This window comes from Rhodococcus sp. BP22 (genome assembly GCF_014281965.1).
Taxonomy (GTDB): domain Bacteria; phylum Actinomycetota; class Actinomycetes; order Mycobacteriales; family Mycobacteriaceae; genus Rhodococcoides.
This window is the reverse complement of the sequence record NZ_JACFTB010000009.1, coordinates 57,672-115,121: the sequence shown is the minus strand read 5'-3', so window position 1 is coordinate 115,121 and position 57,450 is coordinate 57,672. Positions and strand designations below refer to the sequence as shown.

At 60.9% G+C, this 57,450-nt stretch carries 58 protein-coding genes, 1 pseudogene and 1 riboswitch (2 of these 60 running past the window's edge); of the genes and pseudogenes, 33 read left to right on the top strand and 26 right to left on the bottom strand.

Annotated features, from left to right (window positions below):
* The 3 genes from H2510_RS18810 to H2510_RS18800 all read left to right on the top strand — a co-directional run.
* Positions 1-1,505, top strand: the 3' portion of a protein-coding gene (locus tag H2510_RS18810) for a DASS family sodium-coupled anion symporter (RefSeq protein WP_186629802.1). The gene continues 142 nt to the left of window position 1, outside the view; only the last 1,505 of its 1,647 coding nucleotides appear in the window; the start codon falls outside the window, past its left edge; the stop codon is at positions 1,503-1,505.
* Between the two features lie 93 nt (positions 1,506-1,598).
* Positions 1,599-2,231: a class I SAM-dependent methyltransferase gene (locus H2510_RS18805; RefSeq protein WP_186629801.1), complete on the top strand. Its 633-nt coding sequence runs from the start codon at positions 1,599-1,601 to the stop codon at positions 2,229-2,231.
* A gap of 148 nt (positions 2,232-2,379) precedes the next feature.
* The gene (locus tag H2510_RS18800; protein ID WP_186629800.1) at positions 2,380-2,646 is read left to right on the top strand and encodes a GlsB/YeaQ/YmgE family stress response membrane protein; all 267 of its coding nucleotides are present in this window, start codon (positions 2,380-2,382) and stop codon (positions 2,644-2,646) included.
* Positions 2,647-2,669: 23 nt separating this feature from the next.
* On the opposite strand, the gene H2510_RS18795 is transcribed toward H2510_RS18800, so the two are convergent.
* Positions 2,670-3,476, bottom strand: coding sequence for a crotonase/enoyl-CoA hydratase family protein (locus tag H2510_RS18795; protein ID WP_186629799.1), 807 nt, complete (start codon positions 3,474-3,476; stop codon positions 2,670-2,672).
* 156 nt (positions 3,477-3,632) lie between these two features.
* Here H2510_RS18795 and H2510_RS18790 point away from each other — a divergent pair, with 156 nt between their 5' ends.
* From H2510_RS18790 to H2510_RS18780, 3 genes are all read left to right on the top strand, one after another.
* A complete protein-coding gene (locus H2510_RS18790; RefSeq protein WP_186629798.1) occupies positions 3,633-4,052 on the top strand; it encodes a hypothetical protein in 420 nt (139 codons plus the stop codon).
* Positions 4,053-4,220: 168 nt separating this feature from the next.
* Positions 4,221-4,691, top strand: a complete 471-nt coding sequence (locus tag H2510_RS18785; protein ID WP_186629797.1) for a nuclear transport factor 2 family protein — start codon at positions 4,221-4,223, stop codon at positions 4,689-4,691.
* Positions 4,664-5,455, top strand: coding sequence for an SDR family oxidoreductase (locus H2510_RS18780; RefSeq protein ID WP_186629796.1), 792 nt, complete (start codon positions 4,664-4,666; stop codon positions 5,453-5,455). Before H2510_RS18785 ends, H2510_RS18780 begins: the two co-directional genes overlap by 28 nt.
* An 89-nt stretch (positions 5,456-5,544) precedes the next feature.
* On the opposite strand, the gene H2510_RS18775 is transcribed toward H2510_RS18780, so the two are convergent.
* Positions 5,545-6,618: an alkene reductase gene (locus tag H2510_RS18775; RefSeq protein ID WP_186629795.1), complete on the bottom strand. Its 1,074-nt coding sequence runs from the start codon at positions 6,616-6,618 to the stop codon at positions 5,545-5,547.
* Positions 6,619-6,872: 254 nt separating this feature from the next.
* Here H2510_RS18775 and H2510_RS18770 point away from each other — a divergent pair, with 254 nt between their 5' ends.
* Complete coding sequence (locus H2510_RS18770) at positions 6,873-8,333, top strand: FAD-dependent oxidoreductase (protein WP_315901443.1); 1,461 nt, start codon at positions 6,873-6,875, stop codon at positions 8,331-8,333.
* Between the two features lie 14 nt (positions 8,334-8,347).
* Here H2510_RS18770 and H2510_RS18765 read toward each other — a convergent pair.
* Both H2510_RS18765 and H2510_RS18760 read right to left on the bottom strand, forming a co-directional pair.
* Positions 8,348-9,054 (bottom strand): annotated as a pseudogene (locus H2510_RS18765) (class I SAM-dependent methyltransferase).
* Between the two features lie 397 nt (positions 9,055-9,451).
* Positions 9,452-9,970, bottom strand: a complete 519-nt coding sequence (locus H2510_RS18760) for a hypothetical protein (RefSeq protein ID WP_261393046.1) — start codon at positions 9,968-9,970, stop codon at positions 9,452-9,454.
* 104 nt (positions 9,971-10,074) lie between these two features.
* Between H2510_RS18760 and H2510_RS18755 the strand changes: the two genes are divergently transcribed.
* Positions 10,075-10,791 (top strand): thioredoxin domain-containing protein, encoded by a 717-nt coding sequence (locus H2510_RS18755; protein ID WP_186629793.1) that lies wholly within the window; start codon positions 10,075-10,077, stop codon positions 10,789-10,791.
* Positions 10,792-10,797: 6 nt separating this feature from the next.
* Complete coding sequence (locus H2510_RS18750) at positions 10,798-11,673, top strand: cytochrome c biogenesis CcdA family protein (protein ID WP_186629792.1); 876 nt, start codon at positions 10,798-10,800, stop codon at positions 11,671-11,673.
* Between the two features lie 38 nt (positions 11,674-11,711).
* On the opposite strand, the gene H2510_RS18745 is transcribed toward H2510_RS18750, so the two are convergent.
* Positions 11,712-12,152, bottom strand: a complete 441-nt coding sequence (locus H2510_RS18745; RefSeq protein WP_186629791.1) for an SRPBCC family protein — start codon at positions 12,150-12,152, stop codon at positions 11,712-11,714.
* 126 nt (positions 12,153-12,278) lie between these two features.
* Here H2510_RS18745 and H2510_RS18740 point away from each other — a divergent pair, with 126 nt between their 5' ends.
* The 3 genes from H2510_RS18740 (at position 12,279) to H2510_RS18730 (ending at position 14,652) form a co-directional block, all read left to right on the top strand.
* Positions 12,279-12,965 (top strand): HemK2/MTQ2 family protein methyltransferase, encoded by a 687-nt coding sequence (locus H2510_RS18740; RefSeq protein WP_315901437.1) that lies wholly within the window; start codon positions 12,279-12,281, stop codon positions 12,963-12,965.
* A 46-nt stretch (positions 12,966-13,011) separates the two neighbouring features.
* A complete protein-coding gene (locus H2510_RS18735; protein WP_186629789.1) occupies positions 13,012-13,155 on the top strand; it encodes a hypothetical protein in 144 nt (47 codons plus the stop codon).
* Between the two features lie 315 nt (positions 13,156-13,470).
* Positions 13,471-14,652: a zinc-dependent alcohol dehydrogenase gene (locus H2510_RS18730; protein WP_186629788.1), complete on the top strand. Its 1,182-nt coding sequence runs from the start codon at positions 13,471-13,473 to the stop codon at positions 14,650-14,652.
* A gap of 30 nt (positions 14,653-14,682) precedes the next feature.
* On the opposite strand, the gene H2510_RS18725 is transcribed toward H2510_RS18730, so the two are convergent.
* Positions 14,683-15,291: a TetR/AcrR family transcriptional regulator gene (locus H2510_RS18725; RefSeq protein ID WP_186629787.1), complete on the bottom strand. Its 609-nt coding sequence runs from the start codon at positions 15,289-15,291 to the stop codon at positions 14,683-14,685.
* A complete protein-coding gene (locus tag H2510_RS18720) occupies positions 15,288-16,799 on the bottom strand; it encodes an MFS transporter (RefSeq protein WP_186629786.1) in 1,512 nt (503 codons plus the stop codon). Before H2510_RS18720 ends, H2510_RS18725 begins: the two co-directional genes overlap by 4 nt.
* A gap of 169 nt (positions 16,800-16,968) precedes the next feature.
* On the opposite strand from H2510_RS18720, the gene H2510_RS18715 reads away from it, so the two are divergent.
* The 4 genes from H2510_RS18715 (at position 16,969) to H2510_RS18700 (ending at position 19,860) form a co-directional block, all read left to right on the top strand.
* Positions 16,969-17,244 carry a YrhK family protein gene (locus H2510_RS18715; RefSeq protein ID WP_186629785.1) on the top strand — a complete coding sequence of 92 codons (276 nt, stop codon included), beginning with the start codon at positions 16,969-16,971 and terminating at the stop codon, positions 17,242-17,244.
* A gap of 78 nt (positions 17,245-17,322) precedes the next feature.
* Positions 17,323-17,652 (top strand): putative quinol monooxygenase, encoded by a 330-nt coding sequence (locus tag H2510_RS18710; protein WP_186629784.1) that lies wholly within the window; start codon positions 17,323-17,325, stop codon positions 17,650-17,652.
* A 268-nt stretch (positions 17,653-17,920) separates the two neighbouring features.
* Positions 17,921-19,429 (top strand): SulP family inorganic anion transporter, encoded by a 1,509-nt coding sequence (locus H2510_RS18705; protein ID WP_186629783.1) that lies wholly within the window; start codon positions 17,921-17,923, stop codon positions 19,427-19,429.
* 35 nt (positions 19,430-19,464) lie between these two features.
* Positions 19,465-19,860: a MerR family transcriptional regulator gene (locus H2510_RS18700; protein ID WP_261393045.1), complete on the top strand. Its 396-nt coding sequence runs from the start codon at positions 19,465-19,467 to the stop codon at positions 19,858-19,860.
* A 3-nt stretch (positions 19,861-19,863) separates the two neighbouring features.
* Here H2510_RS18700 and H2510_RS18695 read toward each other — a convergent pair whose 3' ends face one another.
* On the bottom strand, positions 19,864-20,604 hold the full coding sequence (locus H2510_RS18695) for a VIT family protein (protein WP_186629782.1): 741 nt from the start codon (positions 20,602-20,604) through the stop codon (positions 19,864-19,866).
* A gap of 252 nt (positions 20,605-20,856) precedes the next feature.
* Between H2510_RS18695 and H2510_RS18690 the strand changes: the two genes are divergently transcribed.
* Complete coding sequence (locus H2510_RS18690) at positions 20,857-21,087, top strand: CDGSH iron-sulfur domain-containing protein (RefSeq protein WP_186629781.1); 231 nt, start codon at positions 20,857-20,859, stop codon at positions 21,085-21,087.
* A 65-nt stretch (positions 21,088-21,152) separates the two neighbouring features.
* Here H2510_RS18690 and H2510_RS18685 read toward each other — a convergent pair whose 3' ends face one another.
* Positions 21,153-22,217, bottom strand: coding sequence for an Rv1355c family protein (locus tag H2510_RS18685; protein ID WP_261393044.1), 1,065 nt, complete (start codon positions 22,215-22,217; stop codon positions 21,153-21,155).
* Positions 22,218-22,494: 277 nt separating this feature from the next.
* Here H2510_RS18685 and H2510_RS18680 point away from each other — a divergent pair, with 277 nt between their 5' ends.
* Positions 22,495-23,283 (top strand): hypothetical protein, encoded by a 789-nt coding sequence (locus H2510_RS18680; RefSeq protein WP_315901436.1) that lies wholly within the window; start codon positions 22,495-22,497, stop codon positions 23,281-23,283.
* Between the two features lie 28 nt (positions 23,284-23,311).
* Here the strand turns inward: H2510_RS18680 and H2510_RS18675 are convergent, their stop codons facing one another.
* From H2510_RS18675 to H2510_RS18655, 5 genes are all read right to left on the bottom strand, one after another.
* Positions 23,312-24,463: a GGDEF domain-containing protein gene (locus H2510_RS18675; protein ID WP_186629780.1), complete on the bottom strand. Its 1,152-nt coding sequence runs from the start codon at positions 24,461-24,463 to the stop codon at positions 23,312-23,314.
* 115 nt (positions 24,464-24,578) lie between these two features.
* The gene (locus tag H2510_RS18670; RefSeq protein ID WP_186629779.1) at positions 24,579-26,651 is read right to left on the bottom strand and encodes an AMP-binding protein; all 2,073 of its coding nucleotides are present in this window, start codon (positions 26,649-26,651) and stop codon (positions 24,579-24,581) included.
* Positions 26,652-26,769: 118 nt separating this feature from the next.
* The gene (locus H2510_RS18665) at positions 26,770-27,753 is read right to left on the bottom strand and encodes an iron-containing redox enzyme family protein (RefSeq protein WP_186629778.1); all 984 of its coding nucleotides are present in this window, start codon (positions 27,751-27,753) and stop codon (positions 26,770-26,772) included.
* Between the two features lie 142 nt (positions 27,754-27,895).
* Positions 27,896-30,130 (bottom strand): catalase/peroxidase HPI, encoded by a 2,235-nt coding sequence (gene katG / locus H2510_RS18660; protein ID WP_397517389.1) that lies wholly within the window; start codon positions 30,128-30,130, stop codon positions 27,896-27,898.
* Positions 30,131-30,163: 33 nt separating this feature from the next.
* On the bottom strand, positions 30,164-30,607 hold the full coding sequence (locus H2510_RS18655) for a Fur family transcriptional regulator (protein WP_315901435.1): 444 nt from the start codon (positions 30,605-30,607) through the stop codon (positions 30,164-30,166).
* Between the two features lie 172 nt (positions 30,608-30,779).
* On the opposite strand from H2510_RS18655, the gene H2510_RS18650 reads away from it, so the two are divergent.
* The 14 genes from H2510_RS18650 (at position 30,780) to gcvP (ending at position 42,013) form a co-directional block, all read left to right on the top strand.
* The gene (locus tag H2510_RS18650) at positions 30,780-31,709 is read left to right on the top strand and encodes a CPBP family intramembrane glutamic endopeptidase (protein ID WP_186629777.1); all 930 of its coding nucleotides are present in this window, start codon (positions 30,780-30,782) and stop codon (positions 31,707-31,709) included.
* 37 nt (positions 31,710-31,746) lie between these two features.
* A complete protein-coding gene (locus H2510_RS18645; protein WP_186629776.1) occupies positions 31,747-31,968 on the top strand; it encodes a hypothetical protein in 222 nt (73 codons plus the stop codon).
* Positions 31,969-32,008: 40 nt separating this feature from the next.
* Complete coding sequence (locus tag H2510_RS20955; protein WP_261393043.1) at positions 32,009-32,140, top strand: hypothetical protein; 132 nt, start codon at positions 32,009-32,011, stop codon at positions 32,138-32,140.
* On the top strand, positions 32,125-32,751 hold the full coding sequence (locus H2510_RS18640; protein ID WP_186629775.1) for a CoA pyrophosphatase: 627 nt from the start codon (positions 32,125-32,127) through the stop codon (positions 32,749-32,751). The genes H2510_RS20955 and H2510_RS18640 overlap by 16 nt, the downstream gene beginning before the upstream one ends.
* 72 nt (positions 32,752-32,823) lie before the next feature.
* Positions 32,824-33,435 (top strand): CDP-alcohol phosphatidyltransferase family protein, encoded by a 612-nt coding sequence (locus tag H2510_RS18635; RefSeq protein ID WP_397517388.1) that lies wholly within the window; start codon positions 32,824-32,826, stop codon positions 33,433-33,435.
* A complete protein-coding gene (locus H2510_RS18630) occupies positions 33,435-34,286 on the top strand; it encodes a DUF881 domain-containing protein (protein WP_261393042.1) in 852 nt (283 codons plus the stop codon). Before H2510_RS18635 ends, H2510_RS18630 begins: the two co-directional genes overlap by 1 nt.
* Positions 34,287-34,321: 35 nt before the next feature.
* A complete protein-coding gene (locus H2510_RS18625) occupies positions 34,322-34,708 on the top strand; it encodes a small basic family protein (RefSeq protein WP_247596083.1) in 387 nt (128 codons plus the stop codon).
* Positions 34,709-34,713: 5 nt separating this feature from the next.
* Positions 34,714-35,421 (top strand): DUF881 domain-containing protein, encoded by a 708-nt coding sequence (locus tag H2510_RS18620; protein WP_397517387.1) that lies wholly within the window; start codon positions 34,714-34,716, stop codon positions 35,419-35,421.
* A gap of 71 nt (positions 35,422-35,492) precedes the next feature.
* Positions 35,493-35,897 carry a glycine cleavage system protein GcvH gene (gcvH, locus tag H2510_RS18615; protein ID WP_261393063.1) on the top strand — a complete coding sequence of 135 codons (405 nt, stop codon included), beginning with the start codon at positions 35,493-35,495 and terminating at the stop codon, positions 35,895-35,897.
* Positions 35,898-36,072: 175 nt separating this feature from the next.
* Positions 36,073-36,570, top strand: a complete 498-nt coding sequence (locus H2510_RS18610; protein WP_136172264.1) for an FHA domain-containing protein — start codon at positions 36,073-36,075, stop codon at positions 36,568-36,570.
* Positions 36,567-37,304 (top strand): MerR family transcriptional regulator, encoded by a 738-nt coding sequence (locus tag H2510_RS18605; RefSeq protein ID WP_084345349.1) that lies wholly within the window; start codon positions 36,567-36,569, stop codon positions 37,302-37,304. Before H2510_RS18610 ends, H2510_RS18605 begins: the two co-directional genes overlap by 4 nt.
* 128 nt (positions 37,305-37,432) lie before the next feature.
* Positions 37,433-37,906, top strand: coding sequence for a bifunctional nuclease family protein (locus tag H2510_RS18600; protein WP_186629773.1), 474 nt, complete (start codon positions 37,433-37,435; stop codon positions 37,904-37,906).
* Between the two features lie 362 nt (positions 37,907-38,268).
* Positions 38,269-38,859 (top strand): MerR family transcriptional regulator, encoded by a 591-nt coding sequence (locus tag H2510_RS18595; protein WP_222438923.1) that lies wholly within the window; start codon positions 38,269-38,271, stop codon positions 38,857-38,859.
* A gap of 11 nt (positions 38,860-38,870) precedes the next feature.
* A riboswitch (glycine riboswitch) is annotated at positions 38,871-38,968 on the top strand.
* A 165-nt stretch (positions 38,969-39,133) separates the two neighbouring features.
* Positions 39,134-42,013 (top strand): aminomethyl-transferring glycine dehydrogenase, encoded by a 2,880-nt coding sequence (gene gcvP, locus H2510_RS18590; RefSeq protein ID WP_315901434.1) that lies wholly within the window; start codon positions 39,134-39,136, stop codon positions 42,011-42,013.
* A 2-nt stretch (positions 42,014-42,015) separates the two neighbouring features.
* Here the strand turns inward: gcvP and H2510_RS18585 are convergent, their stop codons facing one another.
* The 10 genes from H2510_RS18585 to H2510_RS18540 form a co-directional block, all read right to left on the bottom strand.
* A complete protein-coding gene (locus tag H2510_RS18585) occupies positions 42,016-43,155 on the bottom strand; it encodes a metallophosphoesterase (RefSeq protein WP_186629771.1) in 1,140 nt (379 codons plus the stop codon).
* Positions 43,156-43,158: 3 nt separating this feature from the next.
* Positions 43,159-44,889, bottom strand: a complete 1,731-nt coding sequence (locus tag H2510_RS18580; RefSeq protein ID WP_315901433.1) for a substrate-binding domain-containing protein — start codon at positions 44,887-44,889, stop codon at positions 43,159-43,161.
* A 21-nt stretch (positions 44,890-44,910) separates the two neighbouring features.
* A complete protein-coding gene (locus H2510_RS18575; RefSeq protein WP_186629770.1) occupies positions 44,911-47,085 on the bottom strand; it encodes a malate synthase G in 2,175 nt (724 codons plus the stop codon).
* 63 nt (positions 47,086-47,148) lie between these two features.
* The gene (locus H2510_RS18570) at positions 47,149-48,075 is read right to left on the bottom strand and encodes a 3-methyladenine DNA glycosylase (protein ID WP_186629859.1); all 927 of its coding nucleotides are present in this window, start codon (positions 48,073-48,075) and stop codon (positions 47,149-47,151) included.
* A 23-nt stretch (positions 48,076-48,098) separates the two neighbouring features.
* Positions 48,099-49,220, bottom strand: coding sequence for a hemolysin family protein (locus H2510_RS18565; RefSeq protein ID WP_186629769.1), 1,122 nt, complete (start codon positions 49,218-49,220; stop codon positions 48,099-48,101).
* Positions 49,213-50,595 (bottom strand): hemolysin family protein, encoded by a 1,383-nt coding sequence (locus H2510_RS18560; RefSeq protein ID WP_186629768.1) that lies wholly within the window; start codon positions 50,593-50,595, stop codon positions 49,213-49,215. The genes H2510_RS18565 and H2510_RS18560 overlap by 8 nt, the downstream gene beginning before the upstream one ends.
* A gap of 3 nt (positions 50,596-50,598) precedes the next feature.
* On the bottom strand, positions 50,599-50,817 hold the full coding sequence (locus H2510_RS18555; protein ID WP_186629767.1) for a hypothetical protein: 219 nt from the start codon (positions 50,815-50,817) through the stop codon (positions 50,599-50,601).
* Between the two features lie 124 nt (positions 50,818-50,941).
* Entirely contained in the window at positions 50,942-52,378 is a 1,437-nt protein-coding gene (locus H2510_RS18550; protein WP_186629766.1) for a GuaB1 family IMP dehydrogenase-related protein, read from the bottom strand.
* A gap of 18 nt (positions 52,379-52,396) precedes the next feature.
* Positions 52,397-53,263, bottom strand: a complete 867-nt coding sequence (locus tag H2510_RS18545) for a DMT family transporter (RefSeq protein WP_186629765.1) — start codon at positions 53,261-53,263, stop codon at positions 52,397-52,399.
* A complete protein-coding gene (locus H2510_RS18540; RefSeq protein ID WP_186629764.1) occupies positions 53,260-54,555 on the bottom strand; it encodes a DEAD/DEAH box helicase in 1,296 nt (431 codons plus the stop codon). The genes H2510_RS18545 and H2510_RS18540 overlap by 4 nt, the downstream gene beginning before the upstream one ends.
* Positions 54,556-54,693: 138 nt before the next feature.
* Between H2510_RS18540 and H2510_RS18535 the strand changes: the two genes are divergently transcribed.
* Complete coding sequence (locus H2510_RS18535) at positions 54,694-55,194, top strand: DUF4262 domain-containing protein (RefSeq protein WP_261393040.1); 501 nt, start codon at positions 54,694-54,696, stop codon at positions 55,192-55,194.
* Positions 55,195-55,288: 94 nt separating this feature from the next.
* On the opposite strand, the gene gndA is transcribed toward H2510_RS18535, so the two are convergent.
* Positions 55,289-56,740 carry an NADP-dependent phosphogluconate dehydrogenase gene (gene gndA / locus H2510_RS18530; protein WP_084345361.1) on the bottom strand — a complete coding sequence of 484 codons (1,452 nt, stop codon included), beginning with the start codon at positions 56,738-56,740 and terminating at the stop codon, positions 55,289-55,291.
* 178 nt (positions 56,741-56,918) lie between these two features.
* A protein-coding gene (locus tag H2510_RS18525; protein ID WP_397517386.1) for a DEAD/DEAH box helicase crosses the window boundary here: on the bottom strand, positions 56,919-57,450 show its 3' portion. It continues 1,130 nt past the right edge of the window; only the last 532 of its 1,662 coding nucleotides appear in the window; the start codon falls outside the window, past its right edge; its stop codon occupies positions 56,919-56,921.

Below are 57,450 nucleotides of genomic sequence, written 5' to 3'. Positions count from 1 at the left end.
CCGGCGTACTGCTGGCCGTGGTCGTCTACGCGATCATGCCGTCAGATGTCGATCATGCTGCGCGGTTGACCGCCGGGACAGCGGTTCTGATGGGTATCTGGTGGATGACGGAGGCCATCCCGATTCCCGCAACTGCGCTGTTGCCCCTCATAATTTTCCCGATCTTCGATCCCGACGTCGCCGTCAACGACGTGGGAGCGTCATATGGCAACAACATCATTTTCTTGTTCATGGGTGGCTTCCTACTGGCGCTTGCGATGCAACGGTGGAACCTTCACCGTCGGATTGCATTGCTGACTGTCAACGCCATGGGCACCAAGCCGACGATGGTGATCGCCGGATTCATGATCGCGACGGGTTTTCTGTCTATGTGGGTCTCGAATACCGCCACTGCGGTCATGATGATCCCCATTGGTGTCTCGGTTCTGGTTCTGGTGCTCGACATCGGAAAGAAGGCGGGGGTGGAGCACGCCACCGAAGACGCTGGCACGGACCCTTCCGCGCAGGCACATTCGGCGTCGACCGATGACCTGCCGACCGACGTGACGGTCACGGAGGCGGTGATCAAAAGCAATTTCGGGACCGCCCTGATGTTGGGCATCGCCTACGCCGCTTCGATCGGCTCTTTGGGGACGATCATCGGTACACCCCCTAATACCTTGCTCGTGGGTTATTTGGAGGGCGAGGGGATCACCATCGGATTCTTCGAATGGATGGTTGCCGGAGTTCCACTCGCCGTCGTTTTACTGGTAGTCGCGTGGTTTTTGCTCACCCACGTCTTGTTCAAGCCCGAGATCGACGACATCCCCGGCGGTAAGGGCCTCATCAGGGGAGAACTCGATGCTCTGGGGAAGATGTCACAGGGTGAGATCCGGGTGGCTGTCATCTTCTGTCTAGCGGCTACATCCTGGGTCGCGGTTCCGCTGATCTTCGATGACCCACCGATCTCCGATACCGGCATCGCCATGACCGCGGCCATTGCGTTGTTCTTACTCCCTAGCGGAGGTAAGGCCGGAGTGCGACTTATCGATTGGGACACGGCAATCAAACTGCCGTGGGGGGTATTGCTGCTGTTCGGCGGTGGACTCGCCCTATCGGCTCAGTTTCAGTCCAGCGGACTGACCGATTGGATCGGTAGCGTGGCAGCGGGTCTCGACACGATCCCCGTGATCCTGTTGGTCGTCGTGACAACGACCGCGACCATCTTCCTGACCGAGCTCACCAGCAATACTGCGACAGCGGCAACATTTCTTCCGTTGGCAGGCGGTGTGGCGATGGGCATGGATCTCGATGTGCTGCTTCTGACGATTCCGGTCGCGCTCGCGGCAACATGCGCGTTCATGCTGCCGGTGGCGACACCACCGAACGCCGTCTCGTACGCGAGTGGCTACATCACGATCGGTCAGATGATGCGAGGTGGCCTATGGCTCAACCTCATCGCGATAGCTCTCATCACCGTCGCCAGCTATACCGTCTTTGCCTGGTCGTTGGGAATCGCGTCGTGACGACCTGCTCGGTCTGAAATGGCATGCTGGGATTTCGTCAGAGAATCAGCTCTGTCAGAGACACACGTTCGATACGACGAAAAGGTATGAGTGATGTCAGGGGACTCGGCACACCGACTCGAGCGGTGGCAACGATATTGGAACAAGCAATCGGCCAATTACGACAAACATATGACATTCCTCGATCGTGTTCTTTTCCGAGACACCAGAGCGTGGATATGCGCCCGAGCCGAAGGTCGGGTGCTCGAGATTGCCGTCGGTACCGGCCTCAATCTGGACCACTACCCACCTGGCGTCGAATTGACCGGCATCGAACTCAGCCCGGAGATGCTTGCTCGCGCAGGCAGCAAGTCCAAGGAAGCCATGCCTGGAGTGCAACTGATGCTCGGTGACGCGCAGGCCCTGACCTTCGACGACGCGTCCTTCGATACGGTCGTCTGCACGTTCTCCCTCTGCGCAATACCTGATCCCGATGCGGCACTGGCGGAGATGACGCGAGTCCTTCGACCCGGAGGGACATTACTGCTGGCCGACCATGTGTCTTCGTCCATTCGGGTCGTTCGATGGCTTCAACGAGTCATCGAGTTGATCAGCGTCCCGATCGGGGGTGAGCACTTCCTCCGACGACCCTCCGTCTCCGTCAGCCGCAACCGAAACTTCACCATCGAGGAAATAGACCGGTTCACGCTCGGTCTGGTCGAACGATTGCGGGCACAACGGATATGAGTGCCGACGTCGTAGCGAGGGCACGCATCGAACTTACGGCCATCCACCGTATTACCTGAACATCTCGGGTCGGTTCGCATACTCTGACCTGACAATTAGTGCTCCCACGTGATAGCGAACGTGCACTCTGAAAGGCTAGGTCGCATCAGTGCTGATCATAGGAATTATTCTCTTCGGTCTTCTGATAGGCGCCGGCGCGCAGTTGATCTTGGGAAGGTCCAAGACCGGCATGGACTGGACGCTGGCGTTCACCGCCGGCATTGTGGGCTCCTTCGTAGGTGGCTTGGTGGTGAGTTTGATTGCCGGCGACGGAATATCGCTGAGGCCGAGCGGAATCATCGGATCACTGCTTGGAGCATTGCTCGTCACGGCATTGTGGCAGCGGTTCAGCCCGGCGAGATCGAACTCGCAGTAGCGCGAAAAGAGTCGAGCGACGCGTCAGGCTCCGCGAAACTGTCCTGGCCTCTTCTCGACGAACGCGGTGATGGCCTCTTGGTGGTCTTCGGTGTGATGAGCTATGGCCTGCATGGCCGCTGATAGCTGCAGCAGCGACTCGAGCGACTGGTGCTCGGACTCCCGCAACAGTTGCTTTGTCATTCGCACCGAATGCGGTGGGTTCTTGGCCACGCGTGCGGCCAACTCCGTTGCCTTCTCCAGAAGCTCCTCTGGTTCGACCACATAGTTGACCAGTCCCCATTCGAGGGCGGTCGCCGCAGGCACTCGGTCACCGGTCATTGCCATCTCCGCCGTTCGTGCCCGACCGATTGTCTTCGTCAACAGCCATGCGCCACCGTCACCGGGGATGATGCCGAGCTGTACGAAGCTCTCCGCAAAGAATGCATTGGTGGAGGCGATGCGCATGTCGCACATCAACGCCAGATCGCACCCTGCACCGACGGCGGGTCCGTTGACAGCCGCGATAACCGGTACCTCGCAGTGGTAGAGCGCCATCGGGATGCGTTGGATGCCGGAGCGGTAGCCGTTGAAAATGGTGTGCGGGCTGCCCCCGAACATGCTTGTGCGCTCGACCATGTCTTTGACATTGCCGCCAGCAGAAAACGCGGTGCCCGCGCCGGTGAGCACGATGGCTCTGACGTCAGGGTCTGCGTTGACCGCGGCGACACGTTCGCACAGGGCATCGATCATCGATGTATCGGAGATGGCGTTCCGAACCTCGGGCATGTTCAACGTCCACGTCTCGACGTGGTCGGAGCGGCTGACGAGCAGGGGAGACGAGGCGGGCATGTGGGTTTCCGTTCGGTGAGGGTGTGTCCAGGCGACACGGAGTGATGTTTCGATCTCTACCAAAGTGTGGCGAAGACGGGAAGGCCCATGCAAGCCAGCGCCCCTTCGACCGCTCGAGCACCGATTGCGTCGTATTCGAAGGGGTATAAACGAGGGATGCCATCGATTGACACATCCGCGCCGCCCACCACTCCGCTACGTACTGCAGCCCGATTCGCGTTGTCCGGTGCGCTGGTATTCGCCGGATTGAGCCACCTCTTCTGGGCGCGCGAGGATTTCCAAGCTCAGGTCCCACGATCTATTCCCCTCGATCCCGACGGCGTCGTCATGGCTTCCGGTGGTGTCGAGATAATGCTCGGCGTCGGGCTTGCAGTGCTGCCGCGCGATCGGGTTCGGATAGGCAGGCTCCTTGCGGCCTTCTTCGTTGCAGTGTTCCCCGGAAACCTCGCTCAGTACCGCAACAAGCGGGACGCATTCGGCTTGGACACCGATCGGCGACGGTTCATCAGACTGCTGTTTCAGCCGGTTCTTGCGGCTTGGGCTCTGTGGTCCACCGCCGTCCCCAAGCGTAGGTAGTCCCTACCGCCCTGTCGTCGGTGACGCTGTTGTGTCCAACCCTTGTTCAACCAGGAAATGTGGCTTCGGGTCGTCGTACGAACTTCGGACAGGAATGTTCCGAAACTACCTTCAACGCACACTAGAACGTGTTCTCATTGGGTCTCCAGCACTCGACAGGAGCATCTAGTGACGCGTGACGACGTCGCGGAAATCGAACAACTGAAATATCGGTACCTTCGGACCCTCGACTGCCGCAGGTGGGACGAATTCGCAGAGACCCTCACCGAGGATGTCGTTGCCGAATACGGTGAACACCTGCGGTTTACCTCACGCGATGATGTCCTTGCTTTCATGCGCTCGGCGATGGTGCCGGGACTCATTACCGAGCATCGCGTGGACCACCCTGAGATCCTCGTCGAGGGGAACAGTGCCAGCGGGGTCTGGTACCTGTCCGACATGGTCATGCATCCCAAGTATGGCGCCATACTCAGAGGTGCAGCCTTCTACGACGACCGCTATCAGCGGGGCGACGACGGTCGTTGGCGCATAGCGCACACCGGATACACCCGAACCTACGAATTCACACACGAGCTCACAAGTCTGCCCGGATTTCGGATGACGGCAGATCCATGGCAGGACGGAAGGACACAGTTGTGACCGAAAACCTCACCGGCAAGGTCGCTTTGATCACCGGCGGCGGCCAGGGCATCGGACGGGGCGTCGCGCTGGAGTTCGCGCGCGCGGGGGCTAAGTGCTTCCTCGTCGGCCGTACACGCTCGAAACTCGAGGCTGTAGCCGAAGAGATTGCTCAGGTGACCTCGGCAGCAGACGTCGCAGTCTACGAGGTGGACATCGCCTCGGACGGTGCCTGCGAGGCTGCTGTGAGCGCAGCATTGGAGACCTTCGGGGGCGTCGACATTCTGGTCAACAACGCGAACTCCGCCTTCCCGGTACCCCTCGACGAATCCGGCGACGACTTTTTCGACTACGCCCTGAGAACAGGACCACGTGCGGTACTGCGTCTGATGCGAGCCGTCCACCCATCGATGGTCGAGCGGGGTGGGGGAGTCATAATCACGATGATCACTTCGTCTGCAGTTCGTTGGGACACATCAGGATTCGGGGTCTACGCCGCCACCAAGGAAGCCATGCGGGTGCTGACTCGGACCGCCTCCAGTGAATGGGGACATGAAGGAATCCGTGCGCATTGCGTTGCCCCGCATGCACTTACGCCAGCACTCGAGTGGTGGATCGAAAACAATCCGGAGGAAGCCGAAGAGTTCGTTCGGACGATCCCAATGGGGCGTATCGGCGATCCTGAACGCGACATCGGTCAAGCAGTTGCCTTTTTGGCCTCGGATTCCTCACGCTATCTGAGCGGCGCTGTCATCCCGTTGGACGGCGGTCAGTCCCGCTGGTGACGCCAGTGTTCAACCTACGTTGAGCCCGCCGCCTTGAAACGCAAAGGCCCGCACCCATTCTTCGGGTGCGGGCCGTAAGCGACGTGGCGTCAGTGCTGCAATGCGGGGTAGTCCGTGTAACCCTCTGCGCCACCGGAATAGAAGGTGCTCGGGTTGGGGGTATTCAAAGGCAGATTTTCCCGCCAACGGTATGCAAGATCAGGATTGGCGATGGCGGGCCGTCCGACAACCACGGCGTCGCCGATACCATCGGCCAAAAGGGACAGCGCTTCATCACGGCTGGTGATCTCGCCGAATCCACTGTTGACGAGCGTCGGACCACCGAATGCCTGCTTCAGACTCTGGACGAGTTCCCCGGCCGGATTCTTGTGCAGGATACTGAGATACGAGAGACCGAGGGGCGCAATCCGATCGATGAGCGCCAGGTAGGTCGCCCGCACGTCGTCGGCGTCCTTCTCGTAGGCATCCTGGATGTTGTGTTCGGGAGAGATACGGATTCCGACTCGGCCTGCGCCCACTGCTTCGACAACTGCCTCGACGACTTCAGCTACGAAGCGGGTTCTGTTCTCCGGTGATCCGCCATAGGAATCGTCACGTCGATTGGACGCGGGTGACAGGAACTCGTGGAGCAAATAGCCATTTGCACTGTGAATCTCGACGCCGTCCATCCCAGCCGCGATCGCATTCTTCGACGCTTGCACGAACTCCGCAATAACCGAGGGCAGTTCATCGGTTCGCAGTGCGCGCGGCACAGGGTAGGACTTCTTGCCGTCGTAGGTGCGGGTTTCGCCTTCGATGGCAATGGCACTCGGCCCCACTACCTCACGGCCGCCGGTCGTTCCCTCGTGTGTCACCCGGCCGGCGTGCATGATCTGGGACACGATCAGCCCACCTTCGGAGTGCACTGCGTCCGCAACGTTGCGCCATCCAGCGATCTGCTCGGGCGTGACGAGCCCGGGCTGACCAGGGAAGCCCTGCCCTGCGTGGCTCGGATAAGTCCCCTCGGTCACGATGAGACCGAGCGAGGAACGCTGCTTGTAATGCTCGACCACCAGGGGGCCGGGAATCCCGTCTCGTCCCGATCGCACGCGGGTCAGCGGAGCCATCACCAGCCTGTTAGCGAGCTTCAGTTCACCTAATGTCAATGGGGAAAACAACTTCACGGGTTCGGCTCTTTTCGTTGGCGAGACTGCTTCTTAGTTCCATTTACTTACAGTCGCCAACCTTCGAGGGTGGTGAGCTATTCCGATCCGAGACGATCATCACGCGTTCAACAGCATCGAGAAATCGATTTGCCGAGGTGTCAGCTCTCCAACCTGGCGCACAGTCCCAGTCACCGGGAGGCTCCACACTTTCCAGTGGTCTTTCGACTGTACTGAATCTCGTGACGAGCACCGAATCGAACACCCAGAGTCCGATCCAGCCCATCCCCGAAGCCCAGGTGGCGGAATGGAATTACGAAGCCGACGTTGTTGTCGCTGGATTCGGCGTTGCCGGAGCCGCGGCCGCCGTCGGAGCGGCACAGGCAGGTGCCGATGTCCTGGTGCTCGAGCGCACCGGTGGATGGGGTGGCGCGGCCGCGATGGCCGGTGGCTTCATCTACATGGGTGGCGGTACACCGTTGCAAAAGGCCTGCGGATTCGACGACACCGTCGACAACATGAAGGCCTTTATGAAGGCAGCCTTGGGGCCCGGTGTCGACGAGGCCAAGATCGACGTCTATTGCGAGGAAAGCGTCGACCACTATCACTGGCTGGCCGATGACTGCGGAGTTCCGTTCAAAGAGAGTTTCTGGGGCGAACCGGGCTGGGAGCCCCCAGACGATGACGGTCTGCAGTACACCGGAGGGGAAAACGCGGCACCTTTCAGTTCCGTCATTCCGCCGGCGCCGCGAGGGCACGTCCCCCAGATGAAAGACAAGCACGTCAGCTCCGAAAAGGGCGGCGGATACATGCTGATGAAGCCACTGACCGACAGAGCTGCAGCACTCGGAGTCAGGTCCGAGTACGACATGCGGGTTCAGTCACTGATCGTCGATACCGACGGACGGGTTGTCGGCGTCCAAGCCAAGCAGTACGGCAAGAACGTTTCAATCCGCGCACGTACCGGAGTGGTGCTGGCCACCGGGAGTTTTGCCTACAACAAGACGATGGTCGAGTCGTATGCACCCAGGTTGATCAATCGTCCGGCCGCGTCGATCGAAGAGCACGATGGACGCGCAATCCGAATGGCGCAGGCGCTCGGTGCCGACCTCGCGCACATGGATGCCGCTGAGGTCGCATTCTTCAGTGACCCACAAATGTTCATCCGTGGAATATTGGTCAACGGACGTGGCCAGCGTTTCATCAACGAGGACACCTACCCCGGCCGGGTAGGACAGGCTGTTCTGTTCGAAAATCACAACGAGGCGTTCCTCGTCATCGACGAGGCCGCATACGAGGTCGCGTTGACTACGCAGACTTCGACTCCGCAGCTTCGGCGCCAACCCACCTGGGTCGCCGAGACGGTGGAAGAGCTGGAGTCCGACATGGGATTGCCTGCAGGCGCTCTGCAGTCGACAGTCGAGCTGTACAACCGTCATGCCGTGAACGGTGAGGATCCCTTACTGGGTAAGAAGACCGAATGGGTCAAGCCCATAGGCACTCCGATTGCTGCGATCGACCTCCGCGGCATGACGGGCGGGTTCACCCTGGGCGGACTGCGGACGACTACAGCCTCCGAGGTGCTCCACGTCTCCGGCGAACCGATCCCTGGCCTTTTCGCTGCAGGTCGCTGCACCGCAGGTGTCTGCGCGGGCGGTTACGCCAGCGGGGCGTCGCTCGGGGACGGCAGCTTCTTCGGCCGTCGTGCCGGCCAAAGCGCGGCCAATGGAGGCTGAGGAATTCTATTTCCTCAGCGGCGGACTTTCGCGGTCACGATCAGGTACTCCCATTTCATTGCTTTCCCTTCGTAGAATTGGCCGGCCAGCTCGATCAGTGAGCCGTCCAGAACTGCGATTGCGGCATGATCGTCCGCGATCCGCCGGTACACCGCGATCGTCGGACCGTAGTTCTTTTTGAAGTAGTGCACGAAGTCCTCCGGCCGGGCGAACGTGTCGACGGTCAGTGTTCTCGCCTCAGCGGTCAATTCGCGGACCCGAACTCCGAACAGACCGCGGACGTGCGGCTCGTCGCCCCACAAGGGTGGCGGCTGTGCGCCGGGAGGTGGGGGGAGCGGCATACGGCTTCATCGCCGAAAAAATCTTCCCGATGAAGCCGTCTGGCGTCCAATTGATGAGCCCGATCGTTCCACCGTCCCGGCAGACGCGTACGAGCTCGTCCGCAGACTGCTGATGATGCGGGGCGAACATGACGCCGACACACGACATTACGATGTCGAACTCGTTGTCCGCGAACGGAAGAGCCTCGGCGTCACCCTGATCCCGCTGCGACGTCGAGCACTCGCTGACCGGCCTCGACCCCGCACGCACGCACGAGTGTCGGCCCGAGTTCTCGAACTACTTCGGCAGCGACGGCAGGATAGTTTCCCAGCCCCCACATGGTTCTGTGCGCCGCCTTCAGCGCACGGTCGGCATCGACAAATTCTGTGGGGTCGGTCATTGTCCCGCTCCTTCGACGTTGATTGGCTATGGGTCGAAGAGTAAGAATGTGAGCTGCGCTTATCCAGTACAGGATCTGTACCGGGGACACTATGTGCGACGCGGACTAACCCGAATGTCACCCACCCTGCTGTCGAAACGCCTCCAACAACTCGCTGTAGCCGGGGTTGTCGAGACACGCTCGAGTCCGGCGACCTGACCATCGACGGGCCGGCAACGCTGCGCCGCGGGATGCCGAATTGGTTCACCCTTCCGAAGTCCGCGGCGGTGCCCAGACCCTGATCTGTGTGAGGACGTCGAAAACGAGGCATCACTTCGAACGCGGTGTCTCAGCGTCACCGAGCATCGGTACGGTCACTGAACTCGGCGTGGTCGCAGTGTCGAACACTCCGACGAATTCACTGCCGAGCACCGCAGGACGCGGCGGTGCAGTCACGTTTACGCCATCGGTAGACGACGGCACCAGCGAGCATCGTCAGCGACACGCCCGCAAGGATCGGCTGTATCGGTGCCCACAATCCCAGCGCGCCCGAGGTTCCGAGCGCGAGTAGTACGAGTTTGTTGCACACCGGGCAGCCGACTGCGAAGAAAGTCGATACGACCGCGAGCGCGGCCGGAGTGCTGGTGCGGTCGGCTTGGGATGCAGGTTTGTCGATACCGAACCAGGCGGCTGTCAACAGTGCGGTGGCGAGCAGCACCGGAAGCTCCCATATTCGCACCGGCACTTCGCGACCGAACACCGGAGTATCGATGATGTCGGTGGGGATACCAACCACAACCAGGGTGATCATTCCAGCGAGTGCGCCGTGCACAAGCCGAATACTCCATTTCCGGGCACCCGTCGGACCGGCGGGGTCCTTCGGAAAAGCAGTTGCCATACCGCTGGAGGGAAGGCCATGGGTAATCGACTCGGACATGTAGAGGCGTCTCCTACCGGTTGTAGTTGATGGGTATGGTGTCCCTCTGAGGGTATACCCGGATAGGTATCCGAGCCGGACCGCTGTTTGACGAAAGGCAATGCATGACATCGACATCCCGATCCACTCGCCGTAGAGATGCGTGGTTGCTCGGCATTGCAGTGCTGGTCGCCGCTGTCCTCGTCGGAGTTCTCGTAGCGGGCACACGTGGCAACGATCAGTTGGAGTCAGCGCAAAGCGTGCGATCGAACGCGGCGCCGGAGACTGGACCACTCGGGGATCTCGCTCGACGCACTCCCAGTGATCCGATGGCCTTGGGTGCGATCGATGCTCCAGTGGTGATGGTCGCGTTCTCAGATTTTCGATGCCCGTTCTGCGCGCAATTCAGTCTTGAAACCGAACCGCAACTGGTCGATCGGTATGTCGAGGACGGCACGCTACGTATCGAGTGGCGCGATCTTCCGATTTTCGGGAAGCAGTCTTTCGATGCGGCCCGTGCTGGTCGCGCTGCCGCTGCACAAGAGAAGTTTTGGGAGTTCACTCATGCGGTCTATGCCGATGCACCCGCGACCGGGCATGCGGACCTCACTATCACCGCACTCGAATCCTTTGCGCAGCAGGCCGGAATTCCAGACCTGGCACGCTTCACCGCAGACGCGACCGGGACGGAGTTCGACGTCGCCATCAATGCTGACTCCGACGAGGCTCGATCGTTGGGAATCCCAGCCACGCCAGCGTTCTCGGTGAACGGCGATCCGGTTCTCGGAGCACAACCCCTCTCGGAGTTCGTGGACCTGATCGACACCGCCGCGGGAGCATAGACACAGATGTCACAGATCGGACTTCTCGGAGCATTTCTCGGTGGCCTGCTGGCATTGGTGAGCCCCTGTTCGGCGTTGCTGCTGCCATCGTTCTTCGCATACGCCTTCGACGGGGCCGGCAAGCTCGCTGCAAGGACTGGGGTCTTCTACTTAGGGCTGGCCGCAGTACTGGTACCACTCGGAGCCGGTGTCGGTGCCATCGGTTCGGCACTAACCCGGTATCGGGAGATCACCACGCTGGTTGGGGGATTGGTAATCATTGCTTTGGGGATAATGGTCATCGTCGGTCGCGGTTTTTCACTGGGATCGGCGCAACGGGCGGCCGCGCGCATCGATATATCGTCCAACGGGTCGGTGCTCGCACTCGGCGCTGTGTACGGGCTCGCGGGCTTCTGCTCCGGACCGTTGCTCGGCGCGGTTCTGACAGTAGCCGTGGCCGGAGGGCAGGCCATCTACGGCGGCGTGTTGATGGCGCTGTATGCAGCAGGGATGGTTGTGCCTCTCTTCGCGCTCGCTCTGGTCTGGGACCGATTTTCGCTCGGATCGCGAACGTGGCTACGTGGCAGAGAACTCAGTATCGGACCGCTCCGCACTCACACCACATCGCTGGTATCGGGGCTGTTCTTCGTTGCCATCGGAGTGATGTTCCTTGTCACCGAAGGAACGGCCAACATCGGCGGTGTGATGGGTGTCGATAGTCAGTATTCGCTACAGGTGTGGATCGGAGATGTCGCCGATTCGGTGTCGAACGTGGCGGTCTTGCTCTTCGGGATGGTCGCGGTGATCGTCGTCTTGGTAGTTCGGTTGATCCGCAGCCGTGACCGCTTCATCGATGATGCCCCCGAACCAGCGGTTGGATCGAACGATGACCGCATTCGGTGACGAAGAAAATCGGTAGTGATTCGCCCCTCCAAACACGGTCAGTAGGTCGCGCGCTCGGCCAACAGCGCCAACCTGCGCAAGGCCTCCGAGTTTCGAGGATGCACCGCAGCGTGCTGGAGTGAGTCCGGAAGCAGACTGAAAGGTTTGCTCGCAGCGTGTTCGATCATCTGGATTCGACAACCGCGCGCCTGCGGGTGCAATCGAACAGTAATGTGAGCGGTCCCGAACGGCAGGGCATGCGCCCGGAGTTGGAGCTCCCGGCCGGGGTAGGAGTCGAGGACGGTAGTGGTGTCGTCCAGTACCGCCGGCCACAGGCCCACCGAGTGATGGATCGATGAACCTTGCGACGGCCATGTGCTGTCGACTGCGCGGATGCGGGATGCACCCACGACCCACATAGCGTATTTCCAACCGTCGGCCAGTACCGACCAGACAGCGTCGGCGTCGGCGTCAGTGGTTCGTTGTGTCCCAGATGTCATACCTAATATCACTACCCGAATACGGCCGCTCTGGCGATGGGTACCTCTGCAAGGTGTCCATCTTGCTGGACGGGGTTTGCCTGCAGACAAGGTGGGGCACTCCCCAGTACCAATACGGAGGTGCCGGTGACCGTTGCACGAGAGCGTTCGTTTCCATCCATCAGTGTCGACGACGGAGTTTATGCGCCTCAGGAAGATTCGTACCTCCTGTGTGCTGAGATTGCTGCGCACTCCGGACTCGCTGGCGCCCGGGTTCTCGACCTGTGCACTGGCAGTGGAATCGCCGCGATCGAAGCTGCACGACGCGGTGCCCGGGAGGTAGTTGCGTACGACATTTCTGCCCGGGCCGTGGCCTGTGCACTGTCGAATGCCGACGCGAACGGCGTCGACGTCGACGCACGCGTGGGGACGCTTTCCGACGCGCAGCAGGACGCGCAGTTCGGTGTCATAGTCTCCAATCCGCCGTACGTACCCTCACCCCGTCCTCCGGTTGGGGTGGGTCTGCACCGTGCGTGGGACGCCGGAGACCGCGGCCGAGTCGTGTTGGATCTCCTCTGCGCGCACGCGTTCGATCTCCTGGTGCCGGGTGGAGCAGTGATCATGGTGCAGTCCGAGCTCTGCGGGGTAGAGGAATCTCTCGACCGGCTAAGGGATACCGGGCTCGATGCCGAGGTGATACGCCGTCGAACGATCGATTTCGGGCCAGTGCTTCACGAGCGCGCAGCGTGGATGGAAGCGGCCGGCTTGATCGAGGTGGGATGTCGAAGCGAGAACCTGATTGTCATCGAAGGTCGTCGCCCAGTCGACTCCTGATTCGACACCCGGTTGATTCACCACGACCTGGGGTAGTCGGTGCTACATGAGAAGAGACGACGACATCGAATCCGAGTCCACCGAGCCCAAAGGCGGTCGGCCCGGGCCGACGGACGAAGGTAAGACCGGCGGAATGGCTACTCGGGAAGTAGCTCCGGAAGTCGCCGAGAACGAGGACAAGGACAGCTGACCGCAGGGACGCCGCGACGCTGACAAGTGCTGCGGAAACACGTCGTCGTGTGTTTCGTACTCACGGCCTTGGGTATCAGAGACAGTGGCACTGAAGCAGATTGGCGCCTCGAAGTGTACGAGTAGCCATAGTCTGGAGTCCGAATGTCAATCGACGAAACTATCGAGTCCGTGATCTGGCTCGATCCGAGCCCATTGGACAGCTGGTGGGACCGAGTGATGAATCAAAGTCCTGTCGCTCCCGCCGCACGAAACTGATAGTCGGTCTGGCCGCTCGAAGGCCAACTCTTCCAATGAAAAGTGAAGGAGTAGTCCCATGAAGGCAGTTACGTGGCACGGTAAGCGTGATGTTCGCGTCGACACGGTTCCCGACCCCATCATCGAAAAGCCCACCGACGCCGTTATCGAGGTCACCTCGACGAATATCTGCGGCTCTGACCTGCACTTGTATGAAGTGCTGGGCGCCTTCATGAATCCAGGAGACATCTTGGGTCACGAGCCGATGGGCATTGTTCGTGAAGTCGGTAAAGAGGTAACCAACCTCGCTGTCGGCGATCGAGTGGTGATTCCTTTCCAGATCTCGTGCGGTAGCTGTTTCATGTGCGATCGCTCGTTGTACACACAATGCGAGACCACCCAGGTGCGCGAGCAGGGAATGGGTGCGGCACTGTTCGGTTTCTCCGAGCTGTACGGCAGTGTTCCAGGAGGACAGGCCGAATATCTGCGCGTTCCTCAGGCACAGTTCACCCATATCAAAGTTCCATCAGGAGCGGCAGATTCGCGGTACGTATACCTCTCGGACGTGCTTCCGACAGCATGGCAGTCCGTTATGTACGCCGACATCCCCCCGGGCGGTTCGGTGACCGTCCTCGGTCTCGGCCCCATCGGAGATATGGCCGCCCGCATCGCAACTCACCTCGGCTTCGACGTCATTGCGGTCGATCGAGTTCCCGAGCGGCTTGCCCGCGCACAAGCCCGTGGAATCCGGACGGTCGATCTCGCCCAACACGCAGGGGAGCTCGGCGACGTGATCCGAGATCTCACCGATGGACGCGGGACCGACTCGGTGATCGACGCCGTCGGGATGGAAGCACATGGTTCACCTGTGGCGAAGGCTGCGCAGCAGCTCACCGGTCTGCTACCGGACTTTCTCGGTAAGCCCATGATGCAGAAGGCCGGAGTCGACAGACTCGACGCGGTGTACTCCGCAATAGACATTGTTCGTCGCGGCGGCACCATCTCACTGATCGGCGTCTACGGCGGGGTTGCCGATCCGCTCCCTCTTCTGACCATGTTCGACAAGCAAATTCAGCTGCGCATGGGCCAGGCCAACGTGAAGCGGTGGGTAGGGGACATCATGCCTCTGCTCGGTGACGACGATCCGTTGGGTGTCGATTCGTTCGCCACCCACACTCTGCCCCTCGAGCAGGCCCCGCACGCGTACGAGATTTTCCAGAAGAAGCAGGACGGCGCGGTCAAGGTCATTTTGAAGCCCTGAGCGAGTATGGGGGCGAAGAGCTTTCGTCGGTCACAATTCAGACGGCGAAGGGTTGTCTGGTTTCAGGCTGTCCTCGTCCAAAAGAGACTCCAACAACCGGACAGTCAAGTGCACGACTTGGTTCTCTTCTGCGCCCGCTAGCTCGTCGAGGGTTCCCGCTGCGCGTCCCAATGCGATACCCGCCAGCACTGCCACTGCCATCTGGGCTCTCAATCGTGGGGAGTCGAGACCTGCCTCCTCCATCCGATCTTGTATTCCCGCAGTGAGTTTGGAGTCGATCCGAGCGGTCGCTGCGGTCTGAATCGCCGGATCGTCGTGTGCGCGAACGACCGCTTGCAGCACGGGGCTCGGACCGACCTGGTGAACACGCCGAATAGTTGCCTCGATCCGAGCGGGATCGAGCATGTCCGACAGGTGCGGATTCTCGTTTTCCGTCGGTAGGGTTTGGATGTACAAGGCAGCTTTGCTACCGAAATAGCGGGCGATCAAGGCAGGATCAGCGCCTGCCTTTTCGCCGATTTCCCGGATCGTCGTTCGCTCGTATCCACGCGCACCGAACAGTTCGGTTGCAGCTTCGAGAAGATCTTGCTTGGTGCGGTCTGAGTCGCGAACGCGGGCTACCGGGCGTGTTTGGATCATCGTGAATCCTCACTCTGTCCTCTGCGGCTGGCGATGTCGTAGGCGAAGCTGCCGGTGGCGGCCGACTCGATGCTCTCGTCGACCAGTCTGGCAGGCAGTTTTTCGGCGCGGCTGCCTCGATAGGATAGTGCAAAAGCCAAGATTGCCGTGCCCGTCCATAGGCCGATACCGACGATGGCGGTTGCGGTGTAGCCGGCGCTATCCGGGAACGTCTGGCCTGGGGATGTGTAAATTGCAAGCACGGTGGCGCTCAAAGCGCTGCCCACCGCACCGCCGACCGTGCGTGCTACTTGATTGACTCCTAGTGCGCTCCCTGTTTCGTGTGGTGGGACCGCGCTGACGATGAATGCCGGCATCGCGGCGAAGGTGAACCCGATCCCGAGGCCGGCTACCCCCATGAGTACGAACACGACCCATAGTTCGTCTCGACCGATCAGGAACAGCGTGAGCGCGCCGGCGAAGGCCATCGCACCGATCGGCATGATCATCGATCTGCTGATCCACCGTTCGGCCAGGGGAAGAAGTCTGTTCGCGAACACGCTCGTCAACGAGAACGGCACGAGTACGAGGCCTGCCACCATCGCCGACCGACCGAGTCCGTAACCAGTGTCGGACGGTGTCTGTACGAAGCGGATGACCGCCGATGACAGAACGAACATTCCGATACCGGCGAAAAGTCCGGTGACATCGGCAGTCAGGACCGCAGGTTTGGACAACAGCCGCAATTCCACGAGCGGGAATCGAGTCCGCAGCTCGTGGAAAGTCCAGCCCACGACGACTGCGAGGCCCACCGCTGCACATCCGATCGTCTGGAACGAAGTCCAACCCCAGTGGCTGCCGGAGGTGAGCGCAATCAGTAACAGAGTCAGGCCGATTCCGAGGAGTACCGCACCGACGATATCGAGCGGCTTGCGCGGTACGTGCCGACTGGAAGGTACCGACGTGATGGCACCGACCAACACTGCGAGCGAAGCCGCAGAGGCGACAACGAAGCACGCGTGGTAACCCCAGAGGTGGGCAATAACGCCAGTCAGGGGGTAGCCGAGACCAATGCCCGCTACCGCGGTCACCGACAATGCCGCAACGGTACGTTTGGCCTCGGCCGGTGTCAGGTGATCGCGCGCTACCGCCATCGCGAGCGGCGCGAGCCCCAGCCCGACACCTTGGAGGCCACGCCCGACGAGCAAGAGTGCGAGGTTGCTGGGGATCGCCGCCAGGACACAACCGATGAATACGACCGACAGCGCTCCGATGATCACGGGTCGTCGGTGGGGACCGTCTCCGAGACGGCCGAGGACCGGAACGGTAACCGCACCCACCAGCATCGTTATCGTCAGCGTCCACTGGGCACTTGTGAACGAAACCGAGTATGCGTCGGCAACGGTTGGGATCAATGGGGCGCCGACGCTGCTGACGATGGCGACGACGGTACAAATTGCGGCCAGGACCGGTACGAACCCGCGGGGGGGTGCGAGCTGATCCTCCGGTTTGTCATCAATCGATGTCATCGCTTGATGTTATACCGAGGTCGGCGCTCGGTCCGGACCGAAGTCATCTATCCGACCGTGACACGAGTCAGCTGGGCCTGTGGCTTTCGGATTCGGTTGCATTGTGTGTTCGAGGCGCGGATTACGGGTAGTTGCCTATGGCATCACACTCGAACAGCGGGAGCCTCGGATGAGCGAACTGACCTTTACCATCGGGCACGAGGAGTTGGTGATACGTCAGCGATGGGAAGTCGTCAGTATCGTCAACGACATTCTGATTGCCGTCTGGTTCATCGTGGGCAGTGTCTTGTTCTTCGGCGAGACGACTGCAGTCGCGGGCACATGGTTGTTCTTGATCGGCAGTGTCGAGCTCTTGATTCGCCCGATGATCAGGCTCGCACGACGCATCCACATCCAACGGGTCAGGCAGGGGACTGCTGTATCCGACACCAGTGACGACTACTGACCGAAGCGTGGGGTGTCGAGCGAGATCGGCGCCGACGCGATCAAAGTCCTGAGAGTCCCGGAATGCAAGGAGAAAACAGTGATTTTCATTGTCGTGAAGTTCGAGACGAAGCCCGAGTGGACGGAGCGCTGGCCCGAGCATGTAGCCGAGTTCACCGCAGACACCCGCGCCGAGGCAGGCAATTTATGGTTCGAATGGTCTCGGAGCCTCGAGGATCCATCCGTCTATGTATTGCTCGAAGCCTTCCGCGATGATGAAGCAGGCGGTGCACACGTCAACAGTGATCACTTCAAGAAGGCAATGAAAGAACTCCCGCGGGCTCTTGCGTCGACGCCCAAGATCGTCAGCCAGACCGTGGATGCTTCCGGCTGGGGCGCGATGGGCGAAATGTCGGTCGACGCTCAGTAGTCGCAGGGGCGGTTGAGTTTCGTGATGGTTTCGACCCCGACAGCGCATTCGGCTACGAAGCCTCGAATTCTCTGATTTCCGTTTTGCGTGAGATGAGTCACGGAATGGTGCTCCGAAGAGAAACTCTACCCCTAGGGGAGAGTAGGTTCGGGAACAGTGCTTTCCTGGGTCGCCCGTCCTGGGAGGTTGCGCTCGACACCGACGAGTGTTCAACACCTCGCATCTTCGGATCACCCCCACATTCCTCGACAGAGAATGGAGCATTTATATGGCTTCCGCGGCCACCGCAGTTCAGACGATCGAACCGCAATGGACGGTGTGGTCTGCGCTGCGATCGCCGAGGCGGTTACGGATCGAGGTTCTCGCCGGGCTGGTGGTGGCGTTGGCTCTGATTCCAGAGGCGATCTCGTTCTCGATCATTGCCGGCGTCGACCCGCGTGTCGGGTTGTTCGCGTCGTTCACCATGGCGGTGACCATCTCGATCGTAGGGGGCAGACCTGCAATGATTTCGGCTGCCACCGGTGCAGTGGCCTTGGTCATCGCGCCATTGGTGCGGGACTACGGCGTCGAGTATCTGATCGCGACAGTCATTCTCGCCGGGGTGCTGCAGATCCTGCTCAGCGTGGTGGGGGTCGCCAAATTGATGCGGTTCATCCCACGCAGCGTCATGGTGGGATTCGTCAATGCGCTGGCGATACTCATCTTCATCGCCCAGGTTCCGCACCTTCTCGGGGTTCCCTGGCTGGTGTACCCCATGGTTGCGATCGGGATCGTAGCAATGGTGTTCTTGCCCAAGTTGAGCACCATCGTTCCTGCGCCGCTGGTCGCGATCGTGTTGCTGACGGCGGCGACGATCGTGTTCGCGCTGAACGTTCCGAATGTCGGTGACGAAGGGGAACTTCCGTCGAGTTTGCCGTCGCTACTTCTTCCTGACGTCCCTGTCACGTTCGAGACGCTGAAGATCATCGCCCCGTACGCTTTCACGATGGCCATCGTCGGTCTTCTCGAGTCGCTGATGACTGCGAAATTCGTCGACGACATCACCGACAGTCACTCGAACAAGACCAGAGAGTCCTGGGGTCAGGGTGTCGCCAATATCGTCACCGGATTCTTCGGCGGTATGGGGGGGTGCGCGATGATCGGGCAGACGATGATCAACGTCAAGACCTCCGGCGCACGAACTCGGATCTCGACGTTCCTCGCAGGCGTGTTCTTGCTGATTCTCGTCGTCGGTCTAGGCGACATAGTCTCACTGATCCCGATGGCCGCGTTGGTGGCGGTGATGATCATGGTTTCGGTCGGCACCTTCGATTGGCACAGCATCGCCCCAGCGACGTTGCGGCGGATGCCCACGAGCGAAACCCTCGTCATGGTCGCCACGGTCGCGGTCACCGTTGCGACCGACAATCTCGCCTACGGGGTTGCGGTCGGCGTCCTGACCGCGATGGTCTTGTTCGCGCGACGCGTCGCGCATCTGACCGAGGTCGTCGATGTGGCACACCCGGACCCAGACACCCGCGTCTACGCAGTGCATGGTGAGTTGTTCTTCGCCTCCAGCAACGACTTGATCTATCAGTTCGATTACGTCGGTGACCCTGCCAATATCGTCATCGACATGTCGTCCTCACACATCTGGGATGCGTCGACCGTCGCGACTCTCGATGCGATCACCACCAAATACGCAGCCAAGGGGAAGACCGCGACCATCGTCGGGTTGAACGAGGCCAGCGCACAGCGACTCGGGCTGCTGAGCGGGAATCTCGGCGCAGGGCACTGACGGGTTCACGCGTGCAAAGAAGGAGCTATGCGGATATGCCTCAACGCCAAGACGACGCGGCACATATGCAGATCGGCAACGTCGCAGCGCGAACCGAACTGTCCATCAAGACGATTCGTCACTACGACGATGCGGGCTTGGTGACTCCGTCGGCGCGAAGTAGAGGCGGGTTCCGCTTGTACACCGAATCAGATGTGCAGCGGTTGCTCGTCATACGGCGCATGAAACCACTGGGATTCACGCTGGGGGAGATGCGCGAACTTCTTGCCGCTCTCGACGCGCGAGCAGATGGATCCGCCGACCACGAGATACGAGCAACTGCCGAGCGATACGTCGACGAATGCCATCGTCGCGCCGAAACCACGTGCGCTGAATTGCGAACACAGCTCGCTTACGCCGAAGAATTCACTGCACTCCTTGCGCAGCCCTGATCGTCACACTCCGGCAACACCCAACAGTTGTCCGATCAGGTAGGTCACGATCATGGCCAGCGCGCCGCCGATGACGATGCGCCACATTGCAGGGCCCGGCCTCGAACCGCCCAGGCGCGCGCTGACCTGGCCGGTCAATGCCAGCGCCAACAGAACCGCCACGAAGGTCACCGGAATTCGAGCTGATGCCGGTGGCGCGAGTATCGCAATGAGGGGCAACGCTGCGCCCAAAGTGAAGGACAGAGCAGACGACAGTGCCGCCTGAATCGGGCTGGTCAGGTTATCCGGGTCGATATGGAGTTCGGCGTCGACGTGCGCTGCGAAAGCGTCGTGCTCGGTGAGTTCGTGAGCGACGGTCAGGGCAGTTGCCCGGCTGAGCCCCTTGCTTTCGTAGATCGAGGTCAGCTCTTCGAGTTCCGCGTCGGGATCATCACGCAGCTCCATTTCCTCCTTGGCCAGTAGGGACCTTTCGCTGTCCCGTTGGGTGCTCACCGACACGTACTCGCCGAGTGCCATCGACACGGCACCTGCGACAAGACCGGCGACGCCTGCGGCGAGTATCGGTCCCCGCTCGGACGAAAGTGCCGCAACGCCGACGACGAGTCCTGCCGTGGAGACGATTCCGTCGTTGGCGCCGAGCACACCCGCGCGCAGCCAATTGAGCCGTGACGTCAGACCGTCGTCGTGCTGTTCCCCAGGGTGGGCTGCGTACTTCTCATCGCCTAAGCCGTTCGACTCGCTCATTGCGCAAACGCTAGTTTCGATCTCGGATGCGCGCCAGCAATGTAAGGCTTCCCGTAGTCCGTCTGGCGGCTGTCGCCCGTGCCCCCCTCGCCTCATCGGTGTTGTCATTCGGAGTAGGAGGACTCATGATTCGAAGCGCAGGCTGCGGGGTAAACCCCGGACTGCCCCACTGTCAGCTTTGCAGCGGAAGCAAAGCACACAGTCAGGTGTGTCGTTCGCACTCTGGTGTCGAGTAGATCGGGTAAGGACCTTATGTCACGTACACGTATTCGCGTGGTGGAGCGCGGGCCCATGCTTGTGGACGGTCCGGTGGAGATCACCATGCCCGACGGATCCCAGGTTGTATCGGATCGCAGTGTCGTCGCGCTCTGCATGTGTAAGCGGAGCAAGATCTATCCGTTCTGCGACACCAGCCACCGTGCTCGCCGAGAGCGGACACCCGCAGCGACGATCGGTCGAGCCGTCGACGACGCCGTCGAGTAGACCGGCTCGCCGCTTGACACCGAGGCGGGCCGTCGAAGCACTGCCCGAACTTTTGAAGACCACCGTCAAAAGTCGACGATTGCCGAGATGTGCGTCTCCAAATTGATTCGCACCCTTCCCGACGGCGGCGGCGTGCCCAATCCGAAAGCGCGCACAACTGCCGCAACCGAGGCGCCGCCGAGTGCGACATCGCTGCCGAGTTGGGGCCAAGTGGACAGCGACACTCCGATTTCCGGTAGCGAAGCGAGCATCCGGGGAGTCAGTTTCGTGGGGTCGAGAATCCGCGCAGCCATCGGTGCTTTCTGCTCCGGCGTGATGTCAGCCAGGGAGCGGGCATCGAGATCTCCGAGGAGGCCGTGTAGCAACGGTCTGGTCGGTTCGAGATCGAATCGCTCGACATCGAGTATTCCGCCGTCGCTGGTCTCCATCAAAACTGGTATGCCTCGACTTCTGGCGGCCTCACGGAGAGTCAACTTCGCGTCGAGCGAATCGCATTCGTCGATGACGATATCGAGTCCGTCCATGAACGTGTCCATACTGGAGGCGATCAGACCTTCGGGGTGCGTAACCACTGTCAGGTATGGATCGAGTTCGGCGATTCGGCGTGCCGCGACCGTGGTCTTGTTGATGTCGAGGTCGAACACCGATGCCGGGACTCTGTTGAGATTGGACAGGTCCAGGACGTCGAAATCGGCGAGTCTGAGCTCACCGCACAGCCCTTCGATAGCGATGGTGTGCGCCACGGCATGCCCCACGCTGAGCCCGACGACTCCGACGCGCAGTTCGGTCATCCGCTCCTGCTCGGAGAGGGTGATTTTGTTTCTGTTTCGGTCCAGTCTCAGAGTCCGAAAGCCTTTCGGCCCGAGAAGCTTCACAAGGGAGTTTCTCCACGGATAGTGAATCCACCGTTGTGGCTCGTCGAGGACCTCTGCCGATGGGCTCGGCAAAAGACCCATCAACGATTCGAGTTGGTTTTGTGATGCATCGAGAATCCGCATTCCGGGTAGGGCCGCTAGTTCCTCGACGGTCGCTATATCGCTCTCGAGGGCCGAATTCAGTATCCGATGTTCTGACACGTGGCTCTCACTCTTCTCGTTCGGACGCTCGAGCAGGTGCTCCGCTGTCGTCAAGATAACCGATCCAGGTGCGCTCAGTGTTCACTGAGGTCCGATACGACTGCGAAATCGGTGTCGAAAGTCTTGACAGAGTGTGTCGTTGGTACCGGAAATATCATTTTCCGCAGTGCTGGGACAAAGATTTACGACCTTCGAACAGTCAAATGTTGCACGACCAGGAAGAATTACCTGGTTGCCACTTGGCAACTGAACTGTCGGCGCCCGATGGCGTCGGCTTTCGCCCCCCTAGCCGGGGACCTTTGGAACCCGGTATGTCTTCTTAGGAGAAACCGTGTCTGCACCTACGACAGTCGATTACCGAACTGCAACCCCTAGCGCGAACTGGGGTTCGCGTGCCGCTCGGTCGAAGCTTGCAGGGATGCGTCGGCCCGTCGACGCATTATTCGGCCCGAGATTCAGCCACTGTGAGGGATCGATGACTCTCGTTGCGGCGATGCCTTCTGCAGCGCCGGAACTCTGGACGAGGTATGTCGACGGTGCTTGGTCGTCGTACTCGCGCCATGGTGTGACGTGTGCTCTCGACATCGACGAAGTGGAATCGGGCGCGACGACGGCGTTGTTCTATGTCGTTCTCGGACCTGACGGGGAGATGCTCGGTGGTGTTCGGGCGCAGGGTCCTTATACCTATGTCGAGCAGTCTCATGTGTTGACCGAATGGGCGGACTCACCGGGGCTCGACGTGGTCAGAGGTCAACTCCGGACTCGACTTCCGCACGGAATCATCGAGATGAAGAGCGCGTGGGTACGAGAGGGAGCGCCGGCGCGGGTGATTTCGGGACTGTTGGCGAGAACGGCGCTGCCGACGATCGAACTGACGGGGAGCAGGTATTTGTTCGCAAGTGCTGCCGACCATGTGCTTCGTCAGTGGGAAACATCCGGAGGGCGAATCGACACAACTGTGCCGGCTGCTGCGTACCCCAGTGATCAGTACCGCACGCGCTTGATGTGGTGGGATCGGGAGACGATTGCACGAGAAGCACATGCGGAGGTCTGGGGCCTTATGGAAAGCGACGCGCGTGCGTTGACCGGAAACGGCTATCACTCTTCTGCAGTCGCATAGTGGACATCAAAGCTTCGACTGCGGGGAACTATCTTCGAGGGGATAACGATTCATCGGACTGCCGCGTCGAGTTCCACGTGACCATTATTGTCCCGGCGTGTGACGCACGGTCACGGCCACTGGATTTGGCGGCGTAGAGGGCGTTGTCGGCGGCGTGCATGAGTGTATCGATGACTTGCTCGACGTGGGGGCTCTCTAATTCACCGTCGATGTTGAGCCTGGGATCGAGGACGGCACGTACGTCGGCAGTGACCGATCCGATACTGACGGTGACCTCGCATTCGGAGCGGACACGCTCGAGAATGTTCGATTCGAAACAACGGCTTTCGGTAAGGGGAGTCAATACGAGAAATTCTTCGCCACCGATGCGAGAGACGATCGTTCCTTTCGATCCTGTCTCCTCGGTTGCATGAACGAGGGCATCCGCAATTGTCACGAGTATGAGATCGCCTGCAGCGTGGCCATGACTGTCGTTCACGGCCTTGAAATGGTCGATGTCGATGACATGGGCGGACAACTGACTGCGACTGTCGCACGTACGGTCGAGCAACGCTTCTACCTGTGTCATCATGCCGCGGCGATTGAGCAGACCGGTAAGTGGATCGGTATTCGCCAGAACGTTGAGGCGCTTGTTGACGGTGAGTAGAGACCGGCGAAGCGTCGCGATCAGAATTACCGGTACCAGCACCGACGTTGCTCCGGCGCCGATAGCGACGATAGTGACCGCAACGCCGGAGGACGAGAGACTGACGGCCGACAACCACGTCGCCATTGCCACCGAGCCTGTGGTGAGAGCAGCGGTCATGCGGGGCGACGAGCCGGACGCTGCAATCGCAGGTACGACGGCGAGCAATGACGTCACTGCCCGCGTACCTGCAGGATCGGCGATGAGGTAAGCCGAAATTGCGACACCGATCATGCCACCCGCACCGAGCACGGCGAACTGGTTATCTGTCAGTTTGCCGACATGCACGGCGTACAGCACGGTAATCGCGGTGAAGACGACGATCGCGGTCAGGAGGGGTAGCGCGCCGTCGCGAAGGAACGACGGTGAGATCAGCGCAATTGCCAGTAGCGGCAGCGCCCCAGAGGCGCTCGTGATCACCATCGTTGTCCGCGTGTCGAATCGCGTCCAGAACGACTTCGATTCGGACTTGTTTCGGCGCAAGGTTGCGCTCATGTATCAATAGCCTCGGTTCGCCGCCTGATGTAGCCGACAGCATATCGCGGGGACAGTCAGCCCGACGATCTTGATGCCCCGGCGCGCTGGACTTTTCTATCGTCGTGAAGGCAGGCTAGGTCGCGAGCGGGGTTTGCGGCGAGGACTGAATCAGTAGACGTTTGATCACCTTGCCGGTTGCTGTCCGCGGAAGCTCGTCGAGAAACGTGACGTCGCGAGGCACCGAGAATCGGCTCAGCCGATTTCTGATGTAGAGACGAACCATGTCATCGTCCAGTCCTGCGGCGCCGCGCATCACGACGAATGCGGCCAGCCTCTGACCGTATTCCTTGTCCGATACACCTACCACTGCGACCTCGCCGACTTGTGGAAGATGAGCAATCGCATCCTCGACAGGACCAGGAAAGACGTTCTCTCCACCTGAGATGATCATCTCGTCGTCCCGGCCGCTGACGAACAACCGGTCGTTGCAGTCCAGGTAGCCCAGATCGCCGGTGTCCATCATGTCCGCCCCCAGGCCCGCTGTGACAGCAGGCGTAGCGCCGTTGGTATATCCGTTGAACAGCATGTCGTTACCAACGAAAATTCTACCGACAGAGCCTCGCGGAACCGGATTACCGCCGCCGTCGAGAATGGCCACAAGAGTTCCAAGTGGCGGCTTTCCGGCCGTCGTAGGAGCAGCTCTGAGATCGGCAGGTCCAGCGACCGTTGCCCACGACACCTCTGTAGAGCCGTAGAAGTTGTACAGAACGTCACCGAATGTGTCCATGAAGCGGGTGACCATGGAGCCTGCCAGAACCGATCCGCTGCAAGCCACTACCCGCAGACTCGAGGTGTCGTACCGCGCGCGGACGTCCGCGGGTAACTCGAGGATGCGTTGGAGCATGATCGGCACCGCGATGAGCGAGGTACAACGATTATCTGCAATCGCCTGCAAGCAGGATTCGGGTTCGAATCTGTCCTGCAACACAACCGTCGACTGCAGCGGTGTACTGAGCTGAAGTGCAGCAAGACCCCAGCTGTGGAAAAGTGGCGCGGCAATCATCATTCGCTCGTTCACCCGCAGCGGCATCTTCGACAACATCGCCGCGATCGTTCCGAACCCTTTGGCAGTGGGGCGGAATGCGCCTTTGGGAGTTCCGCTCGTTCCGGAAGTGAGAACAACCAATGTTCCCGGATGCTCAGGCCGAACGAATGTCGCGGACGGGGGTGCTACCAGCTGCTCGAGCAGCCGCCTACCCGGCACGGTCGAGCGCGAGGAGAGGCCGATTCTCGGCACCTCCTGGGCCACATGCGAGACGATCGAGTCGAACTCGTCGTCAGCGAACAAGGCCTTCAACTGATGGTGGTCGGCGATACTTTCGATTTGGCGTGCTGCCAAGCCGGTGTTCAACAGCACCACGTCTACCCCGAGCAATCCGCAGGCGACGGTGCACTCGGTCATTGCGATGTGATTGCGCGCCAAAACCCCGACGGCGTCACCGGAGCGAAGACCCATCGCGTACAAACCCGCAGCTATGCGGTGTGACCGTTGATGTACCTCTGCGAACGTTCGGGTTCCTCGGTCGTCGATAAGTGCGATGGCGTCCGGTGATGTCGCTGCGGCTGCCCCGAACCCGCCGCCCAGCGTGAAACCCCATTTGGATAAAGAATTCAGTTGCCTAAATGCGAGATCTGGGCGTGCTGTGCGGATGACACCGGTTTTGTACATTGTCTTGGCGATATCGAGTTGCACAGTCCGGGAGTTACCCGAGCCGGAGAGAACAGAGGTCTGCTTCCCCGCCAGGTAGTCGGCAAGGTGCGCGAACCCCGCTCGCAACCAATCGCATACAACGCTGTTGCGGTCGGGAACACGCGAGTACGCACCGTTCAGAGATGCTTTGAACACGGTCACTTCGACTGTGCATCGCCCCGGCGAATCCTCGGTGAGGTGGACATTGACGAATCCGCCGGAATCGAGATGAGTGATCGACATCGTCGTTCTCACGTAATCGAGATCGAGACGCAAAGCGTGATCGATGCTGTCGGCCCTTGCCGTGAACGCTCCCGGAATCGACTCCGAGACAGGCAGGCAGGACTCGATTCCCATGAAGAACCGGCAATACCATTCCGGCGCAGTCACGATTTCCCAGACTTGATCTTTCGAATGCTCGAAGTCGATGGTCACATCGATCACGTCGGACAACATAGCTGTTCCGCCCCCAGTCAGACGTGCGCCCCACCAGTGCGGGGATTGCTTGATCCGAACCCAATATCGGATGGTAGACGGCAACTGGCACGCCTGAGCAGCGTTCGGTAAAGGTTTTTCAGATCAGGCTGGACGCGCCCGAGTGCCACGCTGTAAGTACTCGGTCACCCAGCGCAGCGTCCACAAAATCGAGTGCACGCATCCCGAAGACGATGTCGGACTCGAGATGGGGTTCTGTACGAATGAGGCCGCCGACGACGTCGTGACGCAATAGTTGCTCGTGCACGGCGTCTGCCTCGACGTGCTCGGCGTAGAAATCGATGCAGGCCTGCGGTGCCCCCAGCCGCGCCAGGCCGGTAACCAACCGCTGTGACCCGGGCGAGGACGTGATCTCAGTGGCAGCGAAATGCCCGACCGTCGCACCGCGCAGTCCCCGGTGCAGACCGAAGAGCGACATCAAATTGACCCACGCGAGCGTCTCGGCAGGCACTCGATCGGTATATCCGAGGTAAGTCGAATCCAGGTCGGCGGCATCCATGAGGTCTGCCCACAACTTCTGATGTACTCGCTCACCGCGCCCGCCGCCGTACTCGTCGAACTCGACCGCGACGTACGACGCTTTTGCTTGTCCGTGCAGCCGAGGGATCGCCCATGCGTGCGGGTCGGCTTCCTTGAGATGGTAGATCGACCGGTGAACGAAGTACTCGCGCACGTGTTCCCACGAACCTTCGTCGCGCAGATACCAGGAGGGCCCGGTACCCGAAGAATGCGCTACGGACAAGTACTCCATTTCGGCAATCGCGTCGTCGCCTGGCTCGACGCTGTCGCGGAGATACGACATGAACGACTCTTCCAAGCCTGCGCGGAATCGCAGCACATCCGGATCCCATTCCCAGCGGTCGTCGACTCCGGCGAAGCCTCGATAGTGCAACTCGTAGCAGGTGGCCAACGCCACATGGAGGTCCCGAGACATCGGATCCACTCCACCGGCAGTCGGGGGCGCAGTTGTCGACTTACCGGTGATGAAGTCCATGACACCGGCCGACAAGGGACCACAGGGTGCAGGTAGGGGAGGCGAAGAAACGAGTGCAGTACTTGTCATCGGACCTGTTTACCCCTTCCGGCCGAAGCCAATCTCCTCTCGGACGTCGGAGCGGAGATCGGCGAGAGCGGAGATCGGCGAGAGCGAAGGCCGCCCGACACAACGGGGTGAACCCGCTGCGCCGGACGGACGAATATTCTGCTCAGACCAGATCGAAGCGATCCAACTGCATTACTTTGTCCCACGCAGCGACGAAGTCGTGCACGAACTTCTCGCGGGCATCGTCCGACGCGTAGACCTCGGCCAGGGCGCGCAGTTCGGAGTTCGAGCCGAAGACGAGGTCGTTACGGGTACCGGACCACTTCACTTCTCCCGTCGCCGCGTCCTTGCCCTCGTAGATGCCGTCCTCCGACGTGGGAACCCACTCTGTGCCCATGTCGAGGAGATTCACGAAGAAGTCGTTGGTCAAGGTTCCCGGACGCGTCGTCAGGACTCCGTGTTCGGACTTTTTGTGGTTTGCTCCCAGCGCTCGAAGACCGCCGACCAGCACTGTCATCTCGGGCGCACTGAGAGTCAACAGGTTAGCTTTGTCGACCAAGGAGTACTCGGCCGGAAGACGCTGACCCTTGCCTACGTAGTTGCGGAATCCGTCCGACTTGGGTTCGAGAGCGGCGAACGACTCGACGTCGGTCTGGTCCTGGGCTGCATCTGTACGCCCCGGAGTGAACGGCACCGTGACATCGTGGCCGGCGCTCTGCGCGGCATCTTCGACGGCGGCACATCCGCCGAGGACGACGAGGTCGGCGAATGATATTTTCGCTGTTCCCGCAGCATCGAAGGTCTCCTTGATTCCTTCCAGAACACGAATCGCGTTTGCCAGTTCGTCCGGTTCGTTGACCTCCCATCCGGCCTGTGGCTGCAGGCGAAGACGCCCACCGTTGGCGCCTCCACGCTTGTCACTGCCCCGAAACGACGACGCTGCAGCCCATGCTGTGGAAATCAACTGTGGTCCGGTCAGCTCCGAAGCGAGGATGACGCTCTTGAGTTTTGCGATGTCTGCTTCGCCGACCGGTTCATGATCGCGCGCCGGGATCGGGTCCTGCCACAGGAGGGTCTCGCTGGGAACCTCGGGACCGAGGTAGCGGGAGACCGGCCCCAGGTCACGATGGGTCAACTTGAACCAGACCTTCGAGAACTCCTCGGCCAGTTCCTCAGGGTGATCGAGCCAACGTCGAGTGATCTGCTCGTAGATCGGGTCGACGCGCATCGCGATGTCACTGGTCAGCATCATCGGAGCGTGCCGCTTGGCAGGGTCGGCGGGGTCGGGAACGAGATCGGATGCAGCACCGTCCTTCGGACGCCACTGCCAAGCACCACCCGGACCCTTGTGGACCTCCCACTCGTAGCCGTACAGCGTTTCGAGGAAAGTGTTGTCCCAGGTCGTCGGAGTCGGCGTCCAGGTACCTTCGATGCCACTGGTGATGGCATCTGCGCCGACGCCCGTGCCGTAGCTGTTCTTCCAGCCGAGACCCATCTGCTCGAGCGGTGCGGCCTCTGGCTCTGGGCCTATGTGTGGCTCAGGATCGGCTGCACCGTGAACTTTGCCGAAGGTGTGGCCGCCAACTGCCAACGCAGCGGTTTCGATATCGTTCATCGCCATCTTGCCGAACGTGTCGCGGATATCGACGGCGGAACCCGCGGGATCGGGCTCGCCGTTCGGGCCCTCGGGGTTGACATAGATCAGACCCATTTGGACAGCGGCCAGAGGATTCTCCAGTTCCCGCTCGCCCGTGTAGCGCTCGTCGCCGAGCCATGTCTGTTCCGGTCCCCAGTACACGTCCTCGTCGGGCTCCCAGACGTCGACGCGGCCTCCGGCGAATCCGTAGGTCGGCAATCCCATCGATTCGATCGCCACGTTTCCGGTGAGGACGATGAGATCGGCCCACGAGAGCTTGTTGCCGTACTTCTTCTTGACAGGCCAGATCAGTCTGCGAGCCTTGTCGAGACTGGCGTTGTCCGGCCAGCTGTTCAGCGGAGCGAATCTTTGCATCCCCGCGCCAGCACCGCCGCGTCCGTCCTGGATCCTGTACGTGCCCGCTGCGTGCCAGGCCATACGTACGAAAAATGGTCCGTAGTGACCGAAGTCCGCGGGCCACCATGGCTGTGAGTCCGTCATCAAGGCCGCAAGGTCGGCCTTGACCTCGGCCAGATCGAGCTTGGCGAACTCAGCGGCGTAGTCGAAGTTATCGCCCATTGGGTTACCCACAGCCGGGTTCTTCTTGAGAATCCGTAGGTTGAGGCTCTGCGGCCACCAATCACGATTGCTCGAACCCTCACTCGGGTGTAGCTGCCGATCATGAAGAACTGGGCAGGCGCCTCCCTCTTGGGGCTGGTCCTGGTTCATCTCTTTTTCGCGAGTGGTGTGGTCTTCAGACACGAGATTCCTTCCGGGGCTGGCGGATCGAACCGATCATGATTGTGATCGTGAACTCTGTGGGGGCGCGCAATCGGGGCAGATGCCCCAGAACACGACCTCGGCTTCGTGTACTGCGAATCCTCGAGTGTCGGACGCGGTGAGGCAGGGAGCCGATCCGACCGTGCAATCGACGTCGGAGATGGCCCCGCACGAGGTGCATACGAGGTGATGGTGATTGTCGCCGACTCTGGACTCGTACCGCGCCACGGAACCGGCGGGTTGGATGCGGCGAACGAGCTGTGCGGCAGTCAAGGCGCTGAGCACGTCGTAGACGGCTTGCCTGGAGACGACCGGCAGTTCAGCGCGAACTACGGCATGTATGGACTCGGTGTCCGAGTGCGGGTACGTGTGCACCGCGTCGAGCACCTCGATGCGAGGGCGCGTGACACGAAGTGCTGCATCGCGCAACATCTCCCGGTAGTTGGGCCTCGAAGTCACCCCTGTGATACGACTCTCATTTCTTGAACAAGTCAAGTATTCGACCGATACCCGCCTATACCTCGGAAGGACTCTCGGGTCATCGCCGCACCCAGTTCGAAGTCCCCGTCGATCTCGAACTCGTGGTAGACAGATCGCGTTCGGATGAGCGTTCGAGGTCGGGTGGTCGGAGATGGTGGGCAACAGCAGCGTGTGGTCGCGCCCGAACCAATCGATGCGCCCGTCGTCGATCGTCAGCGTCCTGTTCGTTCTCGGCATGGTGACCGGTTGGCTTTTGCTGTACTCGGTCAGCATTCTCGGTGCGCTCTGGAGAATGCGGGAGCCCAACGCGCCTGCCCCGGTGCTGAGCGTGTCGGATCAACGTGCCGACCTCATTGCGCTGGCGGTCCAGATGTCGTTGGGGTTGATAGCGATCGGGCTGACTCTTGTCCTGCGGCGACGCACTCTCGCTACTGTGTTACCCGAGCGCCAGGGAACTGCTCTCGATGCGTCCATCGCATGGTGCGCGGCCATCGCAGGTGCATCAGCGGTCGTGTTGGTGCTCGGCCAGCTAGGTATTGCGCGGTTCGACTTCTCGGTGCCGGCGGTCGTGGAGTCACCCTGGCTGGCTGTCGCTTCCGCGTTGGCAACCGGGTTGCGTGAGGAGCCACTCCTAGCGGCGCTGCCCGTTCTCCTTCTCGCGGGTCGACTACCGATCGGATGGATCATGGTTCTCGCCGCCACCATGCGAGGCTTGCTCTACGTGTACTTCGGCTTCGGCGGGTTCGTGTGGGCATTCCTCTGGGGCGCAGCTGCGGTGTGGGTTTATTTCCGGTTCCGAAGGCTGTGGGTCCTGATACTTCTCCACGGTCTGGTGATGAACATGCAAGCCCTCGACCGCGTCATCGCCGACGACAATGCAGCGACCATTTTGCAATGGTGCAACATCCTGGTCCTTTTCGGTGCGTTGCTGTATTGGCTCGTACCACGTGCGCTCGACGCGGTGCTGCCGGGCGAATCGGCGATCCCTTCGATCGGTGGGCACACCGGCTCGGACGCGGTTGCCGTGCACGAAGTTCCGCCGACAGTGCAGCTTCCCACCGAAGATGCAGACAGAGTGTGACCGGTCGAGCGATCGAAAAAGATTGTGGGATATGGCAATGAGCACAAGTCGATCAGCCCGACGCCTCGGTGAGTCGTTGCCTGGCGTCGGTATATGTATGGGTGCCGGGGTAGGTATCACTATCGGCGTCGCCGTCGGCGGCGCGCCCGGTATAGCAGTCGGAATCGTTGTGGGCGCAAGTCTGGGACTGGTTGGAGGGTCGATCGCGTCGTTGTGGACCCGGTATTCGCGCGAGAGCTCGGCGTTGCGCGATGAGTAGGATGTAGCAACCGTTCCGCACACCGACCGAGGAGTTGTCGATGCCCGATTCCGACCAGCAGGTCGTTGCGGCGTTCGGCATCCATTCCGGTGGTTCCGGTGTTCGATCCGACGGCGAAGTCCTGTGGAACGTTCGCGGACAATATTGCGTCCCGACATGGATTCCGTCGTGATCGCGGACGAACGGTTGGAACGTTCGTCGATCGTGTCCGCATTATCGGAATTCGATTTTCGGCGGATGGCAGTCGGCGACATGCGAGCTGCCGCTGTGGCCATAGCCATCGGTGGTGAACCGTACCGACGACGGATGCTTCTCACCATGCGTCCCTCGCGTCTGCGCGCTCATCCGGGGCAGTTTGCTTTACCAGGAGGTGGCATAGACCCGGGGGAGTCGGCTGAGGATGCTTGCCTGCGTGAACTCGGCGAGGAGCTGAACGTGCATGTTTCTCCACACGACGTCCTTGGCAGGCTCGACGATTACGGCACTCGATCCGGGTATGTGATCACGCCGTTCGTCGTGTGGGTTGGCGATACGTTGAAGCAGGTCGTGCCGAACGTCGTCGAGGTCGAGATCGTGTACGAGGTCGAGGCCTCGGAGATCGATATAGACCCGAGATTCGTGGCGATCCCGGAATCCGAACGGCCCGTCATCCAATGGCCGTTCCGAGATTCGCTGGTACACGCGCCGACGGGTGCGGTCGTTCACCAGTTCCGCGAAGTCGTCTTCCATCGGCGTCATACTCGCGTGGCAGACTTCGAGCAACCGGTGTTCGCGTGGCGGTGACTTTTCACCCACGTGTGAATACCAATCCAGCCTCAATCAGGGCGTCGACGACAAAGAATCGAGGTGTGGGTGGTGAGCGATCCGGGTTCCGATGCCGATCTCAGTAGTCGGGTTCTCACTGTGCCGAACGTGCTCAGCACACTTCGGTTGCTGGCGATTCCACTGTTTCTCTATCTGCTCCTCGTTCCTGAAGCAGATGGATGGGCGCTGACAGTCCTGCTGCTCAGCGGTGCAACCGACTGGCTAGACGGAAAGCTTGCACGGGCGCTCGATCAGTCGTCGCAACTGGGCGCGCTTCTGGACCCGTTGGTGGACCGATTGTCGGTCGTCAGTGCTCTCGCTGTATTCGTTGCCCGTGGGATCATTCCGTGGTGGGTGGCCGCGATTCTGATCGGACGCGACGTCGTCCTCGCGGGTACTTTGCTGATCTACCGCCGACGCGGACTACCGCCACCCGAGGTGATTTATCTGGGTAAAGCAGCAACCTTCGTGATCATGATCGCCCTTCCTGTGCTGCTCGGTGCCACCGGAGAGTCGGTCGTGGCGGATGTGCTCACGCCGATCGGATATTCGCTGATCATTTGGGGGACCGCTCTCTACACGTGGACCGGAGTGCTCTACACCTACAAAGCATCGATCGTGGCGAAGACGATCCCGAAGAGCCAGAATCAACGTGTTTCGTGATGCGTAAACCACCGATACGCAACCCGACGCCTTCACTGCTGAAGTCGTTGATGAGCGAGCACCTCGACCCAGGGTATGCAGCCGCTTCGGCAACCAAATCGTCGAAATCCACTCGGTCCACTATGGACGTAGTCCTCGCCATCGTCGGCGTAGTTCTCATCGGCACCGTCTTCGGTGTGGCGCTATCTCGAGTCGACGTCCTCAGGTCGGACGCGTCCGGTCAAGCGCACGACTTGGTGGAGACGGTACGCGAGGCAGAAAGCCGGTCCGACGCGATGGAACGAACTCGGTCCACTCTCGCCGGTGAGGTCGAGTCAGCCCGGTCGAGCGTCTTACAGAGCGACAATGATGGCGCATCGATTCTGAGTTCACTGAGGAACATCGAGTCTGCGGCAGGTGCCGAAACTTCGTCCGGTGCGGGCATCTCCGTCGTGGTCACCGAGCCGCCTGCCTCGGCAAACCTGTCCGATGTTTCGCAGAAGAAACGCGGAAACTCGGCGGCCACCGTACTGGACCGAGATCTCCAAGTAGTCGTGAATTCACTGTGGGCGAGTGGCGCCGAGGCGATTGCCGTCGACGGTATCCGAATCGGCCCGAACGTCACGATCAGACAGGCGGGTGGCGCCATGCTGGTAGACAATCATCCAGTCTTCTCCCCGTACGCGATCGATGCGATCGGGTCGCCCGAGCAACTACAGGTTCGATTTGCGGTAAGTGATGCCCACCTGCGAATGTCAGCGCTCGCTCAGCTCTACGATGTCGGCTTCGAAGTGCGGTCCGAGGATTCACTCGAACTGCCCGCAGCGGCAGTCAGGACTGCCCCGCGTGTACAGCAGGAAGGCGGAAGGTGACACAGGAACGTAACGAAGGGGTAGCGGCAAACTCTATGTCCGACGACCGTGCTACACATGCTCTGAACAGGCGCGGCGGCGGGTTGGTTCTGCTGGCATTCCTGGCTCTCGGGATCGGGGTACTGATCGGAACCGTGTCCGGCCCGCAGATTCCCGGTGCAGTCGCTCCGTATCTACCGATCGCCGTAGTCGCTGCGCTCGATGCGGTCTTCGGCGGCCTCAGAGCGTATCTGGACGAAATTTTCGATTCCAAGGTCTTCGTAGTCTCGTTCGTCTTCAACGTGCTCGTTGCAGCACTCATAGTGTGGCTGGGAGATCAGCTCGGAGTGGGTACACAGCTATCGACGGCCATAGTCGTGGTTCTGGGCATCCGGATCTTCGGAAATGCCGCAGCCTTGCGCCGTCGACTGTTCGGAGCCTGACCGCAGTGGCACGAGAGGGAAGGCACGAGTTCCACGGTAATCGGCGCCGACGCAGGACGATTGTGTTCGGTTCGCTGACGATCGTGTTGATGATCGCCCTCGGGATCGGCTTGGCTGCGCAGGTTCGCGTGAACGACAGTGAGAATTCACTCGACAGCGCGCGCCCTGGAGATCTTCTCGTCCTTCTGGACAACTTGGGTCGTAGAGAAGCCGCGCTCCGTGAAGACATCACGTCGCTACAGGACACGCTGGCGACACTGCAGCAGGAGGACGGCGGCTCCGGTGCCGCGCTCACCGAAGCGCGCGCGCGTCTCGACGCCTTGTCGGTACTGGTAGGGACCGTTCCCGCGACGGGTCCAGGCATCGTGATGACGGTGGAAGACCCGCGCACCGGCGTCGGTTCGGAGGTCCTGGTGGACGCGTTGCAGGAGCTGCGAGCGGCAGGCGCGGAGACGGTGCAGATCGCCGGCAGTGACAACGATGGAGTGCGTATCGGATTGGACTCGTGGATAGCGGGAAGCGCAGGGGCGGTCGTCGTGGACGGGCAGAAGGTAAGTGCACCGTTCGTCTACACCGCAGTCGGTGATCCGGCGACGTTGGCCGCAGCATTGGATATTCCTGGCGGGGTGGTCGATACGGTAGCCAGGAATGGAGGTCAATGCCGGATTTTACAATCGGAGCAGGTCACCGTGTCCGCCTTGCGGGACCCATGATCACGTCAATACGCTCATCGAGCAAAACCCAGCATCACCGTCCGGTGAGCTCAGACGAAAGGACTGCCGAGTTGAGCGAGATCGAGCTGCCTGCCGATTTGTTCTACACACCTGAACACGAGTGGGTACAACGAGTAAGCCCATCCACCGTCCGCGTTGGTATCACCGACTACGCACAGGCGCAGTTGGGTGATGTCGTGTTCGTCCAGCTGCCCTCCGTCGGTGAGGAAGTCACAGCCGGCTCCTCCATGGGCGAGGTCGAATCGACCAAAAGTGTGTCCGACGTGTTCGCACCCCTGACCGCCAAAGTTATTGCCGTCAACGAAGTTCTGGAGGCAGATCCGGAAAAGGTGAATTCGGGACCCTACACCGACGGGTGGTTGGTCGAGCTGGAGGTCTCCTCGGTAGAGGTCTTGGACGCGGCAGTGTCAGAGATGCTCGATGCGGACGGATATGCTGCCATTACGACCGAGTAACTAGCGGACGCGAGCTGAAGCAACCGTCTACACCCATGCCCGTCCGCAAGGTACGGTCGTTGTTGTGCAGTTGTCGTGTCGGGGCGCAGGTCCGTAGGAACACAGAACAAGCAAACTATTTTGCGTCGACCGTGGTGTGAGTCGCCAGGGTGCAGAGGACTGAGAAGGAGAAACGGTGAGCGAGAACGACAACGACGGCATCTACGGAGAGTCGCCAGCGGAAACCACTTCGGTTTTTCGTGCGGATTTCCTGCAGGAGCTGGACAACTCGGCGACGAGCCAGACCTCGGAGGCCCCGGTGTCGGGTGTGGAAGGCCTGCCCGTCGGATCTGCTCTTCTCGTCGTGAAGAGGGGACCCAATGCAGGGTCACGATTCCTACTGGACCAGCCGACGACTTCTGCCGGCCGTCATCCGGACAGTGACATCTTCTTGGACGATGTCACTGTGAGTCGGCGTCATGCCGAGTTCCGTCAGGACGAGAACGAGTTTCAGGTGGTCGACGTCGGAAGCCTCAACGGAACTTATGTCAACCGCGAGCCTGTCGACTCGGCTGTGCTCACCAACGGTGACGAGGTCCAGATCGGCAAGTTCCGCCTGGTATTCCTGACCGGTCCACGCGGCGGCGCCGGATCCCAGGTCGGCGAATCGTCTGCGGGTGCGGGCAGCCAGTGACCGCCGTCGGGCAGCAGTCTCCCGGGGGGATGTCGATTGGCTCCGTCCTCGATCGACTTCGGCCCGACTTTCCTGACGTCACGATTTCGAAGATTCGATTCCTCGAAGCGGAGGGGTTGATTTCGCCCGAGCGCACAGCGTCCGGATATCGCCGTTTCTCCATCGCCGATTGCGAGCGGTTGAGATATGTATTGACGGCGCAGCGAGATCAATACCTTCCGCTGAAGGTGATCAAAGAGCAGCTCGAAGCCATCGACAGTGGTGTTGCACGCGTCGAGCGTGCAGAGGACGCGCCTCGTAGACCCCGTGGCCTCAGTATTGCTCCCGGTGAAGTGTCGCCTGAAGAGTTTCTCGCTGATCGTGAGGTCAGAGTCAGCAAGGCTGACCTCATGGAACGAGCGGGTGTCGACGAGACTTTCGTAACCGAACTCATTCGCGGCGGCCTACTGACGCCGGGTCAGGCCGGTTTCTACGATGAGGGCTCGATAACCCTTGCGCGGACTGCGAAAGCGATGTTGCAGTTCGGTCTCGAGGTTCGGCACCTACGAGCCTTTAAATTGGCTGCCGATCGGGAAGCCGGTTTGGTAGCGCAAATCGCCGGACCAGTTGCGAAGGGCCGAGATGCGGGAGCGCGGGACCGAGCCGAAGAAATGATCAGAGAGCTGGCTGCGCTGTCATTGACGCTGCACACTTGTCTGGTCAAGGCCGCGGTGCGCGGTGCGCTCGATCGCTGAGCGTTCGCCTCGTTTCCTGTTCATCCCTAGGCCACCCTCCGCATGGCGGTCGATTCCAATAGACTCGGCTGCAGTAGGCGGACCCAGACCTGCGGCCCGATTTTCAACGCATATGGGAGGCAGAGGCAATGAGTGAGATGCGTGTTGTCGGTATTCGTGTCGAGCAGCCTCAAAATCAGCCCGTCCTGCTGCTGCGTGAAGCCGATGGAGAGCGGTATCTGCCGATCTGGATCGGGCAGACCGAAGCGGCGGCCATTGTGCTCGAGCAGCAGGGCGTGCAACCGGGCAGACCCCTGACGCACGACTTGATCAAGGACTTGATCGGCGCTTTGGGACACACGTTGAAGGAAGTTCGCATCGTGGACCTTCAGGAGGGCACGTTCTATGCGGATCTGGTCTTCGACAAGGACATCCGTGTTTCGGCCCGTCCATCGGATTCTATCGCGATCGCGTTGCGGGCCGGCGTACCTATATTTGCCGATGAGCCTGTCCTTTCCGAAGCCGGACTCCTGATGCCTAACGAGCGCGAGGACGAAGTCGAGAAGTTCAAGGAGTTTCTGGAATCGGTTTCACCGGATGATTTCAAGGCCACGGACGGCTGAACTGATCGATTCGGTAACGGAAGAGTCTCAACCTCAACTTTAGGTTCAGGTTTACGGCGCGTTGCGTTGATTGTCCCTCCTCGGCCCCATAGCGTTCCCCATGTGAAGTACAGAAGTCGACGATCGTGTGTCGTTGGTTCGCGCCGAGGCGTACTCTTGCCGGGTACGCGGAGTGGATTTCACGCAGAAGTACACCGGGATCACTCCCGGTCGGACCTCTATCGTCGTCATGGTCCGAACAGCAGCGTCGAGACATCCGAAGAGGGAGCAAGTAAGTGGAAGATCAGCCGCAGGGACGCCACCACGGTTCATCGAGCATTGTGCCGGACGACGCTGAATCGGTGGACACCTCGAACGCAGATCTGCCGACGCAGCCTGCGGCAGACGCCACGGTGACACCCTTCGTGCCTGATTTTCAGCCGGGGCTGTTCCCGGATGACTCCGTTCCGGACGAACTGGTGGGCTACCGAGTTCCGAGTGCATGCCAGATAGCGGGAATCACCTATCGTCAACTCGACTACTGGGCTCGTACTGGGCTGGTAGTTCCGTCCATTCGCAGCGCAGCTGGTTCCGGTAGTCAACGCCTTTACTCCTTCAAGGACATGCTGGTTCTGAAGATCGTCAAGCGCTTACTCGACACTGGCATTTCGTTGCAGAACATACGAGTCGCGGTAGATCACCTTCGTAAGCGCGGCGTCGGAGATTTGGCAAACATCACCCTGTTCTCCGACGGCACCACTGTGTACGAGTGCACGTCCGCGGAGGAAGTAGTCGATTTACTGCAGGGCGGCCAAGGGGTCTTCGGTATCGCCGTCAACGGAGCGATGCGCGAACTGACCGGTCTTATTGCCGACTTCCCAGCCGAGCGTGCAGACGGCGGAGAGTCCGAGGCGAGTCCCGAGGATGAGCTCGCCTCCCGCCGCAAGACTCGGGCCAGCTGCAAGACAGGATAGACTTCGAGCGTCGCGCTTGCGCGGGAGAGTTCCGGGGCAGCCAGTCTCGGACGCCGAAGGAGCAATACCTCCCCGTCAATCTCTCAGGCACACGGACCGTGTGAGCTTCGACGTCTCTGGAAAGTGATGGGAGCACCCATCCGCCCAAGGTGAAAAGACGTTCGGACAGCTCCTAGGGTCCGGATCGGCTGAATCTCTCAGGCGCTCGTTTCGGTGAGCACGCGACAGAGGGGGAGGATCCGGCCCTGTCGTACGCACACCTTGGAGCGCCCCCGTGACCGAAAGTTCTTCTAGCACAACTGATCCGAAATCGGTAAAGGCATTGTTCGCCGACCGACACATTGGCCCGGACAGTAACGAACTCGAACGAATACTTCACGTTGTCGGCGTCGTGTCGTTGGACGAACTGGCGACCCGCGCAGTGCCGAGGTCAATTCTCGATCCTGCGTCGTCGTCAGGTATCAGTGACGGTCTCGAAACACTCCCGGAGCCAGTGGGCGAACATCAAGCCCTCGCCGAGTTGGCCGCCCTTGCTTCGCAGAACACAGTGGCGACGTCGATGATCGGGCTCGGCTACTACGACACACTCACGCCTCCGGTGTTGACTCGCGGAATACTCGAAAACCCAGCGTGGTACACCGCCTATACGCCCTACCAGCCGGAGATAAGCCAAGGTCGCTTGGAGGCGCTGCTCAACTTTCAAACGATGGTGTCCGATCTGACCGGAATGGAAGTGGCCAACGCGTCGATGCTCGACGAGTCCACTGCGGCCGCTGAGGCCATGACGCTTCTTCGCCGGGCGAATCGCAAGTCGACGTCGTCGCGTTTCCTCGTGGACATCGACGTGTTCCCGCAGACTCGTGCGATCCTCGAAACCAGGGCTGAGCCGCTGGGCATCGAATTGGTGTCGACCGATCTGGCCAAGGGCCTTCCTGAAGGTGACTTCTTCGGCGTGCTTGCGCAGACGCCCGGCGCCTCGGGTGCGTTGGTCGACCACACGGAGACGATCACGCGAGCGCACGAAGCAGGTGCGCTCGTTGCGATCGGTGCAGACCTGTTGGCGCTGACTCTGCTTACCCCTCCAGGTGAAGCGGGTGCGGACGTCTGTTTCGGCACCACTCAGCGTTTCGGTGTTCCCATGGGTTACGGCGGTCCACATGCCGGTTATCTCGCAGTGCATTCGCAACATTCGAGGCAGCTTCCAGGCCGTCTGGTCGGTGTGTCCGTCGACGCGGACGGAGACCTCGCCTACCGGCTTGCCCTGCAGACCAGGGAGCAGCACATCCGTCGTGAGAAGGCGACCTCGAACATCTGCACCGCTCAGGTTCTGCTGGCGATAGTGGCAGCAATGTACGCCAGCTATCACGGAAGCGAAGGACTGCGAGCGATTGCGCGCCAAGTAAATTCGCACGCGCGACGGCTTGCCGGCGGCCTGTCGAATTCTGGCGTCGAGCTGATTTCGAACGATTTCTTCGACACGGTCACGGCGATCGTTCCGGGACGCGCGCAGGGCATCGTCGATGCGGCCAAGAGCGCCGGTATCAATCTTCGATTCATCGATGCCGACAGAGTCGGAGTGTCCTGCGACGAGGCCACCACCACAGCCCATGTCGACGCAGTTCTGAGTGCCTTCGAAGCGGGTGACTCCGTCTCCGAGTCGACCGAGTCCATTCCGGCGAACCTCGTGCGCACTTCGGAGTTCTTGACCCACCCGGCCTTCACTCGCCACCGATCCGAGACCTCGATGCTTCGCTACCTGCGGATGCTCTCGGACAAAGACATTGCGCTCGACAGAAGCATGATTCCTCTCGGCTCGTGCACGATGAAACTCAACGCAACCGCGGAAATGGAGTCGATCACCTGGCCACAATTCGCACGGTTGCACCCCTTCGCTCCCGATGATGACACGGTAGGAATACGTTCTGTCATAGCCGATGTCGAGAAGTGGTTGGTCGACATCACCGGTTACGACGCGGTGAGTCTGCAGCCCAACGCGGGAAGCCAAGGGGAATATGCAGGATTGCTCGCGATCCGTAATTATCATCTCGGGCGGGGGGACAGCCACCGTGACGTGTGCCTGATTCCGTCGAGCGCACACGGCACGAACGCTGCCTCTGCCGTCATGGTCGGTATGAAGGTCGTCGTGGTGGCCTGCCGCAGCAACGGCGACGTCGACGTCGATGACCTGCGGGCTAAAATCGATCAGCATTCCGGTTCGTTGGCGGCGATCATGATCACCTATCCGTCGACCCACGGCGTCTACGAACACGAGATCGACGACATCTGCGCACTCGTACACGACGCCGGCGGTCAGGTGTACGTAGACGGGGCAAACTTGAATGCTCTTGTCGGCCTTGCCCGCCCGGGCCGTTTCGGTGGTGACGTAAGCCATCTGAATCTGCACAAGACGTTCTGCATTCCGCACGGTGGCGGCGGCCCCGGTGTCGGTCCGATCGGAGTACGCAGTCACCTGCAGCCGTACCTCCCCGGGCACCCCCTGCGAGCCGACCTCGGTGGCGGTCCCGCGGTATCGGGCGCGCCGTTCGGCAGTGCTTCGATTCTCACCATCACGTGGGCGTATATCCGCATGATGGGCGCGGTGGGGCTGCGTCGCGCGACACTCACCGCCATCGCGTCGGCAAACTACATAGCCCGGCGTTTGGACGAGCACTTTCCGGTTCTCTACACCGGCGACAACGGGATGGTCGCGCACGAGTGCATCCTCGATCTTCGAGGGTTGACCAAAGCGACTGGCGTCACGGTCGACGATGTCGCCAAGCGTCTTGCCGACTATGGGTTCCATGCGCCGACGATGAGCTTCCCCGTCGCAGGCACTTTGATGGTCGAGCCGACCGAGAGTGAAAATCTGGACGAGATAGATGCCTTCTGCGATGCCATGATCGCGATCCGCGCTGAGATCGATCGAGTCGGCGCAGGGGAGTGGCCAGTGGAAGACAACCCGCTTCGTGGTGCGCCGCACACTGCGAAGAGCCTCGTGGGTGAATGGAATCACCCGTATTCGAGGGCCGAGGCAGTGTTCCCCGACGCAGTGAACGGAAGGGCGAAGGTCTGGCCGTCAGTGCGAAGAATCGATGGGGCACACGGAGATCGAAACCTGGTGTGCTCTTGCCCGCCGATCGAGGCCTTCGCCTGAATCTATGCTCCGACGAGTTGCAGCATCGAGATTTCCGGCGGTGCTGCAACTCGTACAGGAGGACCCCACGCTCCGGCGCCGCGCGTGGTGAACAGGGTCGTGCCGCCGATTCGGTCCAGTCCCTCGACGCTTGGCTGCTGTAGCGGCACCAGATAGCGCAGCGGCCAAATCTGACCCGCATGGGTGTGTCCGGACACTTGCATGTCCACTCCCATTTCGGAAGCCTCGTGCGCCTGCTTGGGTTGGTGGGCCAGGAGAAGGACGAATCGATCGGACTGACGCCCTTCGAGGGCAACGGTCAGATCTGGTTCGTAAGGCGCGGGTGCTGTCGCGTCGTTGATACCGGCGATGTCGATGCTTACGCCGTTTCGCGTCACTTCCTCCCGATCGTTTCGCAGAACGGTGATCCCCAGAGTTGACCACAAGTCGAGCCACTTGCCACCGTCGTCGGCGTAGAACTCATGGTTGCCACTGACTCCGAAGACGCCCAGTGGTGCCGACAATTCGCGTAGTGGGTTCAGATCGGAGCCGACGAGATCGACGGTCCCATCGATGAGATCACCGTCCAGCAAGATGAGGTCCGGGGCCTGCGCGTTGATATCGTCGACGACCTTCTGAACGAAGGATTCCCCGCGGGCCGGTCCGACATGAAGATCGGACACCAACGCCACTCGCAGCCCGTCGAATTCCGCCGGAAGGCGCTCGAGGGCAACAGTCGTATTCGTGATCCGCGGTTCGCTTGCTTCGAATACTCCATACGTGACTGCGACGACGGACGCGGCGGCAACCAGAGCAGAACCAAGCCTGTTCACCCCAAACCGGATAGCACCGGAATCGCGTCCGCGCAGCGATGACACGATCCGGATCCCGAGGGTGACAACCCCGACGAGCAGGGTTCCCAGTACCAGATACAGAATCACAGCAAGCCAGGTGAGTCCTAGGAAGCCCGGCATGCGAGCCCAACTCGGATCGAACAACTCGCCCGAACCGATACCCACCAGGGCCAGAGCCCACATGATTGCGAGAACGGCATCTGCGACCAAAGAATAGGGTCGGGGGAGTCGAGTCCCGCGCACGAAACGGAGATGAATCACCAAGCATACCAATGCGAGGAAAACACCGAATGCAAGAAGTCGAGTCATGTGTCAGTACAAGAACTTTCCGAGAAGTGCAGCTAGGTCGGACCCGTCCGACGACGGAACAGTGGTGAACGTGCCACCGGTGACTGTGGACACCGCCTCCAAGTCCGCAGTATCGGCATTGGTTCCGATCGATATGACATCGACCGCTACAGGTCTGGCCGGATCGACAAGCTTGGTGATATCGGTCGACACACTCTCGGACGACTCCGCCGGATCGTCGTTCGGGCCGTCTGTGACGATGAGGACGCTGTTCGGCCTTCCCGGGACGAAACCTTCGAGTGCAGCACGGTATGCCGCGATCATCGACGGGTAGGTCGAGGCTACTTTCTCGGGTTTCTGGCTCTGTGCCGCAGCAATGAGCGCTTGCCGTCTGCTACCGGCAGGAAGCTGTTCGGAGACCGTGCCGGTGGGAACCAATATCCGATACGGACGATCTTCGTCCAGATCCTTGCTGTCGGACCACAAACCCAGTTCGGTCGAATCGATGACTGCGTCGAACTGTGCGGTGAGTGCAGATGTGACGTTCTGCAGACGCGATCGTCTACCTTCTTCGGTCTCCATCGATGTCGATACATCCATGACAACTGTCGCTCGACGCTCTGTTGCAGGATTCGTCACAGCGTCGAGCAATGCTGTGCGGACGTCGGGTCCGGTTGTGGCGCCGAGAGGTGATGATCCAGGAGGGTCGTATCCCGCGTCGGTGAACATCTTCGAGTTCTCCGCTTGCAAGATGAACTCGACGAACTGGGCGCCGGCACGCCTGAGCGTCTCGTTCATCCAAGGCCCGGACATGATGACCGACGGATAGTCGATCGACACCGTCGAGCCGGGTGGTGCATATCCCGTCAATTCACTCTGACCGGACGTACCGAGTTGTTGTTCGGTCACCGGAACCGAATGGATGTCGCCATCGGGTGAGAGCTCTCCTGCCAACCTGGACAACGCCATATCCGTGGAATCGGGTACCGCAGCCGCAACCCCGCGGTCTGTGGTCGCGAGAGCGGCCAACGCAGACCGCGTCGGCGACTTCAGGGGCAGTTGCAGTGTTGTCATCGGCACATCGGAGGAGGGTGTTGTCGACGATCCGACGGCGGCGAGAACCGCTGTCGTCGCATCGGAGTCCCGTCCGACGGGGAGTTGCATCCGAAGGCCACCCCATCCTGGAAGAGAGAGGCCGAGCAACGACTCCGGATTGCTCTGCAGTGCAGGGAGATCGGCCCAACCGACACCCTTCGCTTCCAGTGCCGCAGTCAACTGAGGAGGACTCGCAAGCACAACAGGGGTGCTCGCAATCGTTTTCGGCGTCCCGTCGACGGTTCCAGCCGGAAGCGCGGTGATCGAGTTGGACGAACGTGGTATCCACAGCGCAGGGATCGGTCCGAGAGCCGAGGCGTCCCAGCTCGGCTCTCCTGCTGCCAGTGCGCCGGCGATGGCAGTCGAATCCGCCACCTCCACCGCGACGGAAATGCAGTGATCGCGAACGACGGGTCCGGTAGCCGCGAACCGTGTCGCGAGGTCGGTAACTTGCGAGGCAATATCGGGATCCACCGTGACCGACAAAGTCTCGGCACCCTCGACGCAGGTTTCCGCTGCCGCAGCACCCTGATCTGCTATCCGATCACGCAATTCGAACCACCCGAACACGGCGAGCACCACCACGATGATGGCGCCCACCGTGATCAATGGGCCTTTGCTGATACTCCGTATTCCACCGGAGTTGCGATGTTCACCCACGTGCGAAGGGTTACGAGACCGTCAGTTGCCCGCGGCCTTGTACTCGCGTCTGCGTCGATGCAGAATCGGTTCGGTGTATCCGCTCGGCTGCTTGGCCCCTTGGAAGATCAACTCGCTGGCGGCCTGGAATGCGATGTTGGTATCGAAGTTGGGAGCCAGGTTCTTGTACGTCGGGTCGGACGCATTCTGGCGATCGACGATGGGGGCCATGCGTTCGAGGCTCGCACGGACCTGATCCTCGGTGACGATGCCGTGGCGCAACCAGTTCGCGATGAACTGGCTCGAAATCCTCAGCGTCGCGCGATCTTCCATCAATGCAATGTCGTTGATGTCGGGCACCTTGGAGCAACCGACACCGTGATCGATCCACCGTACGACGTAGCCGAGGATCGACTGTGCACTGTTGTCGATTTCCTTCTGCTTTTGCTCTTCGCTCCAGTCGGTGGCGGGGGCAAGCGGAATCTCGAGGATCTCGTCGACGGTCGCGCGCTTGGCCTTTGCCAATTCGAGCTGGCGGGCGAAGACGTCGACCTTGTGGTAATGCAATGCGTGCAAAGTGGCCGCGGTGGGAGAAGGAACCCATGCGGTGTTGGCGCCGGCCTTCGGGTGGTTGATCTTCTGCTCGAGCATGTCGTGCATGAGATCGGGCATCGCCCACATGCCCTTGCCGATCTGTGCCTTACCCTTCATGCCCGCCGCGAGTCCGGTATCGACGTTGAAGTCCTCGTACGCCGAGATCCACTTCTGGGCCTTCATCTCGCCCTTGGGGACCATTGCGCCGGCCTCCATCGAGGTATGGATCTCGTCGCCGGTGCGGTCGAGGAAACCGGTGTTGATGAAGACCACCCGCTCCTTCGCTGCCAGGATCGAAGCCTTCAAGTTGACCGTGGTACGACGCTCTTCGTCCATGATGCCCACCTTGAGCGTGTTCTCCGGTAATCCGAGCACCTGCTCGACGCGGCCGAAGAGTTCCGCGGTGAACGCAACCTCATCGGGTCCGTGCATCTTCGGCTTGACGATGTACAGCGAACCGGTTCGGCTGTTGGAGAGGACGTTGTCCGCGGTCAACGAGTGCATTCCGGTGAGCGAGGTGAACAGCGCATCGAGGATGCCCTCGGGAACTTCGTTGCCATCGGCGTCGAGAATGGCGTCCGAGGTCATCAGATGTCCGACGTTACGGACGAACAACAGTGAGCGTCCGTGGAGTGTGACAGGTGACCCGTCGACTCCGGTGTACGTGCGATCAGCGTTCAGAACGCGAGTGAACGTCTTTCCGCCCTTGGAAACATCCTCGGCGAGATCGCCTCTCATCAATCCGAGCCAGTTGCGGTAGCCGAGAACCTTGTCGTCGGCGTCCACAGCCGCGACCGAGTCCTCGAAGTCCATGATGGTCGTTACTGCCGATTCGAGCAGTACGTCCTTCACGCCCGCCGCGTCGGTGGCACCGATCGGGCTGTTCGAATCGATCTGAATCTCGAAATGCAAGCCGTTGTGCACGAACAGAATTGCTGTTGGTGCATCCGGTGTCCCGTTGTATCCGAGTAGCTGCGCTGGATCTTTGAGGCCGGTGGTGGTTCCGTCGGCGAGGGTGACTGTCAGCGAAACCGCGTCGACGACATATCCGGTCGATCCGACATGTGACCCGGACGCCAAGGGGGCTGCCTCGTCGAGGAAATCGCGAGCGAAGGCGATGACCTTGTCTCCACGAACCTTGTTGTAGGAGGTGCCCTTTTCTGCGCCGTCCGTTTCGGGGATGGCATCTGTGCCGTACAACGCGTCGTACAACGAGCCCCAACGGGCATTCGATGCATTGATCGCGAAACGCGCGTTGAGTACGGGAACGACGAGCTGTGGTCCGGCCGTCGACGTGATTTCTGTGTCGACGCCTGTGGTGGCGACGTCGAAGTCGGCGGGTTCGTCGACGAGGTAGCCGATTTCCTTCAGGAACGACTTGTACGCCGCACGGTCGTAGTCGATTCCGGAATGCTCACCGTGCCAGGCGTCGACCTTGCCCTGAATCTCTTCACGAACGGCCAAGAGCGCCTTGTTCTTGGGGGACAGATCGGTAATTACCGCTTCGGCACCGGACCAGAACGCCTCCGATTGCACACCTGTACCCGGAAGTGCCTCGTTCTGTACGAAGTCGTACAGCACCTTGGCGACTTGAAGACCACCGACACGAACTCGCTCAGTCATGAATTCCTCACTCTTTCCGGTCTGGGCGCCCAGAAGGGCGGTAAAACGACATCGGCTCTAATGTTACTCGGCAGTAAGTCGGACGCCGTACCCGCCGCTCACCAGTAGATTCTCGCATCGCATCGCCAGCTCCGAACGGAGAGGGGCAGCCCTGGCCGACAGGTCGGTTTGCGCGCGCACATACTCTGCCCGACCGGCCGGTGTTTCGATTGCGATAGGCGAGAGGCTGTAGGCGGAGAGGTCGTACGGACTGGCGCGCATATCGATCGTTCGAGCATCGAGTGCAAGCTCGAAACAGTCGAGCACAAGGTTCGAGTCGATCAACGGTGAGAGTTTGTAGCTCCACTTGTACAGATCCATGCTCGCGTGCACACAACCAGGCTGCTCTCGTTCGGTCCTACTTGCCGGGGACAGGTCGAGAAAATTTTTGGGGGCGGCGTCGGGGGTGAAGAACCTGAACGCGTCGTAATGCGTGCAGCGAATCTTCATCGACTCGACCACTGCATCGGTGCCGTCGTGGCCGAGCCGAAGCGGCACCGATCCGTGTCGCAAGGCTGGCTGTCCACCCCGATAGACCATCGCCCACTCATGGAGCCCGAAACATCCCAGATTGGGTTGGCGTGTCATGGTCGCCTCGAGGAGGTCCCGGGTGAACACGATGGCCGAACGCCGCTGCTCGACCAGAGAGCGCCGTACCCGATACCCGAAGTCCGGTCCGGCTACCTGTTCGTAGGACGCGAACGCAGCGTAGTCCTGAGCGGATTCACCGGTCAGGACTACCTCGAAACCTGGGTTCCAACGCTTCAGGTGGCCGGGTTTGTAGCTGTAGTAGGTGAACAGAAAATCGAGTACTGGATGTGTGATGCCCTGTGCCCGATCGTGCAGATAGGCGCCGATCAAGCGGTTGACCCGAGCCGAGTGGTCCGCACGTCTGCTCGTCCACTCCGGCTCCGTCAACGTCGCCGACTTCTCGGTTGCTGAGGTCTGCATCATCGGTCGAGGCTCGTCATCTTTCAGTTCTCGCCACCGGAACGTGCCGGCGAAGACTGGCCCGGCGACGGCCCTGCGATGCGGTGCGTGCCGTCACGGACGGTTCCGACGAACTCCTCTACCAAGTCTTCCAGTGCCACGATCCCGATCATCGTGCCGGACGAATCGCTCACCGCGCCCAGGTGACTGCTGGCACGCCGAAGTCGAGTCAACGCGTCGTCGAGCATGGTCTCGGAGGTGACGACCGGCAGTCTTCGAACCTCGGAACGCGGTATGACCGTCTCCGGACCAGCAGCATCGTCGAGCATGTAGCTCAGAACATCCTTCAGATGGAGATATCCGACCATCGATCCATCCTCGGCTTGGACCGGGTATCGCGAGAAGCCTGTGGCGATCACTGCCTCTTCGACGGATCCGAGCGTAGGACCGGAGCCGGGTTCGAGGCCGGAGAGTCGAACGCTGCGGACCTTGGCGGATGGAATGAGCACCTCGGCCACCGTGCGCCCGGAGATTTCCAGCGCCTGAGTGAGGCGTCGGTGCTCTTCCTCGTCGATGAGACCTTCCGATCGTGACTCACCGATCATCTGCGAGAGCTCGACAGCGGACACCGACGAATCCAATTCGTCTTTGGGCTCGATGCGCAGTGCACGCAATGTGAGGTTGGCGCACATGTTGTAAAACGAGATCAGCGGTTTGGCCAGTTTGATGAACATCAGATGGATAGGAACAAGCAACATTGCCGTCTTCTCCGGGCCTGCGATCGCGATGTTCTTCGGGACCATTTCGCCGATGAGGATGTGCAACACCACGACCAGCGCCAGTGCAATGGTGAAGGCGATCGGGTGCAGCAGGCTTTCCGGGATTCCGACGAGATCGAGTGGCTTCTCGATTAGATGTGCCACCGCCGGCTCGCCAACGCGGCCGAGGAGGATGGAACAGATCGTGATTCCCAGCTGTGCCGCAGCAAGCATGAGGGACAGATTCTGACTGGCCTCGATTACCGATTTTGCATTCTTTTTTCCTTGCGCCAGCAAGGATTCGAGTCGGTCACGACGCGCCGAAATCAGTGAGAACTCGGCTCCCACGAAAAACGCATTGCCTCCGAGAAGGAGGACGGCGAGAAGTACCGAGAGATAATCACCCACGAGCTCTGTCCTCCGATCGGATCTGCTCTATCACGTCGGGGCCGACCGGTCGCAACATCACTCGATCGATCCGTCTGCCATCCATTCTGGTGACTCGACCCACCCATCCACCATGCGTATCGGCGGGGTCTTCCTCAGGTGGATCGGGCAGGATCACGCGGTCACCTTCGACAGGAATACGGCCCAGTTCGGTCAACACGAGTCCGCCGATGGTGTCGTACTCGCCTTCCGGCGCCCGGTACCCGGTGGCGGCTGCCACTTCGTCGATTCGGAGCAGTCCCGAGCACAGCCAACTGTCCCCGAACCGCTGGACGTCGATCTCGGGCTCGTCGTGTTCGTCCCTGACGTCGCCGATGATCTCCTCGATCAGGTCTTCCATGGTCACCAAGCCTGCTGTGCCACCGTATTCATCGACTACGAGGGCAACTTGCATGCCGTCGGAACGAACGCGCTCCATCACCGAATCACCGTCGAGACTCGACGGCACGACCGGTACATCCTGTGCGAGAGAGGCCAGGCGAGTCTCTGCACGCTTACCGATCGGCACGGTGAAAGCATGTTTGATGTGTACGACACCGACAGTGTCATCGAGGTCTCCGTCGACTACCGGGAAACGCGAAAAGCCAGTTCTAGCTGCCGTTTCTATAAGGTCGGATACCGAGTCGGACACCGACAGTGACTCGACTTTGACCCGGGGTGTCATCAATTCCTCCGCGGATCGCTCGCCGAACTTCAACGATCGGCCAACGAGTCTGGCCGTGCCCTCATCCAGGGATCCTTGGCGCGCAGACGTGCGCACGAGCGATCCCAGCTCACTCGCTGATCTCGCCGAGCGTAATTCTTCGGCAGGTTCGAGTCCGAGTCTGCGCACCAACCAGTTGGCAGAGCCGTTGAGTCCGTTGATCGCCCAGCGAAATACCATCGAGAACCCGGACATTGCGCCTGCTGTCGCCCTCGCAGTTCCCATCGGCATCGCGATTGCGATGTTTTTCGGGACCAGTTCACCGAAGATCATCGAAAACGACGTCGCGATGATCAGCGCTGCGGCCAACGACACAGCGGATGCAACGGAAGTGGATGCGCCGAGCGCAGTCAAAACTGGGACGAAGAAGCCAGCGAGGACGGGTTCGGCGAGATAGCCGGTGATGAGTGTGGTGATGGTTATGCCGAGCTGGGCCCCGGAGAGCTGGAACGACAGCGTTCGGTGTGCACGTTGAACCTGGCGTGAGCGCGCATCTCCGACGGTGCTCACCGACGAGTCGACTGTGCTCTTCTCGAGCGCTGTCAGAGAGAATTCGGCTGCCACGAACAACGCGGTACCTGCGGTAAGCGCCACGAAACCGATGAGGCCGGCGACGCTGATTACTATGTCCATCCGCTACCGCCGCCGAAGTTCCGAGAGGAGCATCGCACCCTGGCCGGAAGCAAGTGCGCCGCGGCCGAATGTCACCCCGCCGCGGTGTGGAGTTAGCTTGAACGATGGTGGATCGCCGGGTTTGTCTCCCGGCTCGATAGAGGAGCCCTCCGAAGTGGATCCCTCGTCACCGGACTCGGTCGGCGCAGTCTCGGTGCTGGTGATGACGGGTGCCTCAGGCACCTGGTTCCCTTCTGTTGTTCCGCGACGAATCGATCGGCGGAAGTGAGTTGTAAGCGTGAGCCACCATTCTACCGGCTGTCAGGCACGAGGTCGGATCTCGGGCCGAACCGACCGCCGTCACAGGTCACCACCCGGATGGAAGCGGGCGACCTTCGGCGAAGCCGGCCGCCGACTGCACACCGAGCACAGCGCGCTCATGAAGTTCTGGAAGGGTGCGGGCACCTGCATAGGTACAGGTGCTTCGAACTCCGGAACAGATGTAATCGATGAGATCCTCGACGCCGGGGCGATCCGGGTCCAAGCGCATCCGCGAACTGGAGATTCCCTCTTCGAACAGCGCCTTCCTTGCTCGATCGAACGCACTGTCGGCCACCGTGCGTGCCGCGACGGCGCGCTTGGACGCCATTCCGAAGCTCTCCTTGTACGCGTTGCCCGCTGAATCGAACCGAAGATCGCCAGGTGACTCATAAGTACCGGCGAACCATGACCCGATCATTACGTTCGCCGCGCCCGCTGCCAACGCAAGCGCGACATCTCGGGGATGGCGGACCCCGCCGTCTGCCCAGACCGAGGCACCCACTTCGGCGGCAGCCGCCGAACACTCAGCGACGGCCGAGAACTGTGGTCGGCCGACTCCAGTCATCATCCGTGTCGTGCACATCGCCCCGGGCCCGACGCCGACCTTGACGATATTCGCGCCGGCGGCCACGAGATCTCGAGTCGCTGTAGCGGAAACGACATTGCCTGCCGCGAGTGGGACACCGAGATCGAGAGACCGGACCGAAGCCAAAGCGTCGAGCATCTTCTTCTGGTGGCCGTGCGCGGTGTCGATCACGAGTAGGTCTGCACCGGCCTCGACGAGCGCCTGAGCCTTCGCCGCGACATCGCCGTTGATTCCGACAGCGGCCGCGACGCGCAGACGCCCCGAACCGTCCACAGCGGGCGCGTAGATGCCGGTACGGATTGCCCCGGTGCGCGTCAACACACCGGCGAGTACCCCATTCGGTCCGATCAGAACGGCAAGTCCCTCATGAGCGGCATCCAACGCATCGAAGATCGTACGAGGGGACGCATCGGACGGCACCTTGACGAAGTTGGTCGCGGCGACAGATTGCAGTCTGGCGAACCGGTCGACATCCGCACAGGTCGACTCGGTGACGACACCGATGGGTCGGCCGCCTTCCACGACGACTACTGCACCGTGGGCCCTCTTGTGCATCAACGCGAGTGCGTCCGACACCGACGCATCCGGACCGAGTACGACCGGAGTGTCTGCGATCAGATCCCGGCTCTTGACGAACGCGACGGTCTCGGCCACGGCTGTGGTCGGTAGATCCTGAGGAAGAACGGCAATACCACCCCGACGAGCAACAGTCTCGGCCATTCTGCGGCCCGAGACGGCGGTCATGTTCGAGACGACAATAGGGATGGTTGTACCCGATCCGTCGACAGTGGAGAGGTCGACATCGAACCGAGAAGTGACATCGGTTCGGTTCGGGACGAGAAAAACATCGTCGTATGTCAGGTCATAGGGCGGATGTTGGCCATCGAGGAACTGCACGTTGGGTCAGCGTACCCGTCATCGCGCGACAGGGTGTCCGGTGACCTTTGCTTGCGCTCGCGAGAGGGCAACGGTTGCAACGATCATCACTGTCACGCACACCGCGATGACCACCAAGGAGAACGCGTCGTCGCGAACGCGTTCGTCCAGGACGGTGATTCCGAGAAACGCGGCTCCGAACGGTTCCCCGATGGTGATAGCGGGAAGTGAAGCAGACAACGGACCGGACTGAAAAGCGCGCTGCTGGAGGTAGAAGCCGAGGATTCCGCACCCGACGAGTGCGTATGTCTGCCAGGCAGTAACTGCTTCGACAAGACCGGTTCCCAAAAGATCGGTGACGTACTTCGTCAACGCAACGGCCATCCCGAAGAGCACTCCTCCGGCCGCACCCAGCAGCAGTGCTCGCCAACCCGGGTTGGTCGACAACAACCCCGCAACAGTGGCGACCAACACGACGCCCGATGCAATGGCCAACGGAATCATCCAGTCGGAAAACGGTGCATCGGAGTTTCCCTCCGTTGGGTCACCGACGACGATGAACACCGCGAGCGCGGCTGCCAACGCCACCGCCCACACCCATGTCGAACGCGTCATCCGGTAGCCGGCGAATTTGGCAGACAGAGGGAGTGCGAACAGCAGCATCGAGACGATCAAGGGTTGCACTACGAGGACCGAGCCGACCCACAGTGCGGCAACCTGAAATCCGTACCCCCCGATGTCGCCGCAGAGACCGGCCCACCACCGTGGGCTTCGGATGAGTGTGGTGATCAGCGATTGGCCCTCGGGTACCGCTGAGGCGGCACTTTGTTGAGCGACCGATGCGCAAGCGAACAGGAATGCTGCAATCAGTGCCAGCACCATCGACAACACCGGAAGTCCGTTCATCGTCGACCCGATCGACCTGGCTTGTCCCGGGTGCGCCGAGGCACCGGGCGTTTACGGCGCCCGACCTCGCGTGTGCGCCCGGTCTGGTCGACTGTCGGTGTCACTTCGACGATCGGTGACCCCGGAGGTGCCTGCGCACCCGTGGATTCGGCCAGCGCTGGACTCGACGCCGTCACATCGGTGAACTCCGCCACGATTCCAGCCTCGGCGGCTAGTGTCTCGACGTGCGATTGCTGGCTATCGATGACCAGCGTGACGACGGTGCCGATCTCGCCTGCGCGCGCTGTGCGCCCGGCGCGATGCGTGTAGTCCTTGGCATCAGCCGGCGGGTCGACGTGCACGACAAGAGTAATTCCGTCGACGTGCAGGCCACGTGCCGCGACGTCGGTGGCGACCAGGACAGGAACCGAACCGTCCGCAAATGCAGCGAGAGTTCTGGTTCGATTGGCCTGAGATTTGTCACCGTGCAACGCGAGTGCAGGCACGCCCACTTCGCGCAGGGCCGCGGTGAATCGATCCACCGCATGCTTGGTGCGCAGAAAGATCATTGTTCGCCCTGTTCGCGCCGCGATCCGCAGTGCGATCGAATTCTTGTCGGTGTCGGCCACTCGGAAGAAGAGGTGTTTCATTGTCGCCTGGGCGAGTGGGGGTGGCTCGGCGGAGTGAATGGCGGGGGAGTCGAAGTACCGCTGCACCAGGTCGTCGACATCTCCATCGAGGGTCGCTGAGAACAGCATTCGCTGTCCACCTTTCGGGGTGCGGTCCACAAGCTTTCGCACCTGCGGCAGAAAGCCGAGATCGGCCATCCGGTCAGCTTCGTCCACCACTGTGATGTCGATGTCGGTGAGCGAGACAGCGGCGTGCTGGAGGAGATCCTCGAGACGTCCTGGGGTAGCCACAACGACGTCGACGCCGCGCATGAGGCGTTCGGACTGGCGCTTCATCGGCACCCCGCCGACGATTCCCATCACTCGGACGCCCAACGCGAGTGCCGGTTCCTCCAGTGCCCGTTCGATTTGCAAGGCCAGCTCACGTGTCGGAACGAGTACCAACCCGCGGGGACACTTCGGGCGGCTACTCGCACCCGACAGTCGCTGGAGCATCGGCAATCCGAATGCAAGGGTCTTCCCCGATCCGGTCGGCGCGCGACCGAGAATGTCTTGTCCAGCAAGGGCATCGGGGATCGCTGCCGTCTGAATGTCGAACGGAACATCGATACCGATCCGACGCAAAGCATGGACAAGGACAGGTCGGAGTCCCAAATCGGCGAACGACGTTTCGGAACGGGGCATAGCGGAACAGTACCGCCCGGCAACTTTCTGTCGGTGCCATAGGCAATCATTCTCGATACGAACATACGTTCGAGACCATTTATCCGGCCGGCCTTTTCGCTGTTGGATCCCGACAAGCTTGGGGGAGCTATGTGTGCAATGTGTGACGGGCAGTCGATGGAGGACTACGTGCGGAACGTGCACAGCCTCGTGGACCGCCATGGCTGGGCTTTGCAGTATGTCAATTCGGAGGTGAATTCGAACTTCGATCCAGACGATGCCGGGGTGATCGAACCGGCATTCTGCTACACAGTCGGTTTGACGGCCCTCGGCCACCCCGAGTTGATCGTGACGGGGCGATCACCCGGGGAATCTGCTGCGGCATTGAACACGCTGGCCAGGCGGGTGATCCTCGGCGGTCGGGCGTTCGAGCCCGGCATGGAGTGCACGGCAGCTGGTTTCAACTTCCACTTCGTCGACGTGACGTACTGCGAAGAGTGGCTCCTCATGGCTTCGGAGGTGTACCCATCGGATCGGATCCGCGCGGTCCAGGCCGTGTGGCGTGACTACCAGGGGGACTTGCCATGGGAAGGCGACGTGTCTTCGACGATCGTGCAACCCATTCTCGGAACACCGCTGGGCTGGGGTCTGTACGACTGAATACGAATTTTGGATCTTGTTGGGCGACGGTGCGATGGCAACCATCGGACATGTGGTGGTTGCCACCGCACCCTACGGCCGTGCTCGGTTGAACTCAGGCTTGAACTTCGCTTCGGTCACCGCTCCAGAGCGTGTGGAACTTGCCCTCGGAATCGATGCGCTCGTAGGTGTGCGCGCCGAAGAAATCTCGCTGGCCCTGAGTCAATGCGGCAGGGAGCCGTTCGGCGCGAAGTGCGTCGTAGTACGCCAGCGAAGAGGCGAAGGCAGGCACCGGAATGCCGAGTGACGCCGCGGTGATGACGACGCGGCGCCAGCTGTCGATTGCGTCTTCGATCGCGTCACGGAAGTACGGCGCGAGAATCAAGCTCGGAAGCGAGGAATTGTCTTCGTACGCATCTTTGATTCGGTTGAGGAAGCGTGCACGGATGATGCAGCCTCCGCGCCAGATCGTGGCGAGATCACCCGGGTGAAGGTTCCAGTCGTACTCGGTGCTGCCTGCCGCGATCTGATCGAACCCCTGCGCGTACGCAACGATCTTGGATGCGTACAACGCCCGACTGATGTCGTGCGTGAACTGCTCGGCATCCGTTGGCTTGTCTGCGAGTACGCCCGATGCCAACCCGACAGCGGCCTCGCGCTGCGTACGCGAGCCGGAGAGTGCGCGTGCAAACACGGCTTCGGCGATACCTGTCACCGGCACGCCGAGGTCGAGCGCGGCCTTGACCGTCCACCGGCCGGTGCCCTTCTGCTCGGCAGCGTCGACGATGACGTCGACCAACGGCTGGCCTGTTTTCGCGTCGACCTGTCGAAGGACCTCCGCTGTGATCTCGACGAGGTAGCTTTCGAGGTCGCCCTTGTTCCACTCGGTGAAGACGTCCGCAACCTTGGCGGGTGAGTAGTCCAGCGCGTCACGGAACAGGTTGTAAGCCTCGCCGATCAACTGCATATCGGCGTACTCGATGCCGTTGTGCACCATCTTGACGAAGTGGCCGGAGCCGTCCGGACCGATGTGAGTGCAGCACGGTGTTCCGTCCACCTGTGCGGCAATGGATTCGAGGAGGGGGCCGAGTGCCTTGTAGGACTCGACTGGACCACCGGGCATGATTGACGGGCCGTTGAGTGCGCCTTCTTCGCCACCGGAGATTCCTGCGCCGACGAACAGCAGTCCACGCTCCTTCAGCGAAGCTTCGCGTCTGATCGTGTCTGTGTAGAGCGCGTTTCCGCCGTCGATGATGATGTCGCCCTGTTCCATGGCACCGGCGAGTTCTTCGATCACAGCGTCGGTCGGCTCGCCGGCTTTGACCATGATCAAGACTCGGCGAGGCTTCTGCAGTGCGGCGACAAATTCTTCGATCGTCTCAGTGCGAATGAACTTGCCTTCGCTACCGTGCGCCTCGAGGAGTGCATCCGTTTTGGAAATACTGCGATTGTGAAGCGCAACCGTATGTCCGTGATGCGCAAAGTTCCTGGCGATGTTCGAGCCCATCACTGCAAGGCCGGTGACACCGATCTGGGCGAGTTCTGACGAGTCCACTGCTGAGGTCATGAGTACAGCTTTCCTTGCCAAGCGCACAAACGAAAGCCAGGCACGCGCATCGCGTCGATCCAGTCAGCGAAATTTGTTGCCGGACAGAGCTCAGACGGTCGCAGCAACCAAAAATGGAGGGCACTGCTTCTTGCGAAGCGGTGCCCTCCATTGTCGAATGAACTGTGCCGATCAACTATCAGTGATCGCGCGCGGGCCCATCGAAACCGTCGTACGAGCGGCGATCGGTGCGGCTACGAAATCCGCTTGTCTTCGACTCTTCGCGGACGAATGTCGACTGCGTGCGCGGTCGGTCACCCTGGTATCCACCCGAACTCGGTCGGTCGCCTTGGTAGCCGCCGGTGCGCGGACGGTCACCCTGGTAGCCGCCGGTACGGGGACGGTCACCCTGGTACCCACCGGTACGGGGACGGTCACCTTGGTAGCCACCCGAACTCGACCGATCGCCCTGGTATCCACCTGATGTCGACCGGTCACCTTGGTAGCCGCCGGTACGGGGGCGGTCACCCTGGTAACCGCCGGTACGCGGACGGTCACCCTGGTAGCCACCCGAGCGAGGGCGGCTGTCGCGCCGGTCCCTAGGCGCACTGCTTTCGGCGCGCAATGGGTCGCCCGTCGGCTTCTTCGCTCCAGTAATGCTGTTGAGCTCGGCCGAGCCTGGTGCGACGTTGACCGAAGTCGCCTTGACTCCAGCCATGCCGGTCAGACGC

Bases quoted from the DNA above. Each gene is read 5' to 3' on its own strand.
- H2510_RS18715 (WP_186629785.1), top strand. From the start codon at position 16,969: ATGAGCGAACTGACCTTTACCATCGGGCACGAGGAGTTGGTGATACGT.
- H2510_RS18575 (WP_186629770.1), bottom strand. From the start codon at position 47,085: ATGACTGAGCGAGTTCGTGTCGGTGGTCTTCAAGTCGCCAAGGTGCTG.
- H2510_RS18670 (WP_186629779.1), bottom strand. From the start codon at position 26,651: ATGTTGTCCGACGTGATCGATGTGACCATCGACTTCGAGCATTCGAAA.
- H2510_RS18760 (WP_261393046.1), bottom strand. From the start codon at position 9,970: ATGTCCGAGTCGATTACCCATGGCCTTCCCTCCAGCGGTATGGCAACT.
- H2510_RS18745 (WP_186629791.1), bottom strand. From the start codon at position 12,152: ATGACATCTGGGACACAACGAACCACTGACGCCGACGCCGACGCTGTC.
- H2510_RS18695 (WP_186629782.1), bottom strand. From the start codon at position 20,604: ATGAGCGAGTCGAACGGCTTAGGCGATGAGAAGTACGCAGCCCACCCT.
- H2510_RS18750 (WP_186629792.1), top strand. From the start codon at position 10,798: ATGTCACAGATCGGACTTCTCGGAGCATTTCTCGGTGGCCTGCTGGCA.
- H2510_RS18600 (WP_186629773.1), top strand. From the start codon at position 37,433: ATGAGTGAGATGCGTGTTGTCGGTATTCGTGTCGAGCAGCCTCAAAAT.
- H2510_RS18735 (WP_186629789.1), top strand. From the start codon at position 13,012: ATGAGAAGAGACGACGACATCGAATCCGAGTCCACCGAGCCCAAAGGC.
- H2510_RS18725 (WP_186629787.1), bottom strand. From the start codon at position 15,291: ATGATCCAAACACGCCCGGTAGCCCGCGTTCGCGACTCAGACCGCACC.
- H2510_RS18780 (WP_186629796.1), top strand. From the start codon at position 4,664: ATGGCAGGACGGAAGGACACAGTTGTGACCGAAAACCTCACCGGCAAG.
- H2510_RS18720 (WP_186629786.1), bottom strand. From the start codon at position 16,799: ATGACATCGATTGATGACAAACCGGAGGATCAGCTCGCACCCCCCCGC.
- H2510_RS18805 (WP_186629801.1), top strand. From the start codon at position 1,599: ATGTCAGGGGACTCGGCACACCGACTCGAGCGGTGGCAACGATATTGG.
- H2510_RS18700 (WP_261393045.1), top strand. From the start codon at position 19,465: ATGCCTCAACGCCAAGACGACGCGGCACATATGCAGATCGGCAACGTC.
- H2510_RS18545 (WP_186629765.1), bottom strand. From the start codon at position 53,263: ATGAACGGACTTCCGGTGTTGTCGATGGTGCTGGCACTGATTGCAGCA.
- H2510_RS20955 (WP_261393043.1), top strand. From the start codon at position 32,009: ATGCCCGATTCCGACCAGCAGGTCGTTGCGGCGTTCGGCATCCATTCC.
- H2510_RS18630 (WP_261393042.1), top strand. From the start codon at position 33,435: ATGCGTAAACCACCGATACGCAACCCGACGCCTTCACTGCTGAAGTCG.
- H2510_RS18535 (WP_261393040.1), top strand. From the start codon at position 54,694: ATGTGTGACGGGCAGTCGATGGAGGACTACGTGCGGAACGTGCACAGC.
- H2510_RS18730 (WP_186629788.1), top strand. From the start codon at position 13,471: ATGAAGGCAGTTACGTGGCACGGTAAGCGTGATGTTCGCGTCGACACG.
- H2510_RS18795 (WP_186629799.1), bottom strand. From the start codon at position 3,476: ATGCCCGCCTCGTCTCCCCTGCTCGTCAGCCGCTCCGACCACGTCGAG.
- H2510_RS18560 (WP_186629768.1), bottom strand. From the start codon at position 50,595: ATGGACATAGTAATCAGCGTCGCCGGCCTCATCGGTTTCGTGGCGCTT.
- H2510_RS18690 (WP_186629781.1), top strand. From the start codon at position 20,857: ATGTCACGTACACGTATTCGCGTGGTGGAGCGCGGGCCCATGCTTGTG.
- H2510_RS18625 (WP_247596083.1), top strand. From the start codon at position 34,322: ATGTCCGACGACCGTGCTACACATGCTCTGAACAGGCGCGGCGGCGGG.
- H2510_RS18540 (WP_186629764.1), bottom strand. From the start codon at position 54,555: ATGCCCCGTTCCGAAACGTCGTTCGCCGATTTGGGACTCCGACCTGTC.
- H2510_RS18790 (WP_186629798.1), top strand. From the start codon at position 3,633: ATGCCATCGATTGACACATCCGCGCCGCCCACCACTCCGCTACGTACT.
- H2510_RS18640 (WP_186629775.1), top strand. From the start codon at position 32,125: ATGGATTCCGTCGTGATCGCGGACGAACGGTTGGAACGTTCGTCGATC.
- gndA (WP_084345361.1), bottom strand. From the start codon at position 56,740: ATGACCTCAGCAGTGGACTCGTCAGAACTCGCCCAGATCGGTGTCACC.
- H2510_RS18585 (WP_186629771.1), bottom strand. From the start codon at position 43,155: ATGACTCGACTTCTTGCATTCGGTGTTTTCCTCGCATTGGTATGCTTG.
- H2510_RS18755 (WP_186629793.1), top strand. From the start codon at position 10,075: ATGACATCGACATCCCGATCCACTCGCCGTAGAGATGCGTGGTTGCTC.
- H2510_RS18645 (WP_186629776.1), top strand. From the start codon at position 31,747: ATGAGCACAAGTCGATCAGCCCGACGCCTCGGTGAGTCGTTGCCTGGC.
- H2510_RS18570 (WP_186629859.1), bottom strand. From the start codon at position 48,075: ATGCAGACCTCAGCAACCGAGAAGTCGGCGACGTTGACGGAGCCGGAG.
- H2510_RS18650 (WP_186629777.1), top strand. From the start codon at position 30,780: ATGGTGGGCAACAGCAGCGTGTGGTCGCGCCCGAACCAATCGATGCGC.
- H2510_RS18675 (WP_186629780.1), bottom strand. From the start codon at position 24,463: ATGAGCGCAACCTTGCGCCGAAACAAGTCCGAATCGAAGTCGTTCTGG.
- H2510_RS18705 (WP_186629783.1), top strand. From the start codon at position 17,921: ATGGCTTCCGCGGCCACCGCAGTTCAGACGATCGAACCGCAATGGACG.
- H2510_RS18665 (WP_186629778.1), bottom strand. From the start codon at position 27,753: ATGACAAGTACTGCACTCGTTTCTTCGCCTCCCCTACCTGCACCCTGT.